The organism is Nocardia mikamii NBRC 108933, from assembly GCF_001613505.1.
GTDB lineage: Bacteria > Actinomycetota > Actinomycetes > Mycobacteriales > Mycobacteriaceae > Nocardia > Nocardia mikamii.
Genome location: NZ_BDCM01000026.1, coordinates 55,395 through 109,455 on the forward strand (window position 1 = coordinate 55,395; position 54,061 = coordinate 109,455).

General features: G+C 68.7%; 58 protein-coding genes (2 of these 58 only partly in view). 32 read left to right on the top strand and 26 right to left on the bottom strand.

Annotated elements, in window-relative coordinates; genetic code table 11:
- A protein-coding gene (locus tag NMI01S_RS31845; protein WP_063002443.1) for a class I SAM-dependent methyltransferase crosses the window boundary here: on the bottom strand, positions 1-489 show its 5' portion. It extends 207 nt beyond the left edge of the window; only the first 489 of its 696 coding nucleotides appear in the window; its start codon is at positions 487-489; its stop codon lies off the left edge, out of view.
- 154 nt (positions 490-643) lie between these two features.
- On the opposite strand from NMI01S_RS31845, the gene hpnE reads away from it, so the two are divergent.
- The gene (gene hpnE / locus NMI01S_RS31850) at positions 644-2,068 is read left to right on the top strand and encodes a hydroxysqualene dehydroxylase HpnE (RefSeq protein ID WP_063002444.1); all 1,425 of its coding nucleotides are present in this window, start codon (positions 644-646) and stop codon (positions 2,066-2,068) included.
- Positions 2,069-2,159: 91 nt separating this feature from the next.
- On the opposite strand, the gene NMI01S_RS31855 is transcribed toward hpnE, so the two are convergent.
- From NMI01S_RS31855 to NMI01S_RS31865, 3 genes are all read right to left on the bottom strand, one after another.
- Positions 2,160-2,723: a dihydrofolate reductase family protein gene (locus NMI01S_RS31855; RefSeq protein WP_063002445.1), complete on the bottom strand. Its 564-nt coding sequence runs from the start codon at positions 2,721-2,723 to the stop codon at positions 2,160-2,162.
- A 66-nt stretch (positions 2,724-2,789) separates the two neighbouring features.
- Positions 2,790-3,557 carry a trans-aconitate 2-methyltransferase gene (locus tag NMI01S_RS31860; RefSeq protein WP_063002446.1) on the bottom strand — a complete coding sequence of 256 codons (768 nt, stop codon included), beginning with the start codon at positions 3,555-3,557 and terminating at the stop codon, positions 2,790-2,792.
- 46 nt (positions 3,558-3,603) lie between these two features.
- Entirely contained in the window at positions 3,604-4,248 is a 645-nt protein-coding gene (locus NMI01S_RS31865; RefSeq protein ID WP_063002447.1) for a TetR/AcrR family transcriptional regulator, read from the bottom strand.
- An 84-nt stretch (positions 4,249-4,332) separates the two neighbouring features.
- Between NMI01S_RS31865 and NMI01S_RS36460 the strand changes: the two genes are divergently transcribed.
- The 6 genes from NMI01S_RS36460 to NMI01S_RS31890 all read left to right on the top strand — a co-directional run bounded on the left by NMI01S_RS36460 (position 4,333) and on the right by NMI01S_RS31890 (position 8,657).
- Positions 4,333-4,380, top strand: coding sequence for a hypothetical protein (locus NMI01S_RS36460; RefSeq protein ID WP_369689943.1), 48 nt, complete (start codon positions 4,333-4,335; stop codon positions 4,378-4,380).
- 120 nt (positions 4,381-4,500) lie between these two features.
- Positions 4,501-5,022, top strand: coding sequence for a DUF4242 domain-containing protein (locus tag NMI01S_RS31870; protein WP_063002448.1), 522 nt, complete (start codon positions 4,501-4,503; stop codon positions 5,020-5,022).
- A complete protein-coding gene (locus NMI01S_RS31875; RefSeq protein WP_063002449.1) occupies positions 5,019-6,047 on the top strand; it encodes an acyl-CoA dehydrogenase family protein in 1,029 nt (342 codons plus the stop codon). The genes NMI01S_RS31870 and NMI01S_RS31875 overlap by 4 nt, the downstream gene beginning before the upstream one ends.
- The gene (locus NMI01S_RS31880; protein ID WP_063002450.1) at positions 6,023-6,751 is read left to right on the top strand and encodes an ABC transporter ATP-binding protein; all 729 of its coding nucleotides are present in this window, start codon (positions 6,023-6,025) and stop codon (positions 6,749-6,751) included. Before NMI01S_RS31875 ends, NMI01S_RS31880 begins: the two co-directional genes overlap by 25 nt.
- Positions 6,748-7,893, top strand: a complete 1,146-nt coding sequence (locus tag NMI01S_RS31885) for an ABC transporter substrate-binding protein (protein ID WP_063002451.1) — start codon at positions 6,748-6,750, stop codon at positions 7,891-7,893. Before NMI01S_RS31880 ends, NMI01S_RS31885 begins: the two co-directional genes overlap by 4 nt.
- Positions 7,890-8,657: an ABC transporter permease gene (locus tag NMI01S_RS31890; protein WP_439956326.1), complete on the top strand. Its 768-nt coding sequence runs from the start codon at positions 7,890-7,892 to the stop codon at positions 8,655-8,657. The genes NMI01S_RS31885 and NMI01S_RS31890 overlap by 4 nt, the downstream gene beginning before the upstream one ends.
- A 21-nt stretch (positions 8,658-8,678) precedes the next feature.
- Here NMI01S_RS31890 and NMI01S_RS31895 read toward each other — a convergent pair whose 3' ends face one another.
- Together NMI01S_RS31895 and NMI01S_RS31900 are read right to left on the bottom strand one after the other, a co-directional pair.
- Positions 8,679-9,890: a GNAT family N-acetyltransferase gene (locus NMI01S_RS31895; protein ID WP_063002453.1), complete on the bottom strand. Its 1,212-nt coding sequence runs from the start codon at positions 9,888-9,890 to the stop codon at positions 8,679-8,681.
- A 98-nt stretch (positions 9,891-9,988) separates the two neighbouring features.
- Positions 9,989-10,306, bottom strand: a complete 318-nt coding sequence (locus NMI01S_RS31900; RefSeq protein WP_063002454.1) for a DUF222 domain-containing protein — start codon at positions 10,304-10,306, stop codon at positions 9,989-9,991.
- A 158-nt stretch (positions 10,307-10,464) separates the two neighbouring features.
- Between NMI01S_RS31900 and NMI01S_RS31905 the strand changes: the two genes are divergently transcribed.
- Positions 10,465-11,352 (top strand): LLM class flavin-dependent oxidoreductase, encoded by an 888-nt coding sequence (locus NMI01S_RS31905; RefSeq protein WP_063002455.1) that lies wholly within the window; start codon positions 10,465-10,467, stop codon positions 11,350-11,352.
- A 74-nt stretch (positions 11,353-11,426) separates the two neighbouring features.
- Here the strand turns inward: NMI01S_RS31905 and NMI01S_RS31910 are convergent, their stop codons facing one another.
- Positions 11,427-11,915 carry a MarR family winged helix-turn-helix transcriptional regulator gene (locus tag NMI01S_RS31910; protein WP_063002456.1) on the bottom strand — a complete coding sequence of 163 codons (489 nt, stop codon included), beginning with the start codon at positions 11,913-11,915 and terminating at the stop codon, positions 11,427-11,429.
- A gap of 79 nt (positions 11,916-11,994) precedes the next feature.
- Between NMI01S_RS31910 and NMI01S_RS31915 the strand changes: the two genes are divergently transcribed.
- Genes NMI01S_RS31915 through NMI01S_RS31925 form a run of 3 tightly spaced genes read left to right on the top strand, consistent with a single transcriptional unit; the run spans position 11,995 to position 13,324 of the window.
- Positions 11,995-12,360, top strand: coding sequence for an antibiotic biosynthesis monooxygenase family protein (locus NMI01S_RS31915; protein WP_063002457.1), 366 nt, complete (start codon positions 11,995-11,997; stop codon positions 12,358-12,360).
- Positions 12,361-12,414: 54 nt separating this feature from the next.
- A complete protein-coding gene (locus NMI01S_RS31920; protein WP_063002458.1) occupies positions 12,415-12,855 on the top strand; it encodes a DUF4267 domain-containing protein in 441 nt (146 codons plus the stop codon).
- A 43-nt stretch (positions 12,856-12,898) separates the two neighbouring features.
- Positions 12,899-13,324 (top strand): DUF2871 domain-containing protein, encoded by a 426-nt coding sequence (locus NMI01S_RS31925; protein WP_063002459.1) that lies wholly within the window; start codon positions 12,899-12,901, stop codon positions 13,322-13,324.
- Positions 13,325-13,449: 125 nt separating this feature from the next.
- Here the strand turns inward: NMI01S_RS31925 and NMI01S_RS31930 are convergent, their stop codons facing one another.
- The 3 genes from NMI01S_RS31930 to NMI01S_RS31940 all read right to left on the bottom strand — a co-directional run bounded on the left by NMI01S_RS31930 (position 13,450) and on the right by NMI01S_RS31940 (position 15,026).
- Entirely contained in the window at positions 13,450-13,848 is a 399-nt protein-coding gene (locus NMI01S_RS31930; protein ID WP_063002460.1) for a DUF4870 domain-containing protein, read from the bottom strand.
- 66 nt (positions 13,849-13,914) lie between these two features.
- Positions 13,915-14,124, bottom strand: coding sequence for a DUF397 domain-containing protein (locus NMI01S_RS31935; RefSeq protein ID WP_063002461.1), 210 nt, complete (start codon positions 14,122-14,124; stop codon positions 13,915-13,917).
- Positions 14,121-15,026, bottom strand: a complete 906-nt coding sequence (locus NMI01S_RS31940) for a helix-turn-helix domain-containing protein (protein ID WP_063002462.1) — start codon at positions 15,024-15,026, stop codon at positions 14,121-14,123. Before NMI01S_RS31940 ends, NMI01S_RS31935 begins: the two co-directional genes overlap by 4 nt.
- A 315-nt stretch (positions 15,027-15,341) precedes the next feature.
- Between NMI01S_RS31940 and NMI01S_RS31945 the strand changes: the two genes are divergently transcribed.
- From NMI01S_RS31945 to NMI01S_RS31960, 4 genes are all read left to right on the top strand, one after another.
- On the top strand, positions 15,342-15,884 hold the full coding sequence (locus NMI01S_RS31945) for a hypothetical protein (protein ID WP_063002463.1): 543 nt from the start codon (positions 15,342-15,344) through the stop codon (positions 15,882-15,884).
- A gap of 6 nt (positions 15,885-15,890) precedes the next feature.
- A complete protein-coding gene (locus NMI01S_RS31950) occupies positions 15,891-16,163 on the top strand; it encodes a hypothetical protein (RefSeq protein ID WP_063002464.1) in 273 nt (90 codons plus the stop codon).
- A complete protein-coding gene (locus tag NMI01S_RS31955) occupies positions 16,160-16,480 on the top strand; it encodes a hypothetical protein (RefSeq protein ID WP_063002465.1) in 321 nt (106 codons plus the stop codon). The genes NMI01S_RS31950 and NMI01S_RS31955 overlap by 4 nt, the downstream gene beginning before the upstream one ends.
- 121 nt (positions 16,481-16,601) lie before the next feature.
- Positions 16,602-17,399 (top strand): SDR family NAD(P)-dependent oxidoreductase, encoded by a 798-nt coding sequence (locus NMI01S_RS31960; protein WP_063002466.1) that lies wholly within the window; start codon positions 16,602-16,604, stop codon positions 17,397-17,399.
- Between the two features lie 28 nt (positions 17,400-17,427).
- Here NMI01S_RS31960 and NMI01S_RS31965 read toward each other — a convergent pair whose 3' ends face one another.
- Positions 17,428-18,036: a TetR/AcrR family transcriptional regulator gene (locus NMI01S_RS31965; protein ID WP_063002467.1), complete on the bottom strand. Its 609-nt coding sequence runs from the start codon at positions 18,034-18,036 to the stop codon at positions 17,428-17,430.
- A gap of 102 nt (positions 18,037-18,138) precedes the next feature.
- Between NMI01S_RS31965 and NMI01S_RS31970 the strand changes: the two genes are divergently transcribed.
- Together NMI01S_RS31970 and NMI01S_RS31975 are read left to right on the top strand one after the other, a co-directional pair.
- A complete protein-coding gene (locus NMI01S_RS31970) occupies positions 18,139-19,710 on the top strand; it encodes an MFS transporter (RefSeq protein WP_063002468.1) in 1,572 nt (523 codons plus the stop codon).
- 131 nt (positions 19,711-19,841) lie between these two features.
- Positions 19,842-20,876: a Gfo/Idh/MocA family protein gene (locus NMI01S_RS31975; RefSeq protein WP_063002469.1), complete on the top strand. Its 1,035-nt coding sequence runs from the start codon at positions 19,842-19,844 to the stop codon at positions 20,874-20,876.
- A 7-nt stretch (positions 20,877-20,883) separates the two neighbouring features.
- On the opposite strand, the gene NMI01S_RS31980 is transcribed toward NMI01S_RS31975, so the two are convergent.
- Complete coding sequence (locus NMI01S_RS31980; RefSeq protein ID WP_063002470.1) at positions 20,884-21,681, bottom strand: SAM-dependent methyltransferase; 798 nt, start codon at positions 21,679-21,681, stop codon at positions 20,884-20,886.
- 491 nt (positions 21,682-22,172) lie between these two features.
- Here NMI01S_RS31980 and NMI01S_RS31985 point away from each other — a divergent pair, with 491 nt between their 5' ends.
- Positions 22,173-23,669 (top strand): flavin-containing monooxygenase, encoded by a 1,497-nt coding sequence (locus tag NMI01S_RS31985; RefSeq protein WP_063002471.1) that lies wholly within the window; start codon positions 22,173-22,175, stop codon positions 23,667-23,669.
- A gap of 146 nt (positions 23,670-23,815) precedes the next feature.
- Here NMI01S_RS31985 and NMI01S_RS31990 read toward each other — a convergent pair whose 3' ends face one another.
- Complete coding sequence (locus NMI01S_RS31990) at positions 23,816-24,427, bottom strand: dihydrofolate reductase family protein (RefSeq protein ID WP_063002472.1); 612 nt, start codon at positions 24,425-24,427, stop codon at positions 23,816-23,818.
- A 370-nt stretch (positions 24,428-24,797) separates the two neighbouring features.
- On the opposite strand from NMI01S_RS31990, the gene NMI01S_RS31995 reads away from it, so the two are divergent.
- A complete protein-coding gene (locus NMI01S_RS31995; RefSeq protein WP_063002517.1) occupies positions 24,798-26,051 on the top strand; it encodes a PucR family transcriptional regulator in 1,254 nt (417 codons plus the stop codon).
- A gap of 8 nt (positions 26,052-26,059) precedes the next feature.
- Here the strand turns inward: NMI01S_RS31995 and NMI01S_RS32000 are convergent, their stop codons facing one another.
- Positions 26,060-27,247: an AI-2E family transporter gene (locus NMI01S_RS32000; protein ID WP_063002473.1), complete on the bottom strand. Its 1,188-nt coding sequence runs from the start codon at positions 27,245-27,247 to the stop codon at positions 26,060-26,062.
- 75 nt (positions 27,248-27,322) lie between these two features.
- Positions 27,323-28,360: an alpha/beta hydrolase gene (locus tag NMI01S_RS32005; protein WP_063002474.1), complete on the bottom strand. Its 1,038-nt coding sequence runs from the start codon at positions 28,358-28,360 to the stop codon at positions 27,323-27,325.
- Positions 28,361-28,662: 302 nt separating this feature from the next.
- Here NMI01S_RS32005 and NMI01S_RS32010 point away from each other — a divergent pair, with 302 nt between their 5' ends.
- On the top strand, positions 28,663-29,697 hold the full coding sequence (locus NMI01S_RS32010) for an alpha/beta hydrolase (RefSeq protein WP_063002475.1): 1,035 nt from the start codon (positions 28,663-28,665) through the stop codon (positions 29,695-29,697).
- Between the two features lie 13 nt (positions 29,698-29,710).
- Here the strand turns inward: NMI01S_RS32010 and NMI01S_RS32015 are convergent, their stop codons facing one another.
- Both NMI01S_RS32015 and NMI01S_RS32020 read right to left on the bottom strand, forming a co-directional pair.
- A complete protein-coding gene (locus tag NMI01S_RS32015) occupies positions 29,711-30,304 on the bottom strand; it encodes a dihydrofolate reductase family protein (protein WP_063002476.1) in 594 nt (197 codons plus the stop codon).
- 28 nt (positions 30,305-30,332) lie between these two features.
- Entirely contained in the window at positions 30,333-31,142 is an 810-nt protein-coding gene (locus tag NMI01S_RS32020; RefSeq protein ID WP_063002477.1) for a metalloregulator ArsR/SmtB family transcription factor, read from the bottom strand.
- A gap of 174 nt (positions 31,143-31,316) precedes the next feature.
- Here NMI01S_RS32020 and NMI01S_RS32025 point away from each other — a divergent pair, with 174 nt between their 5' ends.
- Positions 31,317-32,513, top strand: coding sequence for an alpha/beta hydrolase family protein (locus NMI01S_RS32025; RefSeq protein ID WP_157126470.1), 1,197 nt, complete (start codon positions 31,317-31,319; stop codon positions 32,511-32,513).
- A 98-nt stretch (positions 32,514-32,611) separates the two neighbouring features.
- A complete protein-coding gene (locus NMI01S_RS32030) occupies positions 32,612-32,974 on the top strand; it encodes a GFA family protein (protein WP_063002479.1) in 363 nt (120 codons plus the stop codon).
- 94 nt (positions 32,975-33,068) lie between these two features.
- On the opposite strand, the gene NMI01S_RS32035 is transcribed toward NMI01S_RS32030, so the two are convergent.
- A complete protein-coding gene (locus tag NMI01S_RS32035) occupies positions 33,069-33,677 on the bottom strand; it encodes a GrpB family protein (protein WP_245717119.1) in 609 nt (202 codons plus the stop codon).
- Between the two features lie 128 nt (positions 33,678-33,805).
- Here NMI01S_RS32035 and NMI01S_RS32040 point away from each other — a divergent pair, with 128 nt between their 5' ends.
- A complete protein-coding gene (locus tag NMI01S_RS32040; protein ID WP_063002481.1) occupies positions 33,806-34,231 on the top strand; it encodes a pyridoxamine 5'-phosphate oxidase family protein in 426 nt (141 codons plus the stop codon).
- A 260-nt stretch (positions 34,232-34,491) separates the two neighbouring features.
- Here NMI01S_RS32040 and NMI01S_RS32045 read toward each other — a convergent pair whose 3' ends face one another.
- Complete coding sequence (locus NMI01S_RS32045; RefSeq protein WP_063002482.1) at positions 34,492-35,358, bottom strand: alpha/beta fold hydrolase; 867 nt, start codon at positions 35,356-35,358, stop codon at positions 34,492-34,494.
- A 4-nt stretch (positions 35,359-35,362) separates the two neighbouring features.
- Positions 35,363-36,157: a dienelactone hydrolase family protein gene (locus NMI01S_RS32050; RefSeq protein ID WP_063002483.1), complete on the bottom strand. Its 795-nt coding sequence runs from the start codon at positions 36,155-36,157 to the stop codon at positions 35,363-35,365.
- Positions 36,158-36,326: 169 nt separating this feature from the next.
- Between NMI01S_RS32050 and NMI01S_RS32055 the strand changes: the two genes are divergently transcribed.
- A complete protein-coding gene (locus tag NMI01S_RS32055) occupies positions 36,327-37,307 on the top strand; it encodes a helix-turn-helix transcriptional regulator (RefSeq protein ID WP_063002484.1) in 981 nt (326 codons plus the stop codon).
- A 56-nt stretch (positions 37,308-37,363) separates the two neighbouring features.
- Positions 37,364-37,990 carry a hypothetical protein gene (locus tag NMI01S_RS32060; RefSeq protein WP_063002485.1) on the top strand — a complete coding sequence of 209 codons (627 nt, stop codon included), beginning with the start codon at positions 37,364-37,366 and terminating at the stop codon, positions 37,988-37,990.
- 52 nt (positions 37,991-38,042) lie between these two features.
- Here NMI01S_RS32060 and NMI01S_RS32065 read toward each other — a convergent pair whose 3' ends face one another.
- From NMI01S_RS32065 to NMI01S_RS32080, 4 genes are all read right to left on the bottom strand, one after another.
- A complete protein-coding gene (locus tag NMI01S_RS32065; RefSeq protein ID WP_063002486.1) occupies positions 38,043-39,038 on the bottom strand; it encodes a M56 family metallopeptidase in 996 nt (331 codons plus the stop codon).
- Positions 39,035-39,433 (bottom strand): BlaI/MecI/CopY family transcriptional regulator, encoded by a 399-nt coding sequence (locus tag NMI01S_RS32070; RefSeq protein ID WP_063002487.1) that lies wholly within the window; start codon positions 39,431-39,433, stop codon positions 39,035-39,037. The genes NMI01S_RS32065 and NMI01S_RS32070 overlap by 4 nt, the downstream gene beginning before the upstream one ends.
- A 107-nt stretch (positions 39,434-39,540) precedes the next feature.
- Entirely contained in the window at positions 39,541-40,287 is a 747-nt protein-coding gene (locus NMI01S_RS32075; RefSeq protein ID WP_063002488.1) for a DUF8020 domain-containing protein, read from the bottom strand.
- Positions 40,288-40,688: 401 nt separating this feature from the next.
- Positions 40,689-42,149, bottom strand: coding sequence for an NHL repeat-containing protein (locus tag NMI01S_RS32080; protein WP_245717120.1), 1,461 nt, complete (start codon positions 42,147-42,149; stop codon positions 40,689-40,691).
- Positions 42,150-42,214: 65 nt separating this feature from the next.
- On the opposite strand from NMI01S_RS32080, the gene NMI01S_RS32085 reads away from it, so the two are divergent.
- Complete coding sequence (locus tag NMI01S_RS32085; protein ID WP_063002490.1) at positions 42,215-43,102, top strand: IclR family transcriptional regulator; 888 nt, start codon at positions 42,215-42,217, stop codon at positions 43,100-43,102.
- Here NMI01S_RS32085 and NMI01S_RS32090 read toward each other — a convergent pair.
- A complete protein-coding gene (locus NMI01S_RS32090) occupies positions 43,099-44,145 on the bottom strand; it encodes an alpha/beta hydrolase (protein WP_063002491.1) in 1,047 nt (348 codons plus the stop codon). The genes NMI01S_RS32085 and NMI01S_RS32090 overlap by 4 nt on opposite strands.
- Positions 44,146-44,394: 249 nt before the next feature.
- Between NMI01S_RS32090 and NMI01S_RS32095 the strand changes: the two genes are divergently transcribed.
- From NMI01S_RS32095 to NMI01S_RS32105, 3 genes are all read left to right on the top strand, one after another.
- Entirely contained in the window at positions 44,395-45,819 is a 1,425-nt protein-coding gene (locus NMI01S_RS32095) for a condensation domain-containing protein (protein ID WP_063002492.1), read from the top strand.
- A 343-nt stretch (positions 45,820-46,162) separates the two neighbouring features.
- Positions 46,163-47,668, top strand: coding sequence for an ArnT family glycosyltransferase (locus tag NMI01S_RS32100; protein WP_063002493.1), 1,506 nt, complete (start codon positions 46,163-46,165; stop codon positions 47,666-47,668).
- Positions 47,669-47,678: 10 nt separating this feature from the next.
- The gene (locus NMI01S_RS32105) at positions 47,679-48,608 is read left to right on the top strand and encodes a glucosyl-3-phosphoglycerate synthase (protein WP_063002494.1); all 930 of its coding nucleotides are present in this window, start codon (positions 47,679-47,681) and stop codon (positions 48,606-48,608) included.
- Here the strand turns inward: NMI01S_RS32105 and NMI01S_RS32110 are convergent.
- Positions 48,583-50,649: an acyltransferase family protein gene (locus NMI01S_RS32110; RefSeq protein WP_063002495.1), complete on the bottom strand. Its 2,067-nt coding sequence runs from the start codon at positions 50,647-50,649 to the stop codon at positions 48,583-48,585. The genes NMI01S_RS32105 and NMI01S_RS32110 overlap by 26 nt on opposite strands.
- A gap of 200 nt (positions 50,650-50,849) precedes the next feature.
- Between NMI01S_RS32110 and NMI01S_RS32115 the strand changes: the two genes are divergently transcribed.
- The 3 genes in view from NMI01S_RS32115 to NMI01S_RS32120 are tightly spaced (at most 60 nt apart) and all read left to right on the top strand, a layout consistent with a single transcriptional unit that may run on beyond the window.
- The gene (locus tag NMI01S_RS32115) at positions 50,850-51,449 is read left to right on the top strand and encodes a TetR/AcrR family transcriptional regulator (RefSeq protein ID WP_063002496.1); all 600 of its coding nucleotides are present in this window, start codon (positions 50,850-50,852) and stop codon (positions 51,447-51,449) included.
- Positions 51,450-51,459: 10 nt separating this feature from the next.
- On the top strand, positions 51,460-51,600 hold the full coding sequence (locus tag NMI01S_RS35190; protein ID WP_245717121.1) for a hypothetical protein: 141 nt from the start codon (positions 51,460-51,462) through the stop codon (positions 51,598-51,600).
- Between the two features lie 60 nt (positions 51,601-51,660).
- Positions 51,661-54,061, top strand: partial view of a beta-glucosidase family protein gene (locus tag NMI01S_RS32120; RefSeq protein ID WP_245717122.1) — the 5' portion only. The gene runs 23 nt beyond the window's last position; only the first 2,401 of its 2,424 coding nucleotides appear in the window; it begins with the start codon at positions 51,661-51,663; its stop codon lies off the right edge, out of view.

The following is a 54,061-nucleotide window of genomic DNA, read 5'->3' on the forward strand; positions in this document are numbered from 1 at the left end:
GAATCCCTCGGGGGAGGACGGTAACGCCTTGCGGTCGAAGACGAGCACGAAGTAGGACGCGCCCGGTGCCGCCGCCCGGACGATCGAACGCTGATACCCGTCTCGCTGGTCGACCGGGATCGAGTGGAAGAGCGTGCTGTCCACGATGGTGCCGAAACGGCCGTCGTACCCGGTGAACGAGGTGATGTCGGCGACTTCGTAGGTAGCGGTGGTCAGTCCGCGCCGCTCGGCCTCGGCGCGGGCCAGTTCGATGGCGGTCGGGGCGGAGTCCAGCCCGACCGTCGTGAAGCCGCGCTCGGCCAGATACAGCGAGATCGCGGCCTCGCCGCAGCCGACGTCGAGGACGTCGCCGCGGAATTTCCCCTGTTCGGCAAGCGCTTTCAGCTCCGGCTGCGGCTCGCCGATACTCCAGGGCGGTTTGGCGCCGGAGAACGGGCCGGCATCGCCCTGGTACGCATCCTCGAACGTGAAATCGCCCGGTGTGGTCATGATGTCCTCCGGATCGGTCGGGGCTATCAGACATGGATGGAGCTCATTCGATGCTACGGCCGCGCCTCGGGCCGGGGTGCGGGCGGTAGGGGTTTGTCCGGGGGCGTGCCTCGATAACCCGGCATGGGGTACCGGTTCCCCGTAGCATGAGCGGATGAGTGAAATTGATACTCAGTCTCTCGTCAACCCGGATTCGGGTCCGCGGCACGTCGCGGTGGTGGGCGGGGGCCTGGCGGGGCTCTCCGCCGCGGTGTGGCTGGCCGAGCGGGGGTTCGAGATCACCCTCGTGGAGAAGCGGGGCCGGCTCGGCGGGCGGACCTTCTCCTTCGACGTCGCCGGGGTCGACGAGTTGGTCGACAACGGTCAGCATCTGTTCGCCGGTTGCTACGACGCCCTGCTGCGCTACGTCGGCACCATCGGCACCGACAGCCAATTACGCTGGGATGCGCCACCTTTCGCGATCCGCACCGGACCGGGCCGGTTGCTCACCACACGAGGGCCGCGCTGGGTGCCGGCCCTGGTTCGCAATACCGCCGGCCTGGCGTGGATGGCCTGGCCGCCGATCCCGCCGCGCGATCGTCTTGCGGCGCTGCGCAGTTGGCTGCGAATCGGTGCCGCCGCGTGGAATCCGTCGCCGGAGTTGGACCGGATGACCGTCGACCGGTGGTTTCGGGAGCTCGACGTTCCGCATTCACTGCGGCGGCTGAGCCTGGACCAGCTGGTGATCGGCCTGCTCAACGAAAAGCCCGACCGGGTCTCGGCTTTCACCTTCGCGCAGGCGTTGCATTTCATCGGCCGACGGGCGCTCGCGGGAAATATCCGCGCGGGCGACGCGGTGTGGCCGCGGGTCAGCCTGCACGAACTGTTCGTCGCCCCCGCCGAGCGGTATCTGCGGGAGCGCGGCGCGCGGATCGTGACCGGGACGCAACTGGTCGACGTGGAACTCGACTCCGGCCCGAATGGGGATCGGCTGACCGGACTGCGGCTCGCCGACGGGCAGCGAATCGACTGTGACGCGGCGATTCTCACGCTGCCACCGTGGTCGCTGACCACCCTGCTGGACCGCAGCGCGCTCGGCGGCAACGAATTCTTCGCTCCCGCGCGCAAGATCGAGCCCGCGCCGATCTCGAGCGTCTACGTCTGGTTGGACAGTCCGCTGCGGATGGTACGGCTGGCCGAGAATCTTCGCGACACCACCATCGAGTGGGTGTTCGACACCAGCGGGATGCACGACGGCGACCACCGCGACGGCTACTGCTATTCGCTGGCGGTCAGCGCGTCCTGGGAAGTGGTGCACCTGCCCGGGGAGGCGTTCGTCGCCGCCGCCCTGGAATCGCTGCGCACCCACTATCCCGAGGCGCGCAGCGCGACGGTGTTGCGCACCAAGGTGATTCATCAACCGCAGGCCACCTTCTCGGCGCATCCGGGCTTCGAATCCCTGCGCCTGGACCAGACCACTCCGGTGCGGGGTCTGTTCCTCGCCGGTGACTGGACGCGCACCGAACTGCCCTCCACCATGGAATCCGCCGCCGAGAGCGGCCGGCGCGCAGTCGACGCGGTACGCCGCTACCTGACTTAGTGGTGTCCGGCGCGGCAAGTAGCGGGACCAGGTTCTGTGTCGACCATGGCTGGGGACGCATCGCGGTCCCGGCCGACCGGTCTCGCTGGATTCAGCGTCGGACGCGATAACGAATATGCGTAGCCGCAGGCGTATTGATCACCTCGACGACGTCGAGTTCGATCTCCGACGGCAACATGTCGAACAAGCGACGTCCACGACCGAGCAACACCGGAATCAGATGGATCTGGAGTTCGTCCAGTACCCCCGCTGTCAACGCCTCGCGCACAGTGTAAGCGCCGCCGCGTATCTGCACATGCCGTTCCCCAGCAGCAGCTTTCGCCTGTGCCATCGCGCTTTCGATGCCGTCTCGGACATAGGTCACCAGCGGATAGCCCCAGCGAGCGGCCGGTGCGGGCGGGCGATGGCTGGGTACGAAGATCGGTTGGCCGTTGTGATCGCCACCCCAGTGGTCCATCAGCTCCGCGGTCCGCCGGCCCGACAACACCGCACCCGCGGCGTTCCACTCCTCCTGGAACTGGACGAGCGGCCCGGCCGCGTCGGTCTCCTCGGCCCACTGGTGCAATCGCTCACCGTCCTCACCGCCGAGGAAGTCGTCGGAATCCGCGATATACCCGTCGAGCGACATCGACATATCCAGCACTGACACAGACATAATTGACTCTTTCGCAGGTTTCGAGAGGAGCTTCCTACCCCGTCAGACGATGGCGGGCCGTGGAATTCATCGCGGTTTATGTGCCACGGCGAAGACCCGCCGGAACGGCAACCAGGTCGTTCCGTCCGCGCGTTGTGGGTAGGCCGCGCGCAGGAGCGGGGCGAGCTGCGCGGTGAAGTCCGCCCATGCCTCGTCGTCGAGTGCGCTTCGGACCGGCCGCAGCGCGGTCCCGGTCACCCACTCGAGGACCGGATCGGTGCCGGTCAGCCGCTGCAGATAGGTGGTCTCCCAGGCGTCGACCGTGCATCCGGCGGCGGTGAGCACCGCCGCGTAGCCGCCCGGATCGAGGACGTCGCGCGGTTGCAGGATGCCGCTGGATTCCAGACGCGGCCGCCATTCCTCGCGCGCGGCGAGTTCGCGGATGGCGACGTGAGAGGGTGCGTCGAAGTTGCCCGGCACCTGCAATGCCAGCCAGGCTCCGGGCGGCAGGGCCGCGATCCACCGCGGCAGCAGCTCGGTATGCGTCGGCACCCACTGCAGCACCGCATTGGTCACCACGACGTCGGTATCGGGTGCGGGCTGCCACTCCTCGGCGGAGCGCACTTCGGCGTCGATGCCGGATTCCCGTGCCGCCGCGACCATTTCGGGCGAGGAATCGAACGCGTCGACCCGCGCTCGCGGCCACCGCTGAGCCAGCACGCCGGTGAGCTGCCCGGGACCGCACCCCAGGTCGACCACCCGGCGCGGGTTCTCGGCGTCGATGCGCGCGACCAGTTCGAAGAACGGTCGCGAGCGATGGTCGCCGAAACTGCGGTACTTCTCGGGATCCCACATGGGCTGCTCCCACTCGCCGGAGGTGCTAAACCGTACAAGCGTTATGTTAGTGTGTGGTGGCGCTTCCGGTGCGGCGGCGGTCCGGCAGCGAGTCGGAGATCAACTCCGCGGCGAGACTCCGGCCCGTGCGTAGCGGCTGCAGTCCGTGCTCGAATTTGGAGCCCGACAGCGCGCCGTCGTAGACGAGTTGAATGCGGTGGGCGAGTTCCTCCGGATCGGCGCTGCCGCATTCACGAAGCAGGCCCGTCAGCGTGTCGAGCATCCAGCTGCGGTGGGCGACAACCGGTTCCAGTACGCGATCGGGAAATTCGGTGGCCGCGTTGGCGTATTGGCAGCCTCGGAAACCCTTGGTGGGTGCCGACGCCAAGGCCAGATCGAAGAACGTCAGCACCTTGTCGGCCGGCTCCGTCACGGTCGCCACGGCCTCGTCCCAGCGGGTGCGGTCACGCCGATCGAGATTCTCCAGATAGGCCTGGACCAGAGCGTCTTTGGAGCCGTAACTCTGATACAGACTCGCCCGCGCCACCCCGGCCTCCGCGAGAACCCGGTCGATGCCGACTGCGCGGATTCCGTAGCGCGAGAACAGCGTTGTCGCGGTGTCCAGCAGCCGTTGTGCCGGTGCGGGCTTGTCCCCGCGGGGCGACCGCTGCCGCTCGGCGGGCTCCGTTGTTGTGGCCACGTCTTCCACCATAGTCACCTTCCTGAGTAGACAGAACGTTCTGTATCGGTTTAATCTGAATGCGTGACCCGCAGCAACCTCACCCGCCGACTGCACGTGGATCTCGTGCGTGTGGCGGGCGCTGCCTGTCGTCACCGGCGCTGAGACGCCTCTGCCCGCGGCGCCTGCGTCCGCGGGAGCGTCGTTCGTTTCGCGCATCTCCGGCCGCGCTGTGCGCGCGGCCGTCGAGCCCACCCAAGAGCCAGTTCCGAAAGGCGGCTGTCCATGTCCCTGTATCTGTACGAACTCGTGCCCACCGGAGCCCCCGGTCGCACCCTGGACGAATTCGGCGCGCGCGCCGACAAGGCCGGGGGCGAATTGATCGAGGCGCAGGTCACCAGCGGTGCGGCGCGTATCTTCGCCATCGCGGAATTCGCCGGCTGCGCCGCTCCCGCCCCGGCCGCGGAGGAGGTGTTCGCCGCCTCCGTCGACGGGCCGCACGAGGTGCGTCTCGTCGGCGCCGACCTCGAGGCCCTCAAGGCGGCGCGCCCCGCCGCCGGCTATCTCGTCGAATGGGATATCCCTGCCGAGATCGATATGGACACCTACCTCGCGCGCAAGAAGGCCAATGCGCCGAAGTACGCCGACGTCCCCGAGGTCGACTTCCTGCGCACCTATGTCCGTGAGGACACGGCCAAATGCCTGTGCTTCTACGACGCGCCGGACGAGGCGGCGGTACGCCGGGCCCGGGCCGCGGTCAGCACGCCGATCGACCGGCTGCACGCCCTCTCGGACCCGCGGACATGACCGTGACCGCGCCGGTCCGCGAGGCAGCGGCGGCCTTCGTGCGTGACCGCGCCGCCGGTCTCGACGCCGGCGTCACCGACACCCGGGCAGATCTCGCCGAGCTCGGCGCACACGATCTGCTCGCAACGGCACTGGGCGACACCGATATTCGCGAATTCGCCCGCCTGGTCGAGGACGTCGCGGCCGAAAGCCTCGCGGCCGGTTTCTCGCTGTGGGCACAGCGGATGACACTCGAATATGTCTGGCGCGCACCGAATCCGGTGCGCAGCCGGTACCTGGGCGAGCTCGCTTCCGGCCGCACGGCCGGTGTCACGGCGATGGCCGCGGCGCTCAAACATCTCGCCGGGCTCGGCGAGTTGCCGCTGCGGGCCGAGGCCGGTGACGGCACGGTCTCCGGCCCGATCGCGTGGGCCTCCAACGTCTTCGACGACGCCCTGATCGTGTTCCCGTATCGGGGCCACGACGGTTCCGGCCGGGTCGCCGTGGTTGGCGCCGCCGCCGACGGAGTGCGGGTGCGGCCCGCGCCGGAACTGCTCGCACTGGGCGCCACCGGTTCGACCGCGCTGACCTTCGACCGCGTCGAGGTGCCCGACGACCACCTGATCACCACGGACCTGCCGGCCTTCGCAGCCGCGGTGCGGCCGATATTCCTGCTCCTGCAGACCGCGTTCTGCAGCGGCATCGCCGGCAGATCGGTGGCCGAGGCGGGCGCGCTGCTCGACGGCCTGGGCGCCCAATTCCGCGGGGAGTACACCGATCTCGCGGCCCGGCACGGTTCGGTGCGGCAGCGGCTGTACGAGTTCGCCGCCGATACCGGCCGGGTCCTGCCGGCCGATCTGATCCGGGTGCGGCTCGACGCGTCCCGGACCGCGGTGGCGGCGACGCGGCTGGAATCGACGCTGCGCGGCGGCGCCGGATTCGCCCGCGACTGCGATACCAACCGGCGGTTCCGCGAGGCCGCTTTCCTGCCCGTTCAATCTCCCTCGGAAGGCCAGTTGCGATGGGAACTGTCGCAGTACAACTAGCGGCCGCGCGCAAGAGCTACGCCCACCACGGCACACCGGTCCTCGCCGGCGTCGATCTGGAGATCGCCGCAGGTGAGTTGCTGGTGATCCTCGGCCCCAGCGGCAGCGGCAAATCGACGCTGCTGCGCATCATCGCGGGGCTGGACCGGCTCGACGGCGGCAGTATCGGCTGGGGCGACGGGCAGCAGAACCCGGCGACCGGCATGGTATTCCAGCAGCCGCTGCTGATGCCGTGGCTGACCGTGCGCGACAACGTGCGGTTCGGCGGCCGGTTCGCGCGTCACCGTGCTGATTTCGATCCCGCGGGCACGGATGCGCTGCTCGAGCGGTTCGGTCTGGCCGGGCTGGCCGGACGGATGCCCGATGAGCTCTCCGGTGGCCAGGCGCAGCGGGTCGCGGTGATGCGCGCCGTCGCGGTCCGGCCACAGTTGCTGCTACTCGACGAACCCTTCAGCGCCCTGGATCCGGCGGTGCGCGCCGACCTGCAGGAGTGGCTCGCCGCGCTGGTCGCCGACCTCGGCTGCACCACCGTCCTGGTCACCCACGACGTCGACGAGGCGCTGCGATTGGGCGACCGGATCGTCCTGATCGGCCACGGCGGCACCGTGCGGGCGCAGTTTCCGCGCCCTGGCTCCGACGACGAGCGGAACACGCTGCGGCACAGCATCATCGACCGCTATCGCGATGTGTCGGTGACAGTATGAGGCGGCCCTCGATCTCGCGGCGTGGCCTGCTGTGCGGCTGCGCCGGACTCGTCGCCGCCGGTGGGCTGGCCGGATTGGCCGATCTGGGCGTGGCCGCGGCCGACCGCCGCGGCATCGGCGGTGACCGGTTGCGTATCGGATATCTGCCGATCACCGACGCGGCCCCGCTGCTGATCGCCGAGCGCGGCCCCGAATTCGCCCAGCCCGTCCTGTTTCGCAGCTGGTCCGCGCTGGCGGAGGCGTTCCTCACCCGCCATGTCGATATCGTGCACCTGCTGATGCCGATGGCGATTCAGCTACGGTTCGGAATGGGTGCCCCGGCTCGGATTCTCGGCTGGAACCACACCAACGGTTCCGCCCTGACCGTCGCTCCCGGCATCACCGAACCCGGCGAACTGGCCGGTACGCAGGTGGCGATCCCGTTCTGGTGGTCGATCCACAACATCGTGATCCAGCAGTGGTTGCGCGCCAACGGTTTACGGCCGGTGATCCGGAGTTCGGCCTCGCGCTCGGCGGGCACCGTGGAGCTGATCGTGATGAGTCCTTCGGATATGATTCCGGCCCTCGCCAACGGGTCGATCAGCGCGTTCACCGTCGCCGACCCGTTCAACGCGGGAGCGGAACTGCGCGGCGTGGGGCATATCCATCGCTTCCTCGGCGACCTGTGGCGCGACCACGCCTGCTGCGCACTGGTGGTGCATCAGGACCTCCTGGACAGCCGGCCCGCCGTGGCACAGGCGGTGGCGGACGCGGTGGTCGCCGCGCAGCTGCGGATCGGCGCAGACCGTCCCGCCGCGGCGAAACAGCTCGCGGGAAGGTATCTTCCGCAACCGCTGCCCGCGATCACGAAGGCGCTGACCTATTCCGACCGGATCCCGGTCCGGCATCCCGACTGGCACCCGCAGCGAATCGGATTCCAGCCCTTCCCCTTTCCGAGTTTCACCGCCGCTCTCGCCACGGCCATGCACGACACCGTCGTCGACGGTGACACCCGCTTCCTGTCCCGCCTGGATCCGGCGAGCGCACACGGCGAACTCGTCGACGACCGCTTCGTCCGGGCCGCGCTGGACCGCGCGGGCGGGCCCGCCGCCTTCGGACTGCCCCCGGGGCTCACTCGCATCGAGGAGATCGATCCATCGTGACTATCGTCGCCGCCCGCCCACGTCGCCGCGCCGCGGCCTGGTTACCGCGCCTGGGTGCCGTCGTCGCCGCGGTGCTGCTGTGGTGGGTGCTCACCGATCTGGTGGCAGCGCCGCAGTCGCTGCTGCGCGAATTCGGGCCGCAGCATGTGCCCGGTGCCATCGCCGGATTGCTGGATCGCGGTGTGCTGCTCCCCGATATCGCGGTGAGTATGTGGCGGCTGCTGGTGGGATTGCTGATCGCGGTCACCGTCGGCGTTCCGCTGGGCCTGCTGCTCGGACTGCACGCCGCCACCGAATCCGCGGTCGCGCCCGTGGTGCAGTTCCTGCGGATGATCTCGCCGCTGTCGTGGGCGCCGATCGCGGTCGCGCTGTTCGGAATCGGGCACCAGCCGGTGATCTTCCTGGTGGCCGCGGCCTCGGTCTGGCCCCTCGTGCTGAACACCGCCGCGGGCGTGCGATCCATCGACCCGGGTCTGCTGTTGGTGGCGCGGTCGTTCGGTGCGACCCGGCGCGAGCAGGTGAGCGCGGTGATCCTGCCGGCGATCCGCGGGCCGGTGCAGACCGGATTCCGCGTCGGGCTCGGCATCGCCTGGGTGGTGCTGGTGCCGGCCGAAATGCTCGGGGTACGGTCCGGCCTCGGCTACCAGATCCTCAATGCCCGCGACCAACTCGCCTACGACCAGGTGATGGCGGTGATCGTGGTGATCGGCCTGATCGGATTCGCGCTGGACTCGCTCGCCCGGGCGGTGCTGGACCGGCCCTGACGGGCGGCTGTCGCGCCGGTGTCAGAAGTAGGTGCCGGCGAACGGGGCCGAGGTGGTGGTGAACAGGTTGTCCGCGTCTTCGATTGCGCCGCTGCGGTTTTCGCGCACCCGGCCGGCGAGGGCCAGCTGCCGCCAGGTGGATCCGCCGAGGTACACCGCGGCGAGGGCGGCCACGTCGGTGGTGAGATCGGCGGGCGCGTCGACGCGGGTGAGGTTGTCGGCGGCGATGCGGTAGGAGCCGGTGTTGGCGGGCAGGAGGTCGTCGGTCACCGCGAGGACCACGGCCGGTGACTCGCGGTAGCTTCGGCGTTCCAGTGCCGTCGGGACGTCCACCAGCCGCAACCAGGTCTCGTCGTGCATGCCGGCGACGGTGACCACGCGCTCGTCGGTGAACAGGTGCCGCAGCGGACTGTCCACCGGGGCGAAAGTGATCACGATCCGGTCGACGATGTCATGGGTGAGCAGATGCCGCAGCAGTCCGCGGTAGGCCGCGGGTGTGGTGGCCACCCAGTCGTCGACGACCACCGTGCGTTGCGGATTGCGCGGCCAGCCGGCGCTGTCCGACGGGCGGTAGCGCAGGAACCCGTCCTCGGCGCCGGGTTCGCCGTGCACCACCGTCCAGCCGGCGTCGCCGGCGACCGACTCCTGGAATCGCCACCAGTACGGCGTCCGGTCGATCGCGCCGTTCCACGAAATATCAGCGGCCGCATAGATTTTCGCCAGCGTCTCCCACCGGTTCGCGGCGTCGAGGTAGCGCACCGGCCCACCCTGGGCCACGGTGTCGCGCAATCGGGCCTGTCGCCGATCCAGCTCGAGCGTCGCGTACGAGCCGGCCACGCCGTAGCCGAACCGTTCGTAGATCCCACCCTGGGTTGCGCGCAGACTCGCGACCACCTCACCGCGCGCCGCGATATCGGCGAGCTGACGCCGCAGCAGCGCACTCACCACGCCCCTTCGGGTGTGGGTCGGCAGCACACCGACGTGCGTCACGGCCGCGTGGGGGAGGCGTCGCCCGCCGGGGGCCACCAGCCAGCTGGTGTAGGAGTCGACGGCCCCGACCAGCTGCCCGTCCAGTCGCGCCCCGAGCGTGCGTCCGGGCTCCGCCAGTCCATCGGCGCCGTCCGGCAGTGGCGGCAGTCCGACCATCGCGGTGCGGAAGATCTCTCCCGCCGCACGCACCTCGTCGGCGTCGGTCAGCGTCACGAGTTCGACGGCTGCTGTGCGGCTGGTCATTCGTCACCTCCGAGGTCGTGCCCGGGCACGTCGTGTGCCGCGCGTCCCGGACCACGCTAGCGGGCCGCCGCCGCGGATCAGCGCAGCCGAACTCGGGATCAGCCTGCCGCCGCCATCGCCCGCCACGCCTTCCTGGCGCGGGAGCGGGCTCGCGGGGCGGCGTATTCGATTCGCCGACGCGCCTCGGAGGCGCTGATCCGCAGGAGATCGCTCAAGAGCTCCGCGGTGTCCCGGTAGCCGGTGTCGGCGGCGAGGCCGCGGCGCTCGGCCTCGGCGACGGCCGCGACCATGGCCGCACCCAATCGGCGCCGGCGGCGTTCGGTTTCGACGAGGGTGCGCAGCAAGTCGACATCGGCCAGTTCCGACCATCCTCGTGCCGGAGCATTCGGTGCCAACGCAGTCGAATGTGTGTTCACGCGGGTGAGCCTACCGCATGCTCGAACATTCGTTCGATTATCGGCATTCGGTGCGTCGGAGTTCTCGCGCCGAGGAGGGCGTGCGGCGGCGCGGGCGTGATTTGTCGGAATCAGGGGATCGGGTGACCACGCCTGGGTGGGTCTGAGAGGGTCGCCACATGAAGATCGGTGTCGCACTTCCGCAGATGGCTCCCGGCTACGGGCCGGGTACGACGATCGACTGGGCCCGGCGAATCGACGCGGGCCCGTTCTCGAGTGTTTCCGTCGGTGAGCGGGTGACGTTCTCGAATCCGGAGATGGTCGCGACGCTGGGTGCCTGTGCGGCGGTTACCGAGCGAGTGCAGGTTCTGGCGAACCTCTGGGTGCTTCCGCAGCACCCGATGGCGATGGTGGCCCAGCAGATCGGCACCCTCGATCAGCTCGCGAACGGCCGTCTCGAGGTAGCCGTCGGTGTCGGCGGTCGTGAGCACGACTATCGCGCTCTCGGTGCTGATTTCAAGCGACGGCACCAGCAGCTCGACGACAAGGTCGCCGAGTTGAAGTCACTGCTCGCCGGCGAGCCCCCGTTCGAGGGCGCGGACCCGGTGGGGCCGGTGTGCGTGCAGCCGGGTGGGCCGATCATCCTCGCCGGTGCGATGGGGCCGAAGGCGATGCGCCGGGCGGCGCGGTGGGCCGACGGCGTCTCCGGCTTCAGCATCTCCGGCGACGCCGAGGAGATCGCCGAGGTGAGCGATCTCGCCGACCGGTGCTGGGCCGAGGCCGGTCGTACGACGAAGCCACGCAAGGTCAGCGGCTGCTTCACCGCACTGGGCGTCACGGATGCGTCGGAGGCGCTGCGCTCCTTCACCGCTCGCTACCTGGGCTTCCTCGGGCCCGACCTGGCCCACAGGGTCGCCGCGTCGGCGCGCGCGTCGACTGCCGAGGTGCTCGCCAAGATTCTCGACGGCGCGGAGCAGGCCGGATGCGACGAGTTCATCCTGGTCCCGGCCGTCACGGACCTGAACTTCCTCGAGGTTGCCTGCGAGGTGGTGGCCGCACGGCCTTGATCCTCGCGCACCTATCGGCGACGGGTGCACGGCTGCGTGCGGGTGACCCGCCCGGGGCGCGAGTCGGACCGCGTTCACCTCGGTGCCCGGCGTGCGCGGCGTCGTCGTTGCAGGCCGGGGTGTACGCCGGCTGGCAAGCCCGCGTGGGCGGCGATGCGTTGCAGTAGCGGGAGGAGCTGGGCTCGCTCGGTCTCGTCGAGCGGTGCGAAGATTTCCGATTCCAGTGCGTCGGCCTCGGATTGCATCGACTCCAGCACCTCGCGCGCACGGTCGGTGAGGTGGACCGCGTGCGCGCGCCGGTCGGCCGGATGCGGCCGCCGGGTCACCAGTGCGCGTTCCTCCAGCTCGTCGACCAGTCCGACCATCGCATTGCGGTGAACCCGCAGCAGATCCGCGAGTTCCTGCTGACTGCGGCCGTCCGCGACGGCCAGTTGGGTGAGGACCGCGAAGTGGGCCGGGTCCAGATCCAGCCGCGCCAGCTGGTCGGTGAGCCGGTGCGATACGTGGAAGCCGATCTGCGACAACAGGAATGCCCCGCGCGATTCCAGCGGCCGGTTCGTCATGACTCCCACACTAGCAACTCAACATGATTGCCATATAACTGGATTGACAACAAACATGATTGTCACTTAGCGTGACAATATGTCGAACGCCAACATCCCCTCCGTTTCCGACACCGACGCACCGGTCACCGTGATCAACACGATGTCGGTACCCGCTGCCCAGCGAGACCTGTTCCTGCGGCGCTGGCGTGACAGCGCCCAGTACATGGCGGCCGCGGCCGGTTTCCGCCGAACCCGGATGTTCCAGGCGGCCGGTGAGGAGGCCGAGGCGGTCTTCGTCAACGTCGGGGATTGGGACAGCGGCACCGCTCTGCGCAACGCGCTCGGCACCGCGGAATGGCGTGCGTTGACGCTGCGGATGCAGAACGATCTCGACCTCACCGCACGGCCGATGATCTTCCATCCCACCCTCGAACTGGGACCCGGCGACGTGCTGCCCCAGTGAGCCGGATGCCGTGTCGGACAACAATTCACGTCTGAATGTCAGAGGAGTACACCCATGTCACGCCGGTCCCTCGACACCGTCCTCGCCGCCGCTGTCGTTCTGTTCACCCTCTACCTCGGGATTTCTTTCGTCCTGACTCCCGAGACCGCCGCCCAGGGCTTCGGCCTGCCGGATCGGCCCGCCGGCGACGGCGGCGGCTTCCTCGTCGTGAAAGGCTGTCGCGAACTAGCGATGGGCCTGGGCACGGGCATCCTGCTGGTTACGGGCCGGCGCCGCGCCTTGGGGTGGATTCTGCTGATGACGGCCGTCGCACCGCTCGGCGACATGATCAACGTCCTGGCGCATCACGGCTCCCCGGCCACCGCGTTCGGCGTTCACGGCTCGACCTCCGTGCTGATCGCCGTCACGGGGCTGCTGATCCTCCGCGAAACCGGCACGGCGTCCGAAGTCCGGCAGGCCGCCGCCCCAGCGCCCACCGCACAGCTGTCGGCCTGACCTCTCACCCCAACGACCGCAACGAAATTCGAACGAGGACTCGATGAAACAGCTCTACTGGGCCGCCGTCGGCTACACCGCACTGGGACTGCCGTCGGGACTGGTCTACCGCGAACTGACCAAGGCCCACCAGTTCACCGGCAAGACCGAACTCGCGGTGGTCCACACGCACCTGCTGGCGCTGGGAACGCTGTTCTTCCTGATCGTCCTGGTGCTCGAACACCAACTCGCCCTGTCGAATACCCGCGCCTATCGCTGGTTCTTCGCCGTCTACAACACCGCTGTCCTCTGGACGGTGGCGTGCATGACGATCATCGGCACCCGGACCGTCCTCGGGCACGGCGAATCCACGCCACTGGCGGAGCTGGCCGGCATCGGTCACGTCCTGCTCACCATCGGATTCGTGCTGTTCTTCCTCACCGTGCACCAGGCCATCACGGCCCGCCGCGAGGATGCGGTTCCCGTCTGACCCGGCCCCGATTCGGTGGCGGCCGGGCCGGATGCCGGGCTGTTCCGCGCGGACACCAACGGCCCGAGATAGCCTCGGGCCGTTGGTCTTCGGACTGTCGTATCCGCCGCCACGCGAAGACGCCGCTACCTGATCGAGTTGGCCAACCGGTCGGCGTACGGGGCGGTGAATTTTCCGACGATAGGGAGCGCCGCGCGGACACCGCCGGTGTTGTTCGCCTGGACCATGGCCATGATCCAGACGACGACCGTGAAGACCGCGACGGCGAGTCCGGCGAGGCTGAAGATGATGCCCAGGGCCCCGAGGAACGAGCCGACGATACTCAGCACGATATTGAGCACGGAGACCGCCCCGAAGAAGACGATCGATTGCGAGGCATGGAATTTCACATCGGAATCGTGCTTCCCCACGAAGAGGAAGATGATTCCGGTGAGCCAGCCCAGCGCGTACGACAGGATCGCGCTGGTCTTCTTGTCCAAGCCGGCCGACTGCGGTTGGTTCGCGGGAGGTTGAGAAAATGTCATGAGGTGAGTAGACGCCTTACGCGCCCCCTACCGATCCCAACTTTCCCGCGAACCCGCAGGTCGCCGCTACGCCGGTCGCTGGAACTCGCCGTCCTGAAGGCCGGTGGTGAAGGCGTCCCATTCGGCGGGGGTGAAGACGAGAGCTGGGCCGGTGGGGTTTTTGGAGTCGCGAACTCCGACCGCACCGGTCGTGAGGTGTGCTACCTCCACGCACTCTCCGCCGTCCCGGCTTCGGCTGCTTTTGAACCACTTCGCGGCTGACGTATCGGTACTCACGCTCTGTACTCCTGTTCGATCTTCTGCAGCAGAGCCCTTGACTCCGCTTCGTTCAGCGCCACAGCGGCGATGTCTGACAGCGCCTGTCGATACACCTCGATCTCGGTTGGCTTGTCCAGGTACAAGGTTCCGGCGTAGCCCTCGATGTATACCACCGGTGGTTGTGTCAGCGCCGGGTTCAAGTGTTGCGGAAATTCGAACAACACGAACGAGTCGGTTTCCAGTCCGATATGACCGTCACTCGTGAACGGTATGACACGAATCGACATATTCGCCAGCAGGCTCAGTTCATGAAGATGGCGGATTTGGTCGGCCATCACTGCGTTGCCCCCGATCCGGTATCGCAGCGCTGCCTCGCCCAGTAAGACATGCATCGTCAGCGGGTTACTCGAATCAACAAGGCGTGCTTGTCGTTTGGAAAGTAGCTCGAAACTTCTCTGCTCGTTGTATTGAATGTGTTCATCGACGCGGCGGGATCTGCGCAATTCAGGCTTGTAGTACCGGGCTTTCGCCCGGCGGTAGTCGGCCGTCTGAGTGAGTCCGGGCAATAGTGTCAGTTGAAAGGAATCGACGCGAGTTGCAGCCTGTTCCAGGCTGAGGAATAGATCGGCGTACACAATCGCGTCGCTGTAGGACTGCCACCACTCCTCTTTGCGGCACTCGTCCGCAAGCCACAAGAGCCCATTCTGATCCTCTTCGTTGACCTCGTACACTCGGCACAGTGCTCGGATGATCGGCCTCTTCACTTCCGAAGTCCGCCCGTTCTCCAAGCGCCACAAGGTTTGTCGGCCGATCTCGGCGAGCTTCGCCGCCTCGTCGCTCTTGAGGTTTGCGGCCTCACGCAACTCGATCAGTCGTCGGCCCAGCAGTCTGCGTGGAAGTGTCGTCGATTCGATCTGCATCGAGCCCCCTGGCGGTCGTTAGCTTCGCTAGTGAATTCAGATTGTTTGGAACGTTTTATCTTGTCACGAAACGCTTTGAAACCGTTCCGTTCTCGCGGCAATCGGTGTCTACTCGACGTGTGCGAGCGGTGGGGCGGCCGACCCGGCAATCCGTAAGCACCTCAACCACATCCCCGTCTCGGAAGCCCGAACATGTCGAAATTTCCCATGCTCGAACAGCCGGACACGCAACCGGACACCGATGGAGTACGACGAAATGATAAGCGCCCCAGAGCTATCGGGATCGTTCGACCCAGCGTATCCGGCGCGGACACGTTGCGGCACGCACTGGCGATCGAACGCCATGCCGCGCGGCTGGGTTATCACTACGTCTGCACCGTGCGGCCACCCGTGGATCGGCCGGACCCCGTCGGTTACGGCCTGGCGATCGCCCTCGATGTCGACGCCGCCGCGGTCGTGGTCTACGACTTGACCACCGTCGATCACAGTCCGGCGCGGGTGTGCGATTGGTGTGATCTGGAAACGGTGTGCCCGCCCGAGACGTGGGCGCGCAGCCCGATCGCACCGGAGCATGCCGGTCCGCCACATCCGCTCACTGATTCGATTGCTCAGCGAATCATGCAGCAGCACAAGGGGTGCAGTGCCCATCGTTGTCCCCGCAAGGCCGCCGCGTTCGGGTTTCTCGTGCGGGCCGGCAAGATCGTCCCCCCGGTTCACACGCTGCGCGAGCGTGCCGCGGCGCGTGGTATCCGGCTCGACCCGATCGGCAGCGAACTGCCGGTGGCGGCGGGTCCGGACCTCGGCACGCTCCTGAGCGTTCTGGACGGGCTGGTAGCCGACATGCGGGACAAGAGGTAGCCGGTGATGGACGACAGGACCAGATGTACCGAGGTGAACGGCCTGGAAGCGGTGTGGGCGATGCAGACGTACCGTCATATCGAGATCAGGCAGGCGCGCGACACGACCACCGGCGACGTGATCGAGTTCGCGCCGGGCACCGATCTCGCGGCGGCACGGGAACAGACGTCGCGCCACTGGGCCGCCGTCTGGGATCGCATCGCGCACGAGATGTGGACCGAATGGATACCGGGCCACCGCGATTCGGAGCAGGCGCCGATGACGCGGTTCCTCGGATGAGCGCAGAGCCGGACAAGTCGAAGTGGCCCAGAGCAATCGGATATATCCGCTGCGATCTAGCGGGCGATCGGCGAACCGAGATCGAAGCCGCGATTCGTCGGCGCGCGGTCGGAGCGGGATATCGCCTGATGGACATCGTCGCCGACGTGCCGGTACCTGATCTGCTACCCGCGTTGCGCCGGGTCGACGCGGTCGCGGTGATCACCCACGACGTGGAGCATGTCGGGGGTAGCCCGAAATCGGTGTGCGGATTCGCGGCGCTGGTCACGGTGGAGCCCGCGGACATATGGCATTGGGGCTACCGGCCGGACTGGTAGACCGCGAAAGGCCGTTGCGATGACGTTCGATACCGGTGAGAACGAGGACGACTGGCCCGGATTCTGTTCAGCCCGATCCGGATCCGCGACGCGGACGGCAGGCGTTGTTACCGTCGCTCCCATGGATTTGCAGCTGAGCGGTAAGCGGGCCATCGTCACCGGCGGCAGTAAGGGAATCGGCCTGGCCGTCGCGCGTGGACTCGCGGCCGAGGGCGTGGACGTGGTGCTCGCCGCCCGGTCCGCCGAACCGCTCGCGGCGGCCGCGCAGGCACTCGCCCAGGAGAGCGGGCGGCGGATCGTCGCGGTGCCCACCGACACCGGCGACGACGAACAGGTGCGGGCACTGGTCGAGCGCACCGTGGCCGAGCTCGGCGGGGTCGACATCCTGGTCAATGCCGCGGCCACGCCGTGGAGTGCCGGCTCGCCCGCGGATCTGAACGCCACCAGCGACGATATCGTGCGCCGCGAGGTCGAGATCAAGGTGCTCGGATATCTGCGCACCGCCCGCGCGGTCGCGCCGCATCTGATCGCGCAGGGCTGGGGGCGGATCGTCAATATCAGCGGACTCGGTGCGCGGCAAGCGAATTCGATCGCGCAGACGGTGCGCAACGTCGGCGTCTCGGCGCTGACCAAGAACCTCGCGGACGAACTCGGCCCGCACGGAATCAACGTCACGGTCGTGCATCCGGGCCTCACCCGGACCGAGCGACTCACCGAACGGCTGGCCACCCAGGCCGCCGAATCCGGCGCCGCGGTCGAGGAATTGGAGGCCGGTCTGGTCGCCAACTCGATCCGCCGGGTGATCGATGCCAGTGAGGTCGCCGACGTCGTCACCTTCCTGGCTTCGCCGCGCAGCGTCGCGATCACCGGCGATGCCGTCGCGGCCGGCGGCGGGGTGCCGGGGCCGGTCTACTACTGACGCGAAACCGATTCGCACGCAGCCGATTTCAGCGCCCGCGCGCGCAGGCTGCGAGGAAATCGTCGACGATGCGGGTGCAGTCGTCGCGCCCGGCGCGGCCGATGCCGGTGAGCCGCACGAAGACGATCGGCCCGACGAGTTGCGCCAGCACCGCGGTGAGATCCCGATCGCCGAGTAGTGCGCGCGCCCGCGGGTCGTCGAACAATTCGTCGAACGGGCGTCGATAGGTGTCGATCAGATGGGCGCGCAGCGTTCCGGCCCGCGCGCCGTCGCCGTGCGCCTGCGCGTCGCCGGTCGCCAGCCACGCCAGCGTGGTCAGATGCAGCGGTACGTCGTTGATCGCCGCGGCCTGCCGGGTGAGCAGTTCGATCAGTCGCTCCCGCAGCGGACCCGCGTCCGGTATCTCGACCACCGGCGGCATCAGCTCTTCCAGGGTCGCGGCACGCAGCCGCGCCACGGTGTCGAAATGCCGGTACAGGGTGGTGCGCGCGACGCCCGAGCGGCGCGTCACCGCATCGATGGTGACCGCGTCCAATCCGCCGTCGCGCAATAATTCGGCCGCGGCGGCCAGCAGGCGGCGACGTGAGCGCGCCTTGCGCGGGTCGTCCTCGGATTCGATCGCGGCACTCGATGTCATGGTCTCAGGATTCCTCCTCGGCAAGTTCAGCGGCCGCACGGGATAGAAACGCTACTTCGAGTAGCATAGCGAAACTGAAAGTATCGTTTCTCGGGAGGCGCGATGAACGCAACCATGACCGAGCCCGTACCCGTGCGCACGCGATGGGTGATCGTCGTGTCCTGCCTGGCCGTCGCGCTGGTCGTCGCGTCGATGGCGGCGCTCTACACCGCCCTGCCGCGGATCGCCTCGGCCACCGGTGCCACGCAGTCCCAATTGACCTGGATCATCGACGGTTACACGCTCGCGCTGGCCTGTCTGGTACTGCCGGCCGGCGCCCTGGGGGACCGCTACGGCCGCCGCATCGTGATGATCATCGGATTGGCGGTGTTCGCGATCGCGTCGGCGATCCCGCTGGCGGTCGCGGGACCGGAATGGCTGATCGCCACGCGCGCACTGGCCGGAGTCGGTGCGGCACTGGTGATGCCGTCGACGCTCTCGTTGCTCACCGCCGGGGTCGAGCCGGATCGCCGCGATGTCGCGGTCGGTATCTGGGCGGGCACGGTCGGCGGCGGCGCGGTCATCGGCATCCTGGGCTCCGGAGTGCTGCTGTGGCGCTGGTCGTGGCTGTCGATCACACTCGCGATGGCGATCTCGGGCGCGATTCTGGCGGTCGCGGCGTGCACGGTCCCCGAATCGCAGGACGGCGAGCGGGCGCGGTTCGATCCGTGGGGTGCGGTGAGCGGCGCGGCCGCGGTCGGCCTGATCGTGATCGCGGCACTCGAGGCCCCGCAGCGCGGCTGGACCGATCCGATGGTGCTGGGCGCGGTCGTCGCCGGGCTCGCGGTCGGCGTGGCCTTCGCCGTCATCGAACTGCGCGCCGAGCACCCGCTTCTGGATGTGCGGCTGTTCGCCGGGCGCGGCTTCGGCACCGGGACACTGTCGGTGGCGGTCCAGTTTCTGGTCTCGTTCGGATTGTTCATGGTGATCGTGCAGTTCTTCCAGTTGATCCTGGGCTATTCGCCGCTGCTGTCGGCGGTCGCGATGGCGCCGATGATCGTGCCGATGGTGGGGTTGTCGGTGGTCGCGCCGTGGCTGGCGCAGCGGTTCGGGCTGCGGCTGCCCACGACGGTCGGGCTGGTCGTCGTCGGGATCGGGCTGCTGTGCCTGTCGCGGTTGACGTCCGCGAGCAGTTTCGTGGATGTGCTGTGGCCGCTGCTGATCATGAGCACCGGCCTCGGCTTGGCCGCGGCGCCGGCGACCGCGGCGATCGTGGACGGCGCGCCGGCCGACAAACAGGGTGTGGCGGCCGCGGTGAACGACGCCGCTCGCGAGATGGGTGCCGCGCTGGGCATCGCACTCGCCGGCAGTGTGCTGGCGGCCGGTTACAGCCACCGCATGGCCGAGATCGCCGACCGGATTCCCGAACCGATCCGCGGGCCCGTCACCGGTTCGCTCGCGGGCGCGCTGGCCGTGACCGAACGCCTCGGTCCGCAGGCGAATCCGCTTGCGGAACAGGCGAAATCCGCATTCGCGCACGGATTGCACCAGGCCACCCTCGTGCTCGGGGTGCTGACTCTGGTACTCGCGGCGATCCTCGGAGTGTGGGCGCCCTCTCGGGCGCGATCCGGTGCCGGAGCTGCCGACTCCGACTCCGCCGACTCCGAATCGGCTGCCGGAGCCGGGAAACGGTGAGCCGGTGTGTCGGGGCCGTCGTCCCCGCGCGGGAGTACGCGGCCGTGTTGTGATGGTCGCGGGCCGGGCACCGGTCACCCGCGGGTGTGAGGGTCGGCCCGCGCGAGCGGAGGTCGAATCGAGGAGCGGCGATGGCGCAGGCGAATGTGGCGGTGATCGGATACGGGTTGTCCGGGGCGGTGTTCCACGCCCCGCTGATCGCCGCCGACCCCCGGCTCCGCGTGGCCGCGGTGGTGACCTCCTCGCCGGAGCGGGCCGACCAGGCGCGCGCGGAACATCCCGGCGTGCGGGTCTTCGCCACCGCTGACGAATTGTTCGGCGCCGCAACGGATATCGATCTGGTGGTCATCGCGAGCCCCAACCGCACCCACAGCTTCCTGACGCTGCGGGCCGTGGCGGCCGGGCTGCCGGTGGTGGTCGACAAACCCTTCGCCCTGACCGCCGCCGAGGGTGAGGCGATGATCGAGGCCGCCCAGCGGGCGGGCACCATGCTGACGGTATTTCAGAATCGGCGCTGGGACAGCGACTTTCGCACGGTACGCCGGCTGATGGCCGACGGCGCCCTGGGCGAGGTGCGCCGCTTCGAGTCCCGGTTCGAGCGGTGGCGGCCGCGGATCAAGGGCGGGTGGCGAGAGGTCGGAGGCGCCGACGAAGGCGCGGGCATCCTCTACGACCTGGGCAGTCATCTGATCGACCAGGCGCTCGACCTGTTCGGACCGGTCGACGACGTCTACAGCGAACTCGACGCCCGGCGCCCCGGCGTGCATGCCGACGACGATGTCTTCGTGGCGCTCACCCATGCCTCGGGCGTGCGGTCGCATCTCTGGATGAGCGCCGTCGCGCCGCAGCTGGGTCCGCGCTTCCGGGTGCTCGGTTCCGAAGCCGGTTACGTCTGTTACGGGCTGGACCCGCAGGAATCGGCACTGCGGGCCGGTCGTCGTCCCGGCGACGGGCAGCCGTGGGGGAGTGTCGATCCCGTCGACTGGGGTCAGCTCGGCGCCGAGGGCGATCTACGCTTGACCCCCAGCGAACCCGGCGCCTATCCGGACTTCTACGCCGGGGTGGCCGCCGCCCTGCTGGACGGCGCCGAACCGCCGGTGGATCCCGCCGACGCCGTTGCGGCCCTGCGCATCATCGAGCGGGCGCGCGCGGTGGCGGCTCGATGAGCGGCCGTCAAGGCTTGCGGGCGACCCCGCCGTAGGCCGCGATCTCGGCGGCGCGGCCGACCTCGCGGGAGTCGGGCAGCCATTGCGTGATGCAGGTGAAGCCGGGCTCGACGAACTCGAGTCCGTCGAAGGCGGCGGCGATCTCGGCACGCGTGCGCGGATAGTACGGTGTGCCACCGGTTTTCGCGTACTCCGCGCACAGGTCGACATACGGCTGACTGTCGTCGGTGCCGTCCCAGAGCACCAGGTAGCTACCGGAGGGTACCGCCGCCAGCACCGTGCGCACGATGCGCAGCATGTCCTCGTAGCTGCGGGCGTGGCCGAGGACGCCCATGAACATGACGGCGACCGGCTCCTGCAGATTCAGGATGGCGTCCGCCTCGGCGATGATCTTCTCCGGCTCGTGGAAATCGGCGTTGACGTAGGTGGTCACGCCCTCCGGGGTGGTGCTGGTGAGCAGCGCGCGGGCGTGCGCGAGGACCAGCGGGTCGTGGTCGACGTAGACGACCTTGGCGTCGGGCGCGACACTCTGCGCCACCTCGTGGGTGTTCTGCATCGTCGGCAAACCGGTTCCGATATCGAGGAATTGCCGGATTCCGGCCTCGCCGGCCAGATGACGCACCGCCCGGATCAGGAATTGCCGCGACTGCACCGCCATGGTCGCGATATCCGGATCGATCTGCAGACTCGCCTCACCGACGGCGCGGTCGACCTCGTAATTGTCCTTGCCGCCCATCCAGAAATTCCAGATGCGCGCCGAGTGCGGGATATCGGTGCGGATCTGTGCCGGATCGTCGATGGCCATGAGTACTGAGCTCCCGTAGGTGTGGGGCGCCGCTGAACCGCGCGGCATCTCGTCGGTGCGAACTACGCGAGTATAGACCTCCTCGCTGCGGTTGTGGCGGAATATGTTGCAGGGCCGAAATATTCGCCACCGATATGCGGGATGGAGTGTGCGGCTCGAGCGGATACGTCCGGTGGTTGATGTGCGGCAAGGGTATTCGGGGAGAGCCGGCGTCGCCACGGTGGTGACGGCACCGCTCACATGTAGTTAGCTGAAAATGCGCTAAACCAACCTTTCTGCTGGCGTCGCCGTCGGTGGCGTACGCTTTCGCTCTCGCTTCCGACGGCGGACGTTTGGTGTCTCTCAACACTAATCAAGCGTCCAATCTGGAAAGTTGTCCATATCGGCGTATCGAATCGGCGCATGCCATTCGGTCTGCGCCAGCGCGGTTTTAGGTTTTCCTTGCCTCAGGACGTAAGGTTGCCGATCGGTTACTGGATATCTCTTCTCACATGGAGGTGGTAGAGGGCTTGCACAGCACAGTGGTCGTCGTCGGGTCCGGATTCGGGGGGATCGGCATGGGAACGGCGCTGCGGCGCGCGGGGATGGACGATTTCGTCATCTTGGAGGAATCGCCCGAATTGGGTGGCGTGTGGCGAGACAACACGTATCCGGGGTGCAACTGTGACGTACCCGCGCACCTGTATTCGTTCTCGTTCGCGCCGTACCGCGATACGGCCGTTCGCTTTCCGGGCCGCCGCCGGACCTTGGAATATCTACGGTCCGTCGCCGCCGCCGAGGGCCTACCCTCCCATCTGCGCACCGGCACCGCCGTCACCGAGGCGACATACTCGGAACCGCAGGCTCGCTGGGAATTGCGGACCGCCAACGGGATTCGGCTCACCGCCGATATCGTGGTCTTCGCCGTCGGCCAATTGCATCGCCCGAACATTCCGGAGATCCCGGGCCGCGACGAATTCGGCGGCGCGTCGTTCCACACCGCCAACTGGGATCACGCCACAGATCTGCGCGGCCGGCGGATCGCGCTGATCGGCACCGGATCCAGTGCGGCGCAATGCCTGCCGGCACTCGCCGACACCGCCGCATCCGTGCGGATATTCCAGCGCACGCCGCAGTGGATCCTGCCCAAACCGGCCCCCGAATTCGGCCCGGCGACCCGTGCGGCGCTCCGGCTGCCCGGTGCGCAGCGCGCCTACCGCTGGGCTCTGCAACAGGCCGCCGACTCACTGCTGGCGCCGATGATGCACCGCCGATGGCCCGCCCGGCCCGCGGAATGGGCAGCGCGGCAGTATCTTCGACGGAGCATCGCCGATCCGGTGCTACGCGGCCGGCTCACCCCGGATTATCCGATCGGCGCCAAACGGATCGTCTTCGACAGTCACTTCTATCGGACGCTGCGCCGCGACAACGTGGAATTGGCCACCGCCGCGATCGCTCGCATCACCCGCGACGGCATCCTGACCGCCGACGGCGGACGCTACGACGCCGACGTCATCGTCTACGCGACGGGTTTCCGTGCCTCCGAATTCCTGGCCCCGATCACGGTGCGCGGCCGCGGCGGCCGGTCCCTGCAGGATCGATGGCGTTCGGGGCCGGATGCCTTCATGGGCCTGGCGGTGCCGGGATTTCCCAACGCCTTTCTCATCGCCGGACCCAACTCGTTCACCCCGGCGGGCAGCAATCCGATGATGAAGGAGCATCAGATCGCCTACATCATGCGCTGCCTGCGCTGGCGCGACGAGATCGGTGCGGCGGCGATCGAGGTGCGCGCCGACGCGATGGCGGCGCATCGGGAATGGCTGGCCGACGCGCTCGCGACCACGGTGTGGTCGACGGATGTGCCGAGCTGGTACACCCACGACAGCGGTGCGATCACCAATCCTTGGCCCGCCTCCGTACGCACCTACGCCCGGATGCTGCGCCGTCCGCCGGCGCTGAGCTTCGCGCCGGTGCACCACACCGCCACCGCCGAAGCGGTCGGCGCCTGACCCGCTCGTCCGAGAAGCCGCCCGGCGCGAAAGCCATTGCGCCGGGCGGTCTTTCGGTCAGGCCACGGTGGAAACGGTAGGTCGCCGGGTCGCGTCGTCGCGCCCGTCGAGTGACGGAATCGGTGTATGTCACCCGGGCGCGGCGATCAGTCCTCGTCGTGTGCCAGATGTTGCTTGGCCTGGTCGTAGTCGCCCTCGAGGTGGTGGCCGGGCCCGTAGACGAAGTGGACCACCCCGGTGCGGAAGGTGGTCGAGCGCAGCAGGGTGAGTGGGAGGGGGGCGTCGGCCTCGTCGAACAGGCGCATGCCGGACCGCACCGCGATCGGATGCACCAGCAGATGCAGTTCGTCGAGCAGTCCCGCGTCGAGCAGCGCGCGCACCACCGATACCGACCCGGAGATGGCGATATCGCCGCCGGATTCCTGCTTCAACGCCGTCACACCGGCGATCAGATCACCCTGCAGCACTTCGGAATTGCGCCAGGTGAAGGTGAGATCGCTGCGCGACACCACGATCTTGCGGGCGTCGCCCAGCTTGCGGCCGAAGTCGGCGTCCGGCCCGCCCGCGGCCTCGCGTTCCGGCCAGGCGCCGGCGAAGCTGTCGTAGGTCTTGCGCCCCAGCAGCAGGGTGTCGGCGGTGCCGAGCTGGGCATCGACCGCCGCGCCCATCTCGTCGTTGTAATACGGAAAGTGCCAATCCTGCGGGTTCTCGACGACGCCGTCGAGAGCGATGAACAAGCCGGCCGTGATCGTGCGCATGATGTCTCCTGGATCCGAAAGTCCCTGTCGCACGATCCGACGGCGCGGGCGCGGCGAACTCATCGCCGCCGGAGAAAGCGCCGCGGATCCAGACGCGGCGGCGGGAACGAAGCAAAAAGTGAGCGGTTCCCCATATTTTGTCGGCAAATATTCCGTTCATCCCGTGCTGTCGCCGATTCGCCCAGGTCAGAGCCTATGCCGCGAGGTGTCGACTATGTCCAAAACGGAGTAGAAGGTGAGCGGAGACTCGCATTACCGTTCCAACAGGTAACACATACGGCCGGTGATCGGGCGATGTCGATATCGCTCGATCACCGATCCGGCAGATCTCGCGAAGGCTGCGGATCTGGTCCGTGACAAGGAGGTCAAAGTGACTACAGCAAGCACAGTCGGTGCTGAGCGCGCGATATCCGGCCGCGCCACCTCGCTGTCCATGCGGGATGCGCAGGCCATGTCCCGGGAACTGGTCCTACACCTCGGCGGATCCGTGGCGCCGTTCACCACCCTGCCCGCCGACGTGATGTCCGGTGACGTATCGGCGGTCGCGCGGATCTGTGTGGAATGGTCGATTCGCCGGGTCAACGGCGGGGATCTTCCCGAACGCACCGATCGCCTGCGGGCCGCGGCCGCGCGCTGGTGCCGCGCCGGCATCCCGATCGAAGTTGTCGTGCACGCGGTTCACGAGGGATTCAAAGCCGGACTTGACCTGCTGTTCGCCCGTGCCCAGGCCAGCGATGCCGAACTCGTCGTCAAGGGCACCGCCACGGCGCTGGAACTGCTGGACCTCATCACCGCGACGGTCAGCAAGGCCTATGTCCAGGAACGCCGCGCCGACGCCGTCGAGCACCACACCGCCGTGCACACGCTCACCTCGGCGCTGCTCGGCGGGCACGCCACCACGAAAATGGCGCGCGAATGCGGGATCCGAATCGCCGAGCGGTATCACGTTCTCGCACTGTGGATTCCGCCGCACCCCGACGAGACGCATCCGCGGCTGGACCGGAACGTGGTCGCGCGCCGCAAACTGCGGCGGGTGCAGGCCGCGCTGGCGAAACTGCTGCGCAACCAGCCGCTCGCCATGCTGTCGGTCGACGGGGGTACCGTGCTCGTCCCCGAAACCGCCTGCACCGAACCGGAATTGGACGACCTCGTGGCCCAGCTGTCGGAGCTGGCCGGGGTGCCGCTGACCGCCGCGGTGGTGGGCGCCGCCGCGGCCGACGTCCCGGCCGCGGCCCAACAGGCCCACGATCTGCTCGACACGGTGCGCCGGCTCGGACGCGGGCCCGGAGTCCATCGCTTCGCCGAACTCGCGCTGCAATACCAGCTCACCCGGCCCGGGATCGGCCGCGACATCCTCGATGCCCGCCTCGCGCCGCTCGACGACCACCCCGAACTGCTGGAAACACTGCACGTCTTCTTCAACACCGACCTCAACCGGCAACGCGCCGCGCGACAGTTGTGCATCCACCCGAACACCATCGATTACCGGCTGCGCCGCATCGGCCAGCTGACCGGCTTCGACCCGTCCCGGACCACCGGATTGTGGTATCTGCGTTCGGCATTGATCGCGCGGCTCAGCATCGCCGACCGCGAGGCGTCGACGCCGGAACGACGGCCCGCCTGACCCGGACCTCATGCGTCGGGGCCGGCCGGTGGCCGCTCGGTGGTGCCGTCCAGGTGCGGGTACACCACCTCCTGCACGATCAGCAGGACCGCGGCGGCGCACGGGATCGCCAGCAGTGCGCCGAGGATGCCGAGCAGGGCGCCGCCCAGGATGATCGCCACCACCGTGACCACCGCTGGCACCCGGACGGTGCGGTCCATGATGCGCGGGACGAGCAGATAGTCCTCCAGCAGCCGCATCGCGAGGAAGAATCCGGCCGTGGCGATGCTCACCGGCAGCGAGACGGTCAGCGCGACGGCGGTGATGATCAGCCCGGCAACCGTCGAGCCGATCAGCGGCACCAGATCCAGCAGGGCCACCAGCACCGAGAGGATCAGGGGGTACGGCACCGAGAACACCGTCAGCCAGACGAAAGTGGCGATCGCGGTGATCAGCGAGATCAGCAGATTGCCCAGGACGTATCCGCCGACCTTGGCGAAGATGGCGTCGCCGAGCAGAATGGCGCGGGGACGGCGCGACTGCGGGAAGAACCGGTACAGGCTGTGCCGTATCCGCGGGAAATTCGCCGAGAAGTAGATGGTGAGCACCACGACGATCAACGCACTGGCCAGCGCGCCGAAGACCCGCTCACCGGCGCCGAGCAGGCCGTGCCGCAGCGAGGGGTTGTCGGTGAGCCCGTGTTGGAGTTCCTGATCCAGGTGCAATCGCTGCGACCACGATCGGACCAGCGGGTACTGGTTCTCCAGGTCGTGCAGCCGGTCGGTGGCGTGGTCGACCAGATCGCCGCCCTGGATGATCAGCGGTGTGATGGCCGCGGCCAGGAATCCGGCGACGAGCAGTGTCGCACAACCGAATACGACCGCCACCGCCGCCCAGCGCGGCAGCCGGTGCCGATGCAGCCAGGCGACCACCGGCTCGATTCCGATCGCCAGGAACAGCGCGACGCCCACCAGGACGAGGGCCTGCCGTGCGGTCGCCAGCATCTGCACGACGCCGATCGCGAGGAGTACGCCGAGGCCGCCGGTCACGCCGATCACGAACGGAGAATTGCGGTCGAACCGCGGGCCCGGCCGCCCATGAGGGTGCCGCGCACCGGCCGACTCGGAGGCCGCGCGCTCGGCTGCCGCGATCGGCTCCGGGACGGACGGTGCGCCCTGCGGCCCGCGCTCGGCGTCCGAATCGGCGGAACTGCCCATTCTTGGCAGCGTAGTGCCCGCGCGCCCTGCTCGGGCCGGACCAGGTGAGCGGGCCGGTACCGAAACCGGGTCGGCTCACAGTCCCAGTGCCCGCGCGAATACCGGCCAGCTCCGGTGCAGGTCCTCCTGCCAGTAGCCCCAGGAATGGGTGCCGGCGGGACGCATGTCGAAGGTGGCGGGGATGGCGAGCTCGGTGAGTCGGTTACGCAGTTCGCGGGTACAGCGGACCGCGCCGGTTTCCAGTGCTCCGCCGACAAGGATCTGATCGGCCAATTTCGCCGGGCTGGAATGGATTCCGGGACCGTCCAGGGTGTCGAGCGGTCCGGGGATCCCGGTGCCGGTGGAGACGTAGATCGCGGTGCCGCGCAAGCGATCCGCGTGCAGATAGGGGTCGTTGGCCGCCCACGCCGGGTCCGTCGGCGGCCCCCACATGTTCACCGTATTACCCATACCGCCGCCCACGACCGCGTCGACGATGAGCTGACCCACAGGATCGCTGGTGCGTGCGCAACCGGAGTACGACCCGATCGCCCGGTACAAGCCTGGGGCGGCCAGTGCCAGCTGAAAGACCGAGGTGCCGGCCATGGATATGCCGATGATCGCGTTCGTGCCGTTCCCGCCGAAACCGGAGTCGATGATCGGCGGCAGTTCCTCGGTCAGGAACGTCGTCCACCGCTGCCGCCCCAGGACCGGGTCGTCGGCCCGCCAGTCGGTGAAATAACTGCTGGCGCCGCCGAACGGCACCACGACAGTCACCTGTCGATCGGCGAAGAACTGTGCGATATCGGTCCGGTTGATCCAGTTTCCGTCGGCGCCGCCGTCGATACCGTTCAGCAGATACACCGTGGGGGCAGGGCGCGAGCGGTCGGGCGCCGGAAGGACCTCCAGGCGGACCGGGCTGTTCATCGCCGCGGAGTGGACGGTGACCGTGAGGGCGCGCGGCGAACCGGGCGCAGCGGTCGTCAGGACGGAACCGTCGGGGGAGGGGCGGGCGTCCGTTATGGCTTGTGTGGCCGAAACCGAGGCGGCGGCAGGCGAATCCGGGGCGGCGGCAGGAGGCTGGACGGCAGGTGGCTGGGCGGCGGCCGAACCGCACGCGAGCCCGGCCGTCATCGACAGCGCTACGGCCAGTCGAGCCGGGGCGCGGCAGAAGCCTTGTGAGACAGCAGAATTCACGCGCCGCCTTTCTTGGGTACGAAACCGCGGAACCGCTGACGCCGACGATAGGTCGGTACCGTGCTGCCCGACAATCACGTCGCGGCGGTTTTGGCCCGTATGCCAGCGCGGGCACGCCCGGCCTGGTAATGGCCACAAATTCCGCGCTATCGGCTACCGGGGCGAGGGCCGGCGTCGTTGACTGTGGTCGGCCGCCGGGGAGTCGTGCCGCGAACACATGTCGAGATCGGAGTGCGACGATGGTCAGCCGTCCGCTGAGAATGCGCATCGCCCGTGCCGTCGCTGTGCTGTCGGCCGTGGTCACCGTGGCGGCCGCGATCACCGCCACCAACGCGAGCGCCGATCCCGACGATCCGGCGACGGTCACCGCGCCCGACGGTTCGCATATCAGCGATATCCATCGGCGCGACGACCGGATCCTCGATATCGGCGTGTACTCGGCGGCGATGCGCACTGTGACTCGCGTACAACTGATTCGGGCCGCCGACCCGGACCGGCCGGCGCCGACGCTGTATCTGCTCAACGGCGCCAACGGTGGCATCAGCGACGGCAGTTGGTCCGATCGCACCGATATCGCCGGATTCTTCGCCGGCAAGCAGGTCAATGTGGTGGTGCCGTTCGGTGGCGCCAGCAGTTACTTCACCGATTGGCGTGCCGACGATCCGGTGCTGGGGCGGCAGCGGTGGCGCACCTTCCTGACCAAGGAATTGCCGCCGATCATCGACTCCGGTTTCGGCGGTACCGGGGTGAACGCGATCGCGGGAATTTCGATGGCGGGGACCTCGGTCTTCCAGCTGGCGCTGGCCGCTCCGGGGTTGTACAAGGCGGTCGGCTCGTACTCCGGATGTGTGCGCACCAGCGATCCTCAAGGCCAGTTGATCGTCGACGCCGTGGTCGGAAATCGGATGGGTAATACGGTGAACATGTGGGGGCCGCCGACGGACCCGGCGTGGGCGGCCAACGACCCCTATCTGCACGCGGATCGCTTGCGCGGCACCGCGATCTACGTCTCCACCGGCACCGGGATCCCCGGACCGCTCGACACCTTCCAGGGCGCCCATGGCGACGCGACGCAACTCGCGTATCAACTGGTCTTCGGCGCGGCGCTCGAAGGGGTGACGAATATCTGCACTCACCAGTTGCACGACCGCTTGCAACAACTCGGCGTGCCCGCGACCTTCGATTTCCGGCCGACCGGTACCCATTCCTGGGGTTACTGGCAGGACGACCTGCACACTTCCTGGCCGCTGTTCGCCGCCGCCCTCGGCGCGTGACCGCGCGACCCGCTCAGCGCACGCGATCGTAGACGACGGCCAGCTCGCCCAGCTCACCCGTTTCCTGATGCGAGAGTGTCCAATTCGTCGCCGGTAGGCCGTCGTCGAACAGACGCGGTCCGCCACCGGCGATCTCCGGGCACACGATGAGATAGAGGCGGTCGAGCAGATCGGCTGCGAGCAGATCCTTGATGACGCTCGCGCTGCTGTTGACCAGGATGTCGCCGCTGCCGGTGCCGCGCAGGTCGGCGATCACGTCGGCGGCCGGGGCGTTCACGATGCGGGTGCGGTCCCAGGGTGCGTCGGTCAGTGTCCGGGACAGCACCACCTTCTCCGTATCGACCAGCCACTTCGCATATCCGCGATCGCGCGGGTCGGCGGAGTCGTCGGCCGCGACCGAAGGCCAGAAGCCCAGGAAACCCTCCGCGTTGCGCCGGCCGAGCACCGCCGTCGTGGCGTTCTCCCGCATCCGGGTGAGATGGTCGCGCGCGACCTCGGTGGTCGCGTAGCGCACGATCGGGCCCATATCGCCCGGGCCGGCGGGGCCGTGGTACCGGCCGTCGAGGGTGATGCCGAGGTTGGCGGTCACTCTGCGGGTGTCGCTCATCGTGGGGCTCCTTTGTGGTGTCGTCTTGCTATTCGGTGGACGTGGATGCGCCGACGGCGTCGGCGAGGTTGTCGAGGACTGTGGCCCAACCGGTTTCGATGCCGGCGATGAAAGCGACCGCGTCGACGGTGGTGTCGGTGATGGTCAACGCCAAGTGCAACCGGGCGCCCTCGGAGGTCTCGGTGAGGGTGAGGGTGTAGCGGCCGGTGAAGGCCACCGCGCCCGCGGCATCCAGGACGGACAGATCGAAGACCAGGCGCTCGTCCTTCTCCGCTGCCAGCACGCGCCCCCGCGAGCGATACCGCTGCCCCTCGGGATCGCGATAGTCCAGCACGGCCCGGCCACCGGGTGTGGGTTCGAGTACGCATTCGGTGATGCGCATCGGCGCCGGTGCCCACCAGGCCGCCAGCAGGTCCGGATCGACCCAGTGCCGCCACACGGCGTCACGCGGCGCGGACAGTATGCGCTCGAAGCTGAACGACCGCCCATCCGCCCACCGATCCCGCTGCGCCGCAGCGGTTTCCGCGTCGATCGCCGCACGGTAGCGGGCAACCACATCCCGCTCACCGGCGTGCGCCTCGGCGGTCTCCGCCACCTCGCACAGCCGCCGCCCCAGCTCACGCAGCGGTCCCGCCTCGAGGGCGTACACCCGCCGCTGCCCCAGCGGAAAAACTGCCACCACCCCCGCCCGCGCCAGCGTCTGCAGATGTTTGGTCGTCTGCGGCTGCCGCAACCCGGTCGCCTCCGCCAACTCCCCAACCGAACGAGGCCGCTCGGCCAGCAGCTCGATGATCCGCCACCGCGAACCGTCGCCCAAGGCGGAGAAGATCTGATCCATGAGCTAAGTATTCACTGGAAAGAATATTCGTGTCAAGGAATATCTTGGTGTTCCCGGTGCCGACCCGTCCCGACCGTGCGGAAGACGCGTCGATGACCGCGCGTGTGAGGCCCATCGTTCGGCCGGCTGTCTTGTAGCGTTGCCCGCTGACGGTGGAAGGGCTGGGGAGTTGTCATGAAACGCAAAGGTTTACGACAGCGGATCGCAGCCGTGGCGGTCGCGACAATCGCCTCCACCGTGCCTCTCGGCGCAGCGCAAGCAGCCCCTTCGGTGCGCCCTGTGGTGGTGACGTTGCCAGCTCCGACGGGCACCTACCCGGTCGGCGTGAGTGATTGGTATCTGGACGATGCCGACCGCGCGGATCCGTGGACGTCGGACCGCCGGGAATTGATGGTGCAGATCTGGTATCCGGCCGCTGACAGGTCGCCGGCACCGACCGCGGAATGGATGCCACCCGGCGGCCGAGAAGAGCAAGCCGAGTACCTCACCGAACTCGGGGTCCCCTCTGGCAGTTGGATTCTCGCGCCCAGTCACAGCCTGCGGGACGCGCCGGCCCGTGCCGACGGAAAACCGTTTCCGGTGCTTCTGAATTCACCCGGCATGGGCGATACGAGCGGATGGAGCACCGCTCAGGCCGAAGACCTCGCCAGCCACGGCTATATCGTGGTCGCGATCAACCACACCCACGAAGCGTTCGCGGTGCAATTTCCCGATGGACACACCGGACGTACTCGGGTCCCGCTGGATTCGCCGCAACACATCCTTCCCGACCTGCTCCTGCCGACCAGAGTCGCCGATGCACGATTCGTCCTCGACCGGCTGGCCGCGGCCGCCCGACAGCCCGGCAGCACTGAACTTCCCCAGCATCTGGCCGAGGATCTCGACCTGTCGAAGACCGGGATGTTCGGCCACTCGCTGGGCGGGTCGACGACCGTGCAGACCATGCGCGACGACATCCGTATCCGTGCCGGCGCCGACTTGGATGGACCGATTCTGGGGTCGGTCGCCGCTGACGGGCTCGACCGGCCGCTGCTGATGCTGGCCAGCGACACCTCGCCCTGGTTCGGTCAGCCGGGATGGGAACCCCGCTCGGAAAACAACACAGGGCTGAAGTTCCCGCTGCGCATCGCAGGAACTAAGCACATGTCGCTGTGCGACCAACAGATCGTCCTGCCGCAATTGACGGCGGCAGGTCTGCTCGAGCCCGCCGAGAAGGCCGAAGCGGTCGGCACGATAGACGCGGCTCGCTCCCTCGACCTGCAACGGGCAACCCTGCTTGCCTACTTCGACACCAACTTCAGCCGCGCCGTCCCCGACATCCCCCAAATGCTCGCCAGGATCGCTCAGCCGGAGATGCTCCCTCACCCGTGAAACCGGCCGATCGCCCCCTGTGCCCGGGGGGTTCTGTCGGATCTCTCTCGTATGGTCCCTTCGGAACCGGCGCGGGGCCGGGCGCGTGAAGGAGTGATATGGACGGCGGCTGTCTCTGCGGCAATATCCGGTTCTCCGCGACCGGCGACCCTGACTTCCCTCACCTGTGCTCGTGCGAGCACTGTCAGCGGCTCTCGGGTGCGCCGGTGATGGCGTGGGTGTCCTTCCCGGAGAAGGGATTCGCGTGGATCGGTCCGGGCGGTGAGCCGACCTGGTTCGAGACGTTCCCGCGGATCTGCCGCGGGTTCTGCCCGAAGTGCGGTTCCTCGATAGCGTCCAAGGGCGATGACGCCGGCTTGGTGGGCGTCACGATCACGGCGTTGGACGATCATTCCGGGCTGATCCCGGTCAAGCAGAGCTTCGCGCACAACGCCGTTCCGTGGCTGGCGCCGTTGCGTTGAGACGCCGCTCTCGCGGGACTGGCCATCCGAGCCGTCCTGCGAGGACTTTCTCAGCCGCCGCTGCCGACCTATGCGCGAAACCGACGGTCCGGCTTCAACTTTGGGCAGCGTGGTGGAAAGCTCGGCCGTAGATTTCATCGATGACGCGGTTCTTGGCCAGGTTGTAGTCGGCCGGCGTGTCTGCGGTCTCAGCGGCGAGATCGCGCTTGGCGGTTCCATAGAGGTCCCGGTCGCTGGGGTGGGTGCGTAGCCAGTCCCGAAAGACCAGGTGCCGGATGTGCTCGGGAGCGTTCGGGCTGAAGACGTGGAGATTCACCGCCGGGTCGGTGCGGGTGAGCATGCGGTGCTGGTGCCAGGAAGGCTCTCGCAGAACCAGGCGCAAACCGGCTCGTTCCAGGTGAGGAACATAGGTGACCTCGTCGGCGGAGTCGGCCACGATGAGGTCGATGTCGATGATCGGTTTGGCGGCCAGGCCGGGTACGGCGGTGCTTCCGACATGCTCGACGGTGATCCTTCGACCGGCAAGGGCTTCCCGGATTGCTTCGGCCTGCTCGTCGAATATTCGTGGCCAGCGCGGGTCATATGGGACGAGAACGATGGGCTCGATCTCCGGGGGAGTCCCAGCGACCCACGCGGCGGCCATCTGTTCTGGGATACTGCACAGCCGTTGAGTTATCTCGGGCGGAAACGGCACGGTAGACACACCTCCTGGCAGCGGACGACAAGCTCTTGAACGTACCTCGCCGCCGACGGTGTGGTTGCGCGATGCGCTGTGCGGGGTTCGACGGCACAGTTGTGAAACCTGTTCATCGGCAACGAAGATAGGAGGCTGTGCGGCGACTGGACGAACTCGAAATCGAAGAACTGCTGTCCTCCGACACCGTCGCCCGCCTGGCGACGATCGACTCGCAAGGGTATCCGCACGTCACGCCGATCTGGTTTCTGTGGGTCGATGAAGCCTTCTACCTGACCAGCTACGCGGGCCGCCCGCATCTGGGCCGAATCGCGCGGAATCCGCGGGTGGGCCTCGTCATCGACGTGGAGGCTGCGATCCGTCCCGACGGTGAGCGGCCGAACAAGCAGATCCGGGTAATCGGTGATGCCACCGTTTCGGTTGATCGTGGCGGAGTGTGGACCTCCCGCATTCGAGCCAAATATGTCGATGCCGCAGCCCGCGTAGTCGGTGACATGGCGGAGCCGGAGAGGATGCGTATCACGATCACTCCCCGTACTGTCACAGCCATCGCCAGCATCTGATCGCCCCTGTGCCCGAACATATCTCGTTCACCGCTGCGCTGTCCTGGGCGGACGCGGAGGTCGGTGACCCGGCGTTCGCGTATCGCCGGCAATTCGGGTGACGCATTCCTTCGTCGCGTAACGGCCGGAAGTGCACGCAGCGGTGGCGAGGGAACCGTTGCGATCGTTGCCCTCGCCACCGAAGGCCGGGACAGGCCCGGCTGGTGGTGGACCCGTCGTGGCGAGACAACGATCGTTGTTCGCCGCGAACGGTTTCCGAATCACCGGTGGGTGTCGAGCACCTCTCGCAACCGCTGTGCGAATTCCTCGGGCCGGCCCGCGTAGGCGGCGTCGCCGCCGACGAAACCGCTGTGATGGCTGGGGAATACGGTGGGCTGTTGTCCGAGCAGGGCGGCTGTCGCTGCCGCGGTGCGGCCGGTCAGTACGTTCCCGGTCTCCTCGCCGACCGCGATGAGGACGTGGGTGGGGGCTGCGGTCAGTGCGGCGACGTCGGGCCGGTAGCCGCTGACCGCCCAGGACCGGTCCGAGACCAGCGGGTCGTCGCGGGAGCCGTCGTCTTCGGTGGGCATTCCGAACTGCGCCGGGTCGGGGGTGGGCAGGGTGAAGAACTCGTCGGTGAATTCGCCCTGCCACGACGCCATCGCGATGAATGCCGCCATACCGGCGCCGAATCCCTTGGCCTCGTACACATCTCGCACGCCGATCTGTGCGCGGCGGGCCGCTTCCGCATCGGGCAGCACCGGCAGAATCGGCGGCTCGTGCGCGATGAGTGTGGTCACATCGCCGGGGTGGGCGGACACCAGGGCCAGGGCGGTCACGGCTCCGCCGCTGCTGGCGAAGATCTCCACCGGACCGCCGATGTGCTCGATGAGCGCGTGCAGATCCTCGGCCTGTACGACGGGAGAATTGTCGGTCCGCCCGTCCTTGCGCACGCTGCGCCCCAGCCCGCGCGGGTCGTAGGTGATCACGGTGCGGTCGGGGAAGTAGGAGGCGAGGGTGGCGAAACCGTCGGCCGTCATCGGCTGGCCGACCATGAGCAGGGGCGCCCGGCCGTCGGCGGTGGGCAACGGACCGCGGACGTCGTAGGTGAGATCGGCCTCGGGCGTGCTGAGGATTTCTGTCTGCATGCTCCTAGGACGAGGCGGGCGCCGGAAATTCATCGGTCACCGCCCCCAGCGTCGCGGCGAACAACTCGGTCACACGCTGCCAGGAATCGGCCGCGGCCGCCGCGTCGTGCACCGGACGTCCGGGGAAGAAATACGCGTGCTGCGCGCCGGGATAGACGACCAGTTCGTAATCCGCCCTCGCCTGCGCGAGCGCGGCGTCGATGGCCGCGCGCTGCTCGGCGTCGATCACATGGTCGCGCTCGGCGAGCAGGAGCAGCAGCCGGGTGCCATGTTCGGCGATCGACGAGGTGTGGGCGAGCAGCGGATCCGGGATGCTCAACGCGGTACCGGCGACCGGCAGCCAGCCGGGGTAGAAGATCGCCGCGGCGTCCAGATCCAGCCTGGTCGCGGCGAAGTAGGTGATGTGCCCGCCGAGGCTGAAACCGAGGGCGCCGGTGGTGTCGCCGCCCTCACCCTGTTCGCGGGCGAAGGCCACGGTCGCGCGCAGATCCGCCTCCACGCCGTCGCGGGTGAGCGTGCCGAGCAGCTCGAAGGCCCGCGCCCGGTTCTCGTCGGTTTCGGCCAGTCCGTCGGCGGTCTCCGGTCCGCACCGGTGATACAGATTCGCGACCACCGCCACATATCCCAGCGCGGCCACCCGGTCGACCACCGCCCGCACTTCGGCTGTCAGACCCCACAATTCGGCGCCGACCAGCACCACCGGCAACCGGCCGCCGCGCGCCGGTCGCGCCAGATAGACGGCCATCGGTGAACCGTCCACCTCGACCTCGGCATGCCGGCCCACGATTTCCTCGGTCATTCCCAGCCTCCACTGTGCCGCGACCTGCCGATCAGGTTGCGCCCCAGGCATTCTGCCGCAGCGAGGCCGCTGTCCCCAGCGATGAATCGGCGACGTGGCCGACCACGCGCCCGGCGAGCGGCGTGTATAACGGTCGGAAACTGTCCTAGTTCTGCGCGAGAATGGGCCGGTGACCGATACGACGCAGCGCCTGCTCACCCTCCTGTCGCTGCTGCAGACACCGCGCGAATGGTCGGGGAGTGAGCTCTCGCAGCGACTGGGCGTCAGCGCGCGGACCGTGCGCCGCGATATCGATCGGCTGCGCGAACTCGACTATCCGGTGCAGGCGACGATGGGTGTGTACGGCGGATATCGGCTGGCCGCGGGGACGGCGATGCCGCCGCTGCTGCTCGACGACCACGAGGCGGTGTCCACCGCGATCGGGCTGCGGACGGTCGCCGCGCATGCGTTGCCCGGTGCGGACGAGGCGGCGGTGCGAGCGCTGGCCAAACTGGAGCAGGTGCTCCCGACCCGGCTGCGGGCCCGCGTGCGGTCGGTGAGCGCGGCCACCGAAACACTTGCCGCCGAATCGGATTCGCCGGTCGACACCGCCGTGTTGACGGTACTGGCCGCCGCGATCGGCGGGCGCGAACAACTGCGCTTCGGTTACGTCTCGAACTCCGGCGCGCGGACCCGGCGACTGGTCGATCCGCATCGCCTGGTCGCCGCGGGGCAGCGCTGGTACCTGGTCGCCTTCGATCGCGAGCGCGACGATTGGCGGATCTTCCGGATCGACCGCATCGAGACTCCGCGGCCGATCGGCTTGCGCACCGAGGCACGGGAATTGCCCGCCGAGGACGCGGCCACCTACGTTCGCGATTCGTTGTATTCGATGGCGCCGGTGTACCGCGCGGAGGTGACCGTGTTCGCCCCGGCGGCCATCGTTCGCGCCGGCGCGAGTGCGCTCGGCGATATCGAGGACGTCGACGAGCACACCTGCCGGCTGCGCACCGAGGCCGACACCGTGCAATGGCTCGTCGTGCGACTGCTGCGGCTCGGCCACGACTTCCGCGTCGACTCGCCGCCCGAACTCGCCGATCATGTCCGCGAACTCGGCGCCCGTTTGCAGCGCGCCGCACCCGCGCATTCGGGGGCTAAAAAGCTACGGTGACCGGATCTACGCAATTTCTCAGCAAGCTGTACCGGAATACTCGAGGAGAACTGGTTATGCGTCGACTGAGTGTCACCCGTCGTCTCACCGCGGCAGCGGCGGCAGCCGCGGCGGCGTCCGTGGTCTTCGCCGGTCCCGTCGTGGCGGAACCCGCTGCCGTGGACTGGTCCGCGGCGACCGCACATCTGCGAGCGGCGGCGGCCGGGAATCCGGCGGCCGAACAGGCTGTCGACCGGCTGCTCGCCGCGGGGCCGACCGTCGAGCAGGCGGCTCTGCCCGCCCAGCCGTTCCAGATTCCCGCCCAATCCGACATCGGGCGCGGCACCGGCCCCGGCGTCTACGGGTCCGGAATCGCGTTGAGCTACGACGGCTTCCGCCTCGGCTTCTTCGGCGGCCCGGGCACCATCGCCCCGAACCAGGCCGGGGCGAATCTGCAGGTCGTCTGGTACAACCTGTCGAACGGGCGCAGCGGCACCCAGACCCTGCTCGAACACAACGACGTACCGGTGGACACCACCATCCGCACGCCGGCCTTCGATCCGGGAGCGGGCATAGTCGTGGCCGCGGTGTACGGGACGCTCTGGCACCGGTGGCCGATCCCCGTTTCCGATGCCAACCCGGACGGTTTCCAGTACCAGCTGGGCACCATTTCCGTCCCGTCGTTCGGCGCCTTCTACAACTGAGCGAACGACAGTGCGCGGGGCCGGTTCGCAGCGAACCGGTCCCGCCGCTGTCTCAATGGACGAACGGCAGACAGCCCGCCATCCCGAAGTGCACCAGCAGATATCCGGACGCCGGTACCGAGGCGACGAGGGCCGCGAACAGCGCGAGCGGAATCCCGCGACCGGCCCGCCTCGTACGCGAGTCGGCGCGCACCAGCCGGTGCACCCGGTCGGCGACGGCGAGCGTACTGGTGCCCAGCGCGGTATCCGGTAGCAGCGAGCGGATTTCGGCATCGCCGGTCGCTCCGGACAGGGTGAGCAGCGCGGTGAGTACGGCCGTGCGGCTGTGGCGCCCTGCGGCGCGGTCGTCGGCGCACATTTCCAGCAGCTGGGCGATGCGGTCGTCGGCGGCCGCGAACAGCGGAATGCGTGGCAGCGTAGTGGTCAGTGCCCGGGTCGAGGCCCGGATCAGATGATGCCGCCCGGCCAGGTGCGCGTCCTCGTGGGCGAGTACCGCCGCCAGTTGCGGCCGATCCAGCGCGGCCACCGCGGCGCTGGTCACCACGACCGTTCCCGGTCGCCCCGCCACACAGTAGGCCGCCCGTTGCGGCGCATCGATGACCACCGCCGCGGCCGCATTGGTGTCGTCGTCCAGCCGCCGCCCGATGAGCGATGCCGATCGGGCGTGCCGGGCGCTACTGCGTCCCGCGCGCACGACCGCACCGATCACCCGCACGCCCCGAACCACGACGAATCCGATCAGCGCGAGTGCCGAGATCAGCGCCGCGAACTGCGCGACCGGACCGTGGCTGCCGTCGGCGGTCGCGTGCACGGCCACCACACAGTCGTCGAACAGGTGGGCCATCGGCAGATCCCAGGTGTGGGCGACCTGCACGGCCAGAGCCACCGCAGCGGCCGCCCACGCGCCGAGGACGGCGGCGATCGCGGCGAGCCAGGCCAGCACCCCGAGCGCGGGGACGCTGCCGTGCGCGGTGAGCCGGGTCAGGATCGGCGGCCCGAGAACGCAGACCAGTGCCGAATAGCTCAGCAGGCACAGCGCGAGGGTCACTCGGCGACCTCGGTCCCCGGCTGCTCGGTGTGGGCGTTCCGGGATTTCGCGCGGCGCAGCACCTTGCGCAGTGCGGCGGTGTCGTCGTCGGAGATCTGCTCGACGAAATGGGCGAGAACCACATCGGAGCGGCCGCCGCCGAGCGCCTCGCGCATCAACTGGGCGCTGTACTGTTCGCGGCTCAGGCGCGCGCGATAGCGATAGGCCTTGCCATCGCGTTCGCGTTCCAGCCAGCCCTTGCGGTGCAGATTGTCCATGGTGGTCATGACCGTGGTGTAGGCGATTTCCCGGCTGCGCAGCAGATCCTCGAACACGGTTCGCACGGTGATGGTGTCGGGAGCGGACCAGATGCGGTCCATCACCACCGCCTCCAGATCCCCGAAACGATGTGCCATCGCACCTCTCCACCATCGACTACGTACCGGGATAGTACCCATTCCCAGCCCTCGGGAACGGCTGTGGCCCCGCCGAAACGACGGGGCCACAGGGTGGGAGAGCCGGTTCAGGAAGCGGCCGGAGCAGGTGCGTTGAGGGTGTTGTACATCTGCACCGCGCTCGCGATACCGACCGGGACGCCGAGGATGGCGGCGCCGATCAGCGGTCCGACGGTGGCACCGAGTCCGGCGCCGACCAGGCAGCCGGCCGCACCGCTACCGAGGAAGAACTCCGGCACCAGGGCGAAGCCGATCGTCGCGCCGAGCACGCAACCGGTGATGCCGCCCACCGCGCCGCCGGCGAGGCTGCCGATACCGGTCGCCAGCCCGAACTGGGTGGCGGCCACGCTCAGGGCGGAGTTGAACTCGTCCTGGGTGTAGATCGGCTGGGCGGAGGTGACCGGTTGTTCGACGGCGGCCGGCTGGGGCGCCGGCTGCTGTGCGGCCGCCTGCTGGGTCTCCGGCAGCGAGGCGGGTGCGGTGGCGGCCTGTTCGGCCTTGGGCGAGGTGGCCAGGGCGGTACCGGCGACCAGGGCGCCGCTGCCGTCCTTGACCTGGAACTGGGTGCCCACCGTGGTGAGCGAACCCAGTCCGGTCTGAATGTTGACCGAGCCGTCCTGCGTATTGCTGGTGTAGCGCACGCCCGGAAGGATTTCGGTGGTCAGTGTGAACGGGTCGGCGGCGATCGGTGCGCCGGCGGCGGGGGCCGCGGACGTGCCGGTGGCGGCGTTCGCAGTGGTGGCGGTGGTGGCTACGGCACCGGTCACCATCAGAGCTATGGTCGCGCCGGAGACCAAACGGGTGGTCTTGTTCATCGGATCCTCATCGTGGTCGATCGGATAAGGCGGCGAGCGATCGGGAATTCCAGGGGGAGAATTGCCGAATTATCCGCTGCCGGTGCGAAATCCGGATTATCCGGACCGCGCGAACCGAGATTAACGAGTACCGAACCCGTGTAAAGGTACGACGCGAAAACGTTTACGGTTGAGAAATGTTGCTAACCAAGCGGATACAGCTGCGTAATAAGCCTTTAACGTGAGAACCGAATGGACCGAGCGGATTCCGGACATCGTCGCCGTCCATTCAACTATCTACGTACGCATTTAGTAGGGGATCGTACGTATCCTTCGGCGACAGTAGCAATCTCGGAGCGATCGGAAAAATCACAGGGGCGAGACCGGTAGCGGTCTCGCCCCTGCGGCAGCCGAAACTTCGTTCAGCTCGGTGTGATCCGGAACAGTCCGGTCGTGGTGCCCTGGTACTGCACGCGGCCCGGCGCGATCGTGCCGACCATCTGCAGGGTGTCGTGCACGGTGCTGGTGCCGATCAATCGGCTGGAATTCTCCGTGCCGGTTTCCGCGTCGATCACGACGAGGTGATAGGTGTCGATCACCGCTCCGGCGCTGCCGGTATCGATGCCGGCGATCTGATTCTTGCGGGCGACCGTGTAGATCTTGCCGTCCGCCAAGGAAAGCCGGGGGACCGCAGCGGATTTCACATCGCTGGCCCATTTCCGGGTGCACCCGTTACCGTCGGCATTCACGTCGATGCGGACCATGCCGCCGGTGAAGTCGGCTTTGTCCGGCTCGCTCGGGCCGGCGTTGTCCGGCAGCGCCGGATACGGATAGCCGTAGGTGCTCGCCACGAAGACGCTGTTGCCCGAGCCGATCGGCGAGTTCTCGGTGCCGTCCACCGCGGGCACCGAGCAGACCGGGCGGCCGGTGCGGGTGTCGTAGACGAGCAGATTCTCCTGCGGCACCGCATTGTCGGTGATCGCCAGATAATCGGTACCGTCGCGGGGGCCGAAGAAGGTCGGACTGGCCCCGCTGCCCCAGCTGAGCTGCCCGGGTTTGCGTGCCGGGCCGCGATCGTAGGGCTGGCGCCACACCTGGTGCGGAGCGCCCGAGGCATCCGCGGTGAACAGGTAGGTGGCGTGATCGGTGGTGACCGCGGTGCCCTCCGGGGCGGTCGAGATGCTGTTGTCGACGTGTTCACCGGGCAGCGTGATCGACTGCGCGGCACCGGTTTTCGGATCAACGGCGCCCACCGCGCCGTTGGCGGTGGCGAACCACACCCGGCCGTCGCGATCGGGCATCAGCGAGGCGACGCTGTCGCAGCCGTTCCCGCCGCAGTGGCCGGTCACCGCGGCGCCGAGCGGAGTCGAGGAGGCGATGGCCAGCTTCCAGTCGTTGCCGTCCTTCGTATGCGCGACCCGCACCAGATTGTCGTCACCGTCGACCATGACCATGTGATCGGCATTGTCCAGATAGGCGTAGACCCCGCCGAGCAGACCACCCTTGGGTAGTGACAGCGACGTGAGCGGCTGACCGCTGTTCGGGTCGAGCAGGAATATCTTGGGCGAACGGTCGGTGATGGTGGTGCACAACGCCTGCGGCATACCGTCGGAGCCCTGCAGAATGGTCGGGCACGCGGCGGCCAGTTCCCGGAACTGCGCGTTCACCGCGCCGGTACCGACGCCCGGCAGCGGAGTGCTGTCGGAGGATTCCGCATCGCCGTGCATGGTGGCGGTGCCGACCGGCCCGAGATACGGATCGACCGGAGGGGGTGGACCGAACGCGGCGTTCGCGGTTCCCGCGCCGATGGTCAGTATCGCCGCCGCGGCGGCAGCGATCGAGGTGATCGCGCCCTCGGTAAAGCCCTTACGTCGCACAAGCACTCCTCGATATGATTATTCGTATCGAATGATTCAATTATTCGTATCGCGACAGGTTAGGAGACCCCGTGCCGACTGGCAACACCGGACGGGCCGAAAGCTCGCCCCCGACCCGGCGGGTGGTGTCGGTGGTGGAACTGCTCGCCGCGCACGACGGCGCGCTGACCTCGGCGGAGATCGCCGATACGCTGGGATTGAGTCGCTCCACCATGGGGGCGATCCTGGGCACCCTGGAGGAAACCGGTTGGGTGCGGCGGCTTCCCGACCTCGGTTACGAACCCGGTCCGGCGTTGCTCGTGCTGGGCGGAAGGTTACGGGATCGCCTGCGCGATCACGACCGGGTGGAGGCCGAACTGCGCCGGCTGGCCGAACGGGTGGGCTGCGGCGCCGCCCTCACCTCCATCGCGGGCAGCGAAGTGATCTTCGTCGCGGTGGCCGGCGGGCCCGGGCTGATTCCGGCCGGCATCGAGGCCGGCACCCGGATACCGTTGCGCCCACCGGCGGGTGCGGCCGTTCTGGCCCACGCCGGCCTGCCCGCGCAGCGCGCGTGGTTGCAGCAGGCGCTGCCCGAGCGCCGAGCCGAATTCGAACAGGTGCTGGAAACCGTTCGCGCCCTGGGATATTGCGCGTGGGGCCTGGACGCGGCCAGCCTGCCGACGCTGCGGGTGCTGGCCGAGGTGGTCGATCATCTGTCCGACCGACCGGCGGACAAGGAATTGCGTGAGCGGGTCCTGGCGCTGCTGGCCACGATCGGCGGCACGGCGCACAGCCGGGCCGATCTCGACAGCGATCGCGCACTGCCGATCAGTTATCTCGCGGTCCCGGTCTTCGACGGTGAGCGGGTGGCGATGGAGGTCCAGATCGGCCCGCTCAGTGCCGCCGTCGGAGCGGCCGAGCGCGCCGAGTACGTGCGCGAAACCGTCTCCGCCGCACGGAGAATCGCGGCGGCGGGTTAGCGGTTCAGGGCCTGTTCGAATATCGGCCAGGAGCGGTGCAGATCATCCTGCCAGTAGCCCCAGGAGTGGGTGCCGTTCGCGCGCAGGTCGAAGGTCGCGGGAATGTTCAACTGCGCCAGCCGGTCCCGCAGCGCGATCGAGCAATTGTGGGTGGCGGCCTCGAGCACGCCGCCGTAGACCAGTTGCTCGATGAGTTTGCGGGTGTTGCCGTGAATTCCGGGCCCGTCCGGATTGTCGAAGGGACCGGGAATTCCGTTGCCGGTCGAGACGTAGATCGCCAGCCCGCGCAGCCGGTCCGCGTTGACGTAGGGATCGTGGGCCGCCCACAGCGGATCGTCGGGCGCACCCCACAGATTCAGCGGATCACCGTGCCACCGCAGCACCACACCGTCGACGAACGCCTGCCCCAGCGGATCGCTGGTGCGCGCGCAGCCGCTGTAGGAGCCGACCGCCCGGTACAGCTGGGGTGCGGCCAGGGCCAGCTGGAAAACGGAGGTGCCGGCCATGGAGATACCGGCCACCGCGTTCGCGCCGGAGCCGTGAAAGGCCGAATCGATGATCGGCGGCAGTTCCGCGGTGAGGAAACTCGACCACTTCTGCCGGCCGAGTACGGGATCGTCGGCGCGCCAATCGGCGAAATAGCTGCCGTTGCCGCCCATCGGCGTCACCACCGTGACCTGTTTGCCGCGGAAGAAGTCGACGATATCGGTCTGTTCGGGCCAACTGCTGGCCTCCGAACCACCGCTGGCGCCGTTGAGCAGATACAGCACCGGCGCCGGGGCCGAACCATCCGGCGCCCGAAGGACTTTCACCTCGATCTCGCGATTCATCGCGGCGGAGTGCACGCGCAGATTCAGCATGCCGTCGGATTCCTGCTCGACCCCGAGCAGGTGGGCGCCGTCGGCGGCGGGTTCGGCGGCCGCGGTGAGCGCGGCGACGCTCACCGGGGTGGGCGGCGGGTCGTCGGCCACCGCGGGTGACGCGCACAGCGCCGCGGTCAGCACCGACGCCAGCAGGGCAGTGGGCAGTGAGCGGCGAATCATCCGCCTACCTCTCTCGTTCCGGCGGGTCTGGACGGCGGTCAACGTAGGCCCGCGAAGGTCACGGCCGCAAGGTGTCGCGCCGACTGTTGGGACCGGCGGCCTATCGGACTCGACCGGATCTGGGGAAGGTCACAAACTTCCACGGCGACGGTTGGCGGATGGGCGCGGGTGCCGTTGACTCGGTCCGCGTGATTCGGCGGCGCGGCCGGTGCCGGCGGGTCGTCACATCTGGACGAAACGAGGGTTTCCATGGTCGGTTTCGGCTTCTTCGACGATTGGCATCCGCAGCCCGGCAGACTCATCGCCTGGGCACCCACTGCGCAGTCGCGTGCGGCGGTCCTGGCCGCCCCGGAGCATCCGGTCGGCCCGTCCTACCAGCAGCGCGAATATCTGCGCGCGGCATATCGCCAGCGCGACAGCGGATCTCGCGCGTCCCGGCTGTGCATGATCGCCTTCGACTTTCCCGGTGCGCTGGACCGCGATGCCATGACCCGGACGATCACCGCGTTCGCCCGCCGTCACGACACGTTCTGGAGCTGGTTCTCCTGCGAACCCGGCGAGCGGATCGCGCGCCACGTCGCCGACCCGGGCGATATCGACTTCGAGCCCCGCGACTACGGCGAGATCACCGACAGCGACGCCGTCCGCGACCATGTGCAGCGCCATGCGCGCGACGTATTCGATTGGGACTGTTTCGGTTTCGGCGTCATCGACCGCGGCGACCAGTTCACCGTCTACGCCGCCGTGGACCACCTGCACACCGACGGTGTGGGGCAGGCGTTGTCGTGTGTGGATCTGCTGCTGCTCTACGGCAACGAACTGTCCGGCGGCCGGGTCCCCATCGAACCGGTGGACGGTCATCTCGCCTACTGCGAACGGGAACTGAGCTACAACGCCGAGCTCACCACCGACTCCGCGCCGGTACAGCGCTGGCTGGAGCTGCTGATCCGCCACGACGGCGCGGTACCGTCGTTTCCGATGGACCTCGGCGTGGCACCGGGCGCGAGCGGATTCACCCGCGGCGCGCAGATCACCGTGCCGCTGTTCGAGGAGGCGGAGGCGCTGCGATTCGAGCAGGTGTGCCAGGACTACGGCGGGAAGTTCCTCGGCGGCGTGTTCGCCGCGATCGCGCTGACCGAGTACGAATTGACCGGCAGGGACAAGTATTTCGTGTTCACGCCGGTCAACACGCGCTCGACTCCGGGGGAGCAGGGTGCGATCGGCTGGTACACCAGTCTGGTGCCGGTCGCGGTGGCGGTGCGGCCGGACGAGACGTTCACCTCACTGGTGGGCCGCGCCCAGGCCCAGGCCGATGCCGCGAAGGAGCTGGCGCAGGTGTGCGTGCACCGGGTACTGGAACTGGCCGCCGACGATCCGCGCATCCACACCCGGCTCGGGTTCTCGGCGCCGATGGTCTCCTACGTCGATGTGCGGCGGATGGCGGGCGCGGAGATGTTCGACCGCATCAACGGCGGACTGTACGGCAACCGGGCCAGTTCCAGCGAGGTCTACCTGTGGATCAACCGCTTCCCCGACATCACCCAGCTGAGCATGGTGTTCCCGGATACTCCGCGTGCGCACGAGGCGGTGGCGCAATACCTGTCGACGCTGACGAAGCTGTGCCGCGATATCGCCCTGACCGGCACCGAACGGGTCGATGCCGCATTACTGTGACACGCCGGATCGCACCGGGCCACCGACCGGCGAGGTGCGTGTGAGCGGAATGCCCGGGCGCGGCACCCGGACGTCGCCGTCGAGGCACCGCGACGATCCCCGGCCGGATCATGGAGAGCAAGTCCGTGCCGCCACAGCCGAAACACTCTCGGCCGAACAGCGTTTCGGCGATGATGCCGCGACGCCGGCTCCGCGTCCACCGGCACGGCACGACCGGCAACCCGCTGTGGACATCCGCTCCCGGGAGTCGTCCACGAGACCGCATCCGGGCTCGCTCGCGGCGAGCCGGCCGCCCTCGCCGGCACCATGTGCGAACCGATCGCGAGCGGCGCTGAAAGACGGTGTGCTGAAACGTATCTCCCGACACGGGACGGCGGTCTGGGTGGGCGTGATCGCGACGCTCACCGCGGCGGTCCTCACGATCCGGGCCGCGCGGTACGACTGGTTCGGCGACGAGCTGTACTTCGTCGCCGCCGGACATCATCCGGCCGCCGGATACGTCGATCAGGGACCGGTGATCCCGCTGCTCGCACGTGCCGCGCACACTTTCGCGCCCGAATCCCTGACCGTGCTGCGGCTGCCCGCCATCCTGGCCGGGGTGGTCGCGATCGTCGTCACCGCGGCGCTGGCGCGGGAATTCGGTGGCGGCCGCGCCGCGCGGGTGCTCGCCGCGGTCGGCTATGCCTGCTGCCCGTATGTGGTTACCCAGACCGCCTCGCTGTCGACATTCGCCCTCGACTCCACGGCTGTCGCGGTGCTGGCCTGGCTGTCGGCGCGCTGGGTGCGGACTCGCGCGGACCGATTGCTGCTGATCGCGGGCGTGGTCGCGGCGATCGACCTGCAGGTGAAACTCCTGCTGCCCGTAGTGGTGGCCGCACTCGCCGTCGGGATCGCCTGCTGCGGACCGCGGGAGATCGTACGCCGGCCCGCGCTGTGGGCCGGCGCCGGAATCGCGTCCGTGTCGGCGGCGCCCGCGCTGCTGTGGCAAGCGCGCCACGGCTGGCCACAGCTGGCCATGGGGGTGGTGATCCGCGACGAACAGAGGGCCGCGACCGGTGGTACGGCCGGCTTGCCGGTGCAGCTGGTGACCCTGGCCGGGGTGCTGGGTGTGGTGCTGATCGGCTGTGCCGCTGGGGGATTCGCGGGTCGCCGGTTGCGCGATCATCGCTTTCTGGCGGTTGCCACCTGCGTCGTCGTGCTGTTCGTGGCCGTCACCGGCGGGCGTCCCTACTACGTTGCCGGGCTGCTGCCGGTGCTGTTCGCGGCCGGTGCCTGCGTGCTGGTGGAGCGACTTCCCGTGCGATGGTCGCGAGTCACGGCGTGCACCGCGGCGACGGTGTCGATCGTCGTCGCCCTGGGGGTGGTGCTGCTGTTGCCATCGGGCGACCCGCCGCGGACGGTGACCACGCGGGCCGAATTGTCCACGCGCATGCGAATTTCGGGCACCACCGGGTGGGACGCTCTCATCGCGGGCGCGTCGCTGGCCGCCGAACGAGCCGGCCCGGATCACGCCCCTGCCGCGATACTGACCCGGACCTATTGGCAGGCCGCGGCGCTGGATCGTTTCGGGCCGCCCGGCTTGCCGGTCTACAGTCCCGATCGCGGTTACGCGGAGTTCGGGCGACCGCCGCCCGGCACCACCACGACCCTCTGCGTCGACACCGACACCGCCGAAACACGGTTGCGCCGAACGTTTTCCACTGTCGAGCCGCTCGTGCGGCTCGCCGATCCGCGTGGATTCCCCGGTATCGACGCCCACGTGACCATCTGGCGGTGCGCCGGGCCACGCGACAGCTGGGCGCGGCTGTGGCCGGAGCTGACGACCGACATTCTGGACCCGGGTATCTGAGGAGATATCGATGACGTATGCCGCACCCGCCGAATCGGCCTGTCCCGCACACGATGTCGGCGCGACCGACCTGATCCGGGCCAAAGGTGACCGGACGGTCTCGGTCGTGATCCCGGCCCTGAACGAACGCGACACCATCGCGGGCGTGATCGGCTCGATCCGGGATCTGGTCGGCGGACTCGTCGACGAACTGGTCGTCGTCGACTCCGGCTCGACCGACGACACCATCGCCCGCGCCCGCGCCGCCGGTGCGAGTGCGGTGTACACCCGCGAGCAGGCGCTGCCCGGCGTGCCGGTGCGGACGGGCAAGGGCGAGGTGCTGTGGCGGTCGCTGGCGGTGACGACCGGCGACATCGTCGTGTTCATCGATTCCGACCTGCACGATCCGGACCCGGGTTTCGTGCCCGCGCTGGTGGCGCCGTTGCTGCGGGACCCGGGCATTCAGCTGGTGAAAGGGTTCTACCGGCGTCCGCTCGGCGACGATCCGCACGGCGACACCGACGGCGGTGGGCGGGTGACTCAGCTGGTGGCCCGGCCGCTGCTGACCGCGCTCGCCCCCGAGGTGGCCGACGTGCGGCAGCCGCTCGGCGGTGAATACGCCGCTACCCGAGCCCTGCTCACCGAGATTCCGTTCGCCCCCGGTTACGGCGTCGAGATCGGCATTCTGCTCGACACCCTGCACCGTTTCGGCCGCGCCGCGATCGGCGAGGTCGACCTGGGCATCCGCATCCACCGCAATCGGCCGACCCACGAACTGGCCGTGATGAGCCGTCAGATCATCGCGACACTGCTCGCGCGCCTCGACATCCCCGATTCGGGGGTGGGGCTGACCCAGTTCCGGCCCGGCGCGACGGGATGGCGGCGGGTGACGACTCCGGTGTCGTCGGCCGAGCGCCCGCCGCTGGCGTCGCTGTTCACCACCAACCCAGCAGCGGGCTGAGCTGCCGGCCGAGTTCGGGGGCCAGCGAACGCGCGTAGCTCGCGGTGAAATGGTGTTCGTCGTGATAGACGAGGATGTTGCCGACCTCCACCGGGCAGACGTCGCGTTCGCATACGGCGTCGGTGAGGTCGATCGGAAAGACGTTCGGGAAGGCGGCGGACGCGTCGAGGGCCGGGTCGACCGGTGAGAGCGCATCGGCGCGGGGCATGCCGCAGCTGATCCGATCGCCGTGGCGGGCCAGGCAGTCGATCGCGCGATAGCGCACACCGTCGCGGCGCAGCCACGGGGTGTCGCGGACCGCGATCACCCGGATACCCTTGTCGGACAGGGCTTTCCACACATCCTGGTAGTCGGCCGGGGTTTCGTCGCCGCCCGCGTCGAGCGGACGGGTGCCGGTGGTGAACACCCACTCGGGCCGCTCGTTGCCCAGCAGATCGATCACCTCGCGCGACCAGTCGCGGCAATCGGGATTCGGTTCGCCCTTGTACATCGCGTTCTGATCGAGGGTGAGCGGACAGCCCATCTTCAGATGCACCAGGATCTTGAAATTGTGCTGCGCCGCCAGCTGCTGCAGCGCCGGCATCCAGTGCTCGGCATGGGAGTTGCCGACCACCGCGAGCGTGTGCTGCGCGTCGGCCGCGCCGTAGGTACAGGTGACGACCTCGCGGTGATCCCAGTCGGCGATACATCCGTCGACGGTCGGGCTGGGCAGTTCGGCCGGCGCCTCGTACAGCGTCGGCCGCATGCGCGCCTGGGGGACCGACGCGCCGCCGACCAGTGCCTCGGCGCCGGGATATTGCACCGGGTCGAGGGCGCCCACCGCGCGCGGCGGATGAGTCTGCACGACCGCACTCCAGGTGACCGCCGCGGAGGCGACCACCGCCGCGGTCACCGACAGCGCGACCCCGGCGGTGCGGCGATATCGCGGGCCGAACATCGGTGCGTCCGTCTCCTGCCGGGGGCGCAGGCGCAGCGGCTGCTCGATGTAGCGATGGGTGAGGTAGGCCAGCCCCAGGGAGATGGCGATCACCGCCGCGCCGCCGGTGAACCCCGCGCGGGAGCCGCCGCGTTCGGCGAGCAGGAAGATCAGCAACGGCCAGTGCCACAGATACAGCGAGTAGGCCAGATCGCCGAGCCGCACCAGCGGCGGTGAGGCCAGGAGCCGGGTGAGCCGCGGCTGGTGCTCGGGCCCGGTCCCGGCGCCGGCGAGGATCAACGCCACGGCAGCACCGACCGGCAGCAGCGCCGGCGGCCCCGGGAACTGATTCGCGCCGTCGGTGATCCAGCCACCCACCGCGACCACCAGCAGGCCCGCGGCCGCCAGCACCGACCGCACGACCCGCGGCGCGCGCAGCGAGGCGGCGGCCAGTGCCAAACCGGCACCGACCAGCAGTTCCCACGCCCGGGCCGCGCTGTCGTAATAGTTCCAGCCCTGGTGGGTCGCCGAACCCTGCGCCGCGTAGAGGAACGAGGCGAGCGTGGTGACCATGATCACCGCCGTCAGCGCCGGCCGCATCGCGCGCTCGCGGCCGAGTCGACGGCACACCCATACCGTGGCGGCCACCACGAGCAGGGCCGCGAGGTAGTACTGCCCCTGCACCGACATCGACCACAGGTGTTGCAGCGGGCTCACCGAGGGATCGGCAGCCAGATAGTCCGACCACGTCGTCGCCAGCCGCCAGTTCTGGTAGTACAACAGCGAGGCCAGGGTCTGGCCGGCCAGATCACCCCACTGCGTGTACGGCCGCAGCGTGACGGTCGCCGCCACCACGGCGCCGAGCACCACGACGAGCGCGGGCAGCAGCCGGCGGGCGGTACGCCGCAGAGTGAGGCCGATGCCGACGTCTCCGGATTCGGCCCGGCGCAGCAGCGATCCGGTGAAGAAATAGCCCGACAGCACCAGGAAGATGTCCACCCCACCGGACACCCGGCCGAACCAGATGTGGAACACCACCACCAGCGCGATGGCCAGTCCGCGCAATCCGTCCAGGTCCCGGCGGTAGCCGACCGCTCGCGCGCGATCGATGGCCGCCTCCGTCATCGTCGCGGGCACGGCGTCGCGGCGATGTAGACGGGATGAACGGAAGGGGTGCATGACACGACAATTCCCTATCACACCGTCCTTATTCGGGACCAACTCCGCGAGCGTGGCGTGCGGCAAGTCGACGGCCTCTTGTGACCACGCCCAACGCCGCGCTACGGTTTGGTCATTCGCCCAAGGCGAACGTCCAGGGAGATGCGATGGTCACCGCGGAAGAACAGGGTCGCCAGACGCGGGCCCGGCTGATGGACGCGGCGACGGCGCTGATCGCCGAGCGCGGCTGGGGTGCGGTGACGACCAGGCTCGTCGCCGAGCGGGCCGGGGTGCGGGCCGGGCTGGTGCACTATCACTTCCGCTCGGTGGACGATCTGCTGATCGACGCGGCGCTGCGCATGATGCGGCGGCTGATCGGCGACGTCCCCGCGGACCTGCTCGGTGTTACCACGACCGGCATCACCGCCCTGCTGTCGCTGATCGGCGGTTACGACGAGTCGAGCGCCGACACCCGGGTGTTCAGCGAAATGCTGCTCGCCGCCACGCGGCACGAACGGCTGCGCGCCGGCCTGACCACCGTCCTCGCCGAATTCCGCGCCACGATCGTCGCCCGGCTGCGCGCCGACGAGTCCGTCCCCGATCCGGAGGCCACCGCGGTCGTGCTGGTCGCCGCGCTGGATGGGCTGGTGCTGCATCGGCTCATCGATCCGGGGCTGCGCGAGCTGGACCTCGCGACGCCGCTGCTACGGATCGCGGGCGTCCGGGCCGGTCCCGAAGACGAGCGGTCCCGGCCCACCGTCGACTAGGAGGACCACCATGGCATTCGCCGAATTCACCGCCGGACCGGGTGCACGGGCGCTGCACCCGAAGGCCTGGCAGAATCTGCGCGCCGTGATCGAACACGCGACCGGCGCGCCGGTCGACACGCTGCCGATGGTCCGGTTGCGGCTGCGGTAGCCCCGACGCGCGGCGGCCGATACGGCGCCGACCCGCCGATATCCCGTAGCGTCGAGGCCGATGCGCAGTCGAGACGAAACGGGGCACCCGATGGACGACCGGATCGAGCAGCTGGCAACACAATTGGATCCGGCCGCCGAACTACGACTCATCTCCGGCGCCGGAATGTTCCGCATGGCCGGGGATTCCGCGATCGGCCTCGCCGAGATGCCGGTCTCGGACGGGCCGTCGGGTGTGCGCGGCGAGAACTGGGACGAACGCGATCCCTCGATCAGCCTGCCGTCCGGAACCGCGCTGGCCGCCACCTGGGACCGCGACCTGCTCACCGAGATCGGCGCACTGATCGCGGCGCAGGCTCGGCGGAAGAACGTCTACGCCGTTCTCGGACCCACCGTGAACCTGCACCGATCACCGCTCGGCGGAAGGCATTTCGAATGCTTCTCCGAGGATCCGACGCTCACCGCGGAGATCGCGGCCGCCTACGTGCGTGCGGTGCAGGCACACGGCGTCGCCGCCTGCCCGAAACACTTCGTGGCCAACGATTCCGAGACCGACCGCTTCACCGTCGACGTCCGCGTCGCCGCGCGCGCCCTGCACGAGCTGTACCTGTATCCGTTCGAACGCGCGGTGCAGGCCGGCGCGTGGATGGTGATGGCCGCCTACAACAGCGTCGGCGGCACCACCATGACCGAATCGCCACTGTTGGACGAACCTCTCAAGGGCAGTTGGGGATTCGACGGCGTGGTCGTCTCGGACTGGACCGCCGTGCGTAGTACCGAAGGCGCCGCCCGCGGCACCGACCTGGCCATGCCGGGCCCGTCGCCGCTGTGGGGTTCCGCCCTCGCCGACGCGCTCGCGACCGGCACCGTGCCGAAGTCCGCGATCGACGACAAGGTCCGGCGCATCCTGCGTTTCGCCGATCGCGTCGGCGGGCTGGCCCCGCACGAACCCCGGCCGGTGCCGGACTTCACCGCTGAACAGGCCCACGATCTGGTACGCCGCACTGCCGCGGCCGCGATGGTGCTGGTACACAACGACGGTGTGCTGCCGCTGCCACCGCAGACCTCGGTGGCGCTGCTCGGACCCGCTGCCGCGCAGCCGCGGTACATGGGCGGCGGCAGTGCGACCGTGATCCCCGACCACACCGTCACGCCGGTCGAGGGTCTGTCGGCGGTGCTGCCGGTCACCCACACGCCGGGGGTGCGGACCGGCGACGATCTGATCCCTGTGCCCGTGGAACTGGTCACCGACCCGGTCACCGAGACGCCGGGGCTGTGCCTGCGCTACCTCGACGGCGACCGTGTCCTCGACACCCAGCACCGCACGGCGGGCCGGCTGGTGCTGTTCGGTGATCCGCACGCGGCCGCCGCGTCGGCGATCGAACTGCGCGCGCGGCTGCGCGCTGATGTGGCCGGTGCGTGGCGGCTCGGTGTCGCGGCACTCGGTCACTGTGTGGTGGAATTCGACGGCGCGACCGTGATCGACACCGAGATCGCCTTCGAGGGCTCGGATCCCGTTGCCGCACTGCTGGATCCGCCGCAACGTTGCATCGAGCGCGAACTCGCCGCCGGTCAGGAGGTCGACGTCCGGATCACGGTCGGTCCGGGTGCGTCGGCGGCCGCGGGTCTGGGCATGATCCTCGGCGTTGGCCTGGTCGTGGGGCGGCCGGAGCGCGCACCCGAGGACGAATTCGCGGCGGCGGTCGAGGCCGCGCGCCGGGCCGAGGTGGCCGTAGTGGTCGTCGGCACCACCGAACAGTTGGAGAGCGAGGGTCGCGATCGGACCACGCTGGCGCTGCCCGGCCGTCAGAACGACCTGGTCGCCGCTGTCGCCGCCGTCAATCCGCGCACCGTGGTGGTCGTGAATTCCGGTGCGCCCGTGGAGATGCCGTGGCGCGACGAGGTGGCGGCGGTGCTGCTGTCCTGGTTCCCCGGTCAGGAATTCGGCGCCGCGCTGGCCGATGTGCTGACCGGTGCGGCCGAACCCGGCGGCCGGCTGCCGACCACCTGGCCGAAGGAACTCGCCGACGTGCCGGTCCGCGATACCACCCCGGCCGCCGACGGCACCCTGGCCTACGACGAGGGCGTGCACATCGGCTACCGCACCTGGCTGCGTGCCGGTGTGCAGCCGGCGTACCCGTTCGGCCACGGACTCGGCTACACCGTGTGGGAGCTGAGCGATCTCGCGGTGGACGGCCACGATGTCGAGGTGACCGTGGCCAATATCGGTGATCGGACCGGTAAGCAGGTGGTGCAGGTCTACCTGTCGCGTGAGGACAGTGCGATCGAGCGGCCGGTGCGGTGGCTGGCGGCCTTCGCCAGCGTCACGGCCGAGCCGGGTGGGGTGCGCCGCGTGCGAATTCCGCTGCCGCGGCGGGCTTTCCAGCACTGGACGGATGCGGGCTGGGATACCGAACCCGGTGCCTTCACCGTGCACGTCGGAACCTCGGTGATCGCCCTGC

What these genes read in the sequence shown, in the direction of transcription:
- hpnE (WP_063002444.1), top strand. Translation starts at nt 644, where the DNA reads ATGAGTGAAATTGATACTCAGTCTCTCGTCAACCCGGATTCGGGTCCG.
- NMI01S_RS31855 (WP_063002445.1), bottom strand. Translation starts at nt 2,723, where the DNA reads ATGTCTGTGTCAGTGCTGGATATGTCGATGTCGCTCGACGGGTATATC.
- NMI01S_RS31860 (WP_063002446.1), bottom strand. Translation starts at nt 3,557, where the DNA reads ATGTGGGATCCCGAGAAGTACCGCAGTTTCGGCGACCATCGCTCGCGA.
- NMI01S_RS31865 (WP_063002447.1), bottom strand. Translation starts at nt 4,248, where the DNA reads ATGGTGGAAGACGTGGCCACAACAACGGAGCCCGCCGAGCGGCAGCGG.
- NMI01S_RS31870 (WP_063002448.1), top strand. Translation starts at nt 4,501, where the DNA reads ATGTCCCTGTATCTGTACGAACTCGTGCCCACCGGAGCCCCCGGTCGC.
- NMI01S_RS31875 (WP_063002449.1), top strand. Translation starts at nt 5,019, where the DNA reads ATGACCGTGACCGCGCCGGTCCGCGAGGCAGCGGCGGCCTTCGTGCGT.
- NMI01S_RS31880 (WP_063002450.1), top strand. Translation starts at nt 6,023, where the DNA reads ATGGGAACTGTCGCAGTACAACTAGCGGCCGCGCGCAAGAGCTACGCC.
- NMI01S_RS31885 (WP_063002451.1), top strand. Translation starts at nt 6,748, where the DNA reads ATGAGGCGGCCCTCGATCTCGCGGCGTGGCCTGCTGTGCGGCTGCGCC.
- NMI01S_RS31895 (WP_063002453.1), bottom strand. Translation starts at nt 9,890, where the DNA reads ATGACCAGCCGCACAGCAGCCGTCGAACTCGTGACGCTGACCGACGCC.
- NMI01S_RS31905 (WP_063002455.1), top strand. Translation starts at nt 10,465, where the DNA reads ATGAAGATCGGTGTCGCACTTCCGCAGATGGCTCCCGGCTACGGGCCG.
- NMI01S_RS31910 (WP_063002456.1), bottom strand. Translation starts at nt 11,915, where the DNA reads ATGACGAACCGGCCGCTGGAATCGCGCGGGGCATTCCTGTTGTCGCAG.
- NMI01S_RS31915 (WP_063002457.1), top strand. Translation starts at nt 11,995, where the DNA reads ATGTCGAACGCCAACATCCCCTCCGTTTCCGACACCGACGCACCGGTC.
- NMI01S_RS31920 (WP_063002458.1), top strand. Translation starts at nt 12,415, where the DNA reads ATGTCACGCCGGTCCCTCGACACCGTCCTCGCCGCCGCTGTCGTTCTG.
- NMI01S_RS31925 (WP_063002459.1), top strand. Translation starts at nt 12,899, where the DNA reads ATGAAACAGCTCTACTGGGCCGCCGTCGGCTACACCGCACTGGGACTG.
- NMI01S_RS31930 (WP_063002460.1), bottom strand. Translation starts at nt 13,848, where the DNA reads ATGACATTTTCTCAACCTCCCGCGAACCAACCGCAGTCGGCCGGCTTG.
- NMI01S_RS31940 (WP_063002462.1), bottom strand. Translation starts at nt 15,026, where the DNA reads ATGCAGATCGAATCGACGACACTTCCACGCAGACTGCTGGGCCGACGA.
- NMI01S_RS31950 (WP_063002464.1), top strand. Translation starts at nt 15,891, where the DNA reads ATGGACGACAGGACCAGATGTACCGAGGTGAACGGCCTGGAAGCGGTG.
- NMI01S_RS31955 (WP_063002465.1), top strand. Translation starts at nt 16,160, where the DNA reads ATGAGCGCAGAGCCGGACAAGTCGAAGTGGCCCAGAGCAATCGGATAT.
- NMI01S_RS31960 (WP_063002466.1), top strand. Translation starts at nt 16,602, where the DNA reads ATGGATTTGCAGCTGAGCGGTAAGCGGGCCATCGTCACCGGCGGCAGT.
- NMI01S_RS31965 (WP_063002467.1), bottom strand. Translation starts at nt 18,036, where the DNA reads ATGACATCGAGTGCCGCGATCGAATCCGAGGACGACCCGCGCAAGGCG.
- NMI01S_RS31970 (WP_063002468.1), top strand. Translation starts at nt 18,139, where the DNA reads ATGAACGCAACCATGACCGAGCCCGTACCCGTGCGCACGCGATGGGTG.
- NMI01S_RS31975 (WP_063002469.1), top strand. Translation starts at nt 19,842, where the DNA reads ATGGCGCAGGCGAATGTGGCGGTGATCGGATACGGGTTGTCCGGGGCG.
- NMI01S_RS31980 (WP_063002470.1), bottom strand. Translation starts at nt 21,681, where the DNA reads ATGGCCATCGACGATCCGGCACAGATCCGCACCGATATCCCGCACTCG.
- NMI01S_RS31985 (WP_063002471.1), top strand. Translation starts at nt 22,173, where the DNA reads ATGGAGGTGGTAGAGGGCTTGCACAGCACAGTGGTCGTCGTCGGGTCC.
- NMI01S_RS31990 (WP_063002472.1), bottom strand. Translation starts at nt 24,427, where the DNA reads ATGCGCACGATCACGGCCGGCTTGTTCATCGCTCTCGACGGCGTCGTC.
- NMI01S_RS32000 (WP_063002473.1), bottom strand. Translation starts at nt 27,247, where the DNA reads ATGGGCAGTTCCGCCGATTCGGACGCCGAGCGCGGGCCGCAGGGCGCA.
- NMI01S_RS32005 (WP_063002474.1), bottom strand. Translation starts at nt 28,360, where the DNA reads ATGACGGCCGGGCTCGCGTGCGGTTCGGCCGCCGCCCAGCCACCTGCC.
- NMI01S_RS32010 (WP_063002475.1), top strand. Translation starts at nt 28,663, where the DNA reads ATGGTCAGCCGTCCGCTGAGAATGCGCATCGCCCGTGCCGTCGCTGTG.
- NMI01S_RS32015 (WP_063002476.1), bottom strand. Translation starts at nt 30,304, where the DNA reads ATGAGCGACACCCGCAGAGTGACCGCCAACCTCGGCATCACCCTCGAC.
- NMI01S_RS32020 (WP_063002477.1), bottom strand. Translation starts at nt 31,142, where the DNA reads ATGGATCAGATCTTCTCCGCCTTGGGCGACGGTTCGCGGTGGCGGATC.
- NMI01S_RS32025 (WP_157126470.1), top strand. Translation starts at nt 31,317, where the DNA reads ATGAAACGCAAAGGTTTACGACAGCGGATCGCAGCCGTGGCGGTCGCG.
- NMI01S_RS32030 (WP_063002479.1), top strand. Translation starts at nt 32,612, where the DNA reads ATGGACGGCGGCTGTCTCTGCGGCAATATCCGGTTCTCCGCGACCGGC.
- NMI01S_RS32045 (WP_063002482.1), bottom strand. Translation starts at nt 35,358, where the DNA reads ATGCAGACAGAAATCCTCAGCACGCCCGAGGCCGATCTCACCTACGAC.
- NMI01S_RS32050 (WP_063002483.1), bottom strand. Translation starts at nt 36,157, where the DNA reads ATGACCGAGGAAATCGTGGGCCGGCATGCCGAGGTCGAGGTGGACGGT.
- NMI01S_RS32060 (WP_063002485.1), top strand. Translation starts at nt 37,364, where the DNA reads ATGCGTCGACTGAGTGTCACCCGTCGTCTCACCGCGGCAGCGGCGGCA.
- NMI01S_RS32070 (WP_063002487.1), bottom strand. Translation starts at nt 39,433, where the DNA reads ATGGCACATCGTTTCGGGGATCTGGAGGCGGTGGTGATGGACCGCATC.
- NMI01S_RS32075 (WP_063002488.1), bottom strand. Translation starts at nt 40,287, where the DNA reads ATGAACAAGACCACCCGTTTGGTCTCCGGCGCGACCATAGCTCTGATG.
- NMI01S_RS32090 (WP_063002491.1), bottom strand. Translation starts at nt 44,145, where the DNA reads ATGATTCGCCGCTCACTGCCCACTGCCCTGCTGGCGTCGGTGCTGACC.
- NMI01S_RS32095 (WP_063002492.1), top strand. Translation starts at nt 44,395, where the DNA reads ATGGTCGGTTTCGGCTTCTTCGACGATTGGCATCCGCAGCCCGGCAGA.
- NMI01S_RS32105 (WP_063002494.1), top strand. Translation starts at nt 47,679, where the DNA reads ATGACGTATGCCGCACCCGCCGAATCGGCCTGTCCCGCACACGATGTC.
- NMI01S_RS32110 (WP_063002495.1), bottom strand. Translation starts at nt 50,649, where the DNA reads ATGACGGAGGCGGCCATCGATCGCGCGCGAGCGGTCGGCTACCGCCGG.
- NMI01S_RS32115 (WP_063002496.1), top strand. Translation starts at nt 50,850, where the DNA reads ATGGTCACCGCGGAAGAACAGGGTCGCCAGACGCGGGCCCGGCTGATG.
- NMI01S_RS35190 (WP_245717121.1), top strand. Translation starts at nt 51,460, where the DNA reads ATGGCATTCGCCGAATTCACCGCCGGACCGGGTGCACGGGCGCTGCAC.